A 42,692-nucleotide genomic window follows, 5' to 3' on the forward strand; every position below is an offset into this window, starting at 1 on the left:
CCGATAATACTTAGTCTACGACCACGCCGTTTCGTTTGTTCTAACCGTTTTTGCTCACCTATTGGGTAATAAGTATAACCGGGTTCACTCCACATACAAAACCCTGATTCATCTAGATACTTTAAGTCAATTCCTCCCGCGTCTGCCTCTAATTGCAACATATCTAAGTCAGATTGCTTCGTTTCTTGTACTATCGGGTCTTGTTTTTTTTTGTGACTTTTTCTCGCTCGTTTCCAAATAAACCTTTTTTTTTAAGTATCCGTCTTAATCGATCGGCACTTAGTTTAACAGAACGTTCTTTTTCTAATTTCTGGACTAATTGAAGACTGTTATATGTACGTGATTCGTTTTTGAGGCATTCTTTTAAAAACTCTATATCTTCCTCTTTCCACGTTTGCTTTGCCCCTCGACCAGGCAACTCCCAAAGCCCTTCCATGCCTAGATTCGACCATTTATGTAAAACCTCTCTCACTGTTTGTGGAGTCCAGTTAAAATGAGCAGCTATTTTTTCAACGTACCAGCCATGTGCATTTAATCTAATTACTTCTGCTCTATCTTTGACTTTTTGTGGTACAGCAGCAGTTCTCAGTTTTAATAGAGTTTTGTCTTGCTCGCTTAGTCAGGAATACCCTTAATCTAGCGCCCATATATTGAGTTACCTCCGTAGATATATTCTTTTTGTTTACTTATCTTAACATAGTTCGGTTTTTTTGCGCCGACCTACTTAGAGCTATGGGAGAAAATCCAAAAACTCACCGCAGCGTTAGCAACCACAGACCAACCAAAACTAGGCCCATCTCCCAAAAAAACTAGCAAAAATTCCAGCACTCCACCGTCCACAGGATTCAAGCCCAACATTGGGCCATCGAAAATTGAGGGGATAAAAAGACAAAGAAGCCTAGGAAGAGCAGGAGGGGGAAGAGAACTACATCCTCATCCCGACCAAACAATCATCGCCCAACTCAAAAAGTGTCCCCAGTGTGGAGAGAAAGTGACCGCCACTGCACAAAAATTACAATCCATCTACGAAAAAATCGAACTACCACTAATTCGTCCCATCATCACCCGCATCGAACGTTATGGCGGTCAGTGTGCCTGCTGTCAAACGAAGTATGTTGCCCCTGTACCATTGGGAATGGAACCAGGTTCACCGTTTGGCAGTTCTATTCAAAGCTCGCGTCACATATCTGCGTTACACTCATGCCATCAGCTACGAACGGCTGTCGTCCATATTGGGAGAAGTCTTTGGACTAAAGATATCAGAAGGTGCCATCGCCAACTTGCTCTTGAAGGTCAAAATCAGTTTAGACGACCTTTGTAAGTCAAATACTACAACGGTTGCGGCGGGCAAAATTAATTTGTTCAGATGAAACCAGTGCCAGAGTTAAGGGACAGAATCAGTGGGAGTGGGTGTTTCAGAACCAGGATGTTTGCTTACACGTTATTCGCCCCAGTCGAGCCAGTGGAGTAATTAACGAAGTTCTATGAGAACATCGTCCCGATATCTGGGTGTCTGATTTATTTAGCGCTCAAAAAAATCACCCCGCACCACAATGGCAAGTGTGTTTGGCTCATCAATTGCGGGATTGCCAATATGCGATTGATGCTGGGGACAGGATTTTTGCCCCAGGGATGAAGAGGTTATTAAGGGCTTTTATTATCCATCGACGACGAGAAAAAATAGACGATACCAGACTCAATCGATATCGAGAAAATTACAGGAAAGATTAACCGGGATTTTAAATTTAGCGCCACATCATCCGGATGGTATCCGGTTACGAAAACGCTATGGTGGGCTAATTGACAATTTATTTCTATTTTTGGAAGATGCGGGGATTCCAGCCACGAATAATAGTAGTGAACAGGCGATTCGGATGAGCGTGATATTTCGCCGTGTGACTAATGGCTTTCGTTCGGAATGGGGCAGAGATTTGTTTGCTGCCGTTCGTTCGGTTGTCACTACTGGGAAGCGACAGGGTTTAACTGCTTATCAATCCATTCAACAAGCTCTCTCTATTGATGGCTCCCTTTTTTCCCCGAGTTGAGCAATTACAAGTTATATTCTAAATGATAAAGAGATGCTCCCCGATCCACAGCTACTTCGTTCAGCAATGATGTTTATTGTTTCATTGATTAAATAAATCCGTGTTCTGCTAAGAATTCAGGTGTAATTGTTCCCAAACTGTTGATTGCCGGGGTTTCTTCCCACGGTTCGGGATGGGATTTTGAGCCGCTGCGGAGAAATTTGGCGACATATTTGCCCAGAATATCTGCTTCTAAGTTTACTAAACTTCCTGGTTGCAAATAGCGGAGGTTTGTCTCACCAAAACTGTGGGGAATGACAGCAACTTCAAACCAATTCCCGTCAGCATCGCAATCTGCCACGGTTAAGCTGATGCCGTTGACGGCGATGCTGCCCTTGGAAACGATGTAAGGTGCGATTTGACGTTGCCATCCCGAATTTGCTACAGGTGGGCCAGTAAACCGCATCTCCCAAGCGTTGGCGGTTTGGGTTGATGTCGCTAAAGTGCCGATCGCATCTACGTGCCCCGTCACGAAATGTCCCCCCAATTTGCTACCGGCGCGCAGGGAGGTTTCTAGGTTCACCAAAGCATCGGGGAATGATCCCAGAGTAGTGCGGCGGAGAGTTTCTGGGGAAGCGACGGCGACAAAACCTTGCGGCAAAACTTCCACTACCGTCAAACAGACTCCATCCACGGCTACGCTGTCCCCAATGGCTAAATCTTGTAAAATCTGGTAGGAGTTGTTTGATGTGCAGGAAATTTGGAAATAATCGTTGCCTAGCGACTTCAGTTTTCCGAGAGATTGAATTAGTCCTGTAAACATAAGTATTTTTCCTTAGTCGATCGCTTATTTACATGAAACCACAGGCACAAACCAGACGCAGGAGGTTTTTCCGTCCCCCTGTCCCCCGGAGTCAATCGAAAATCTAAAATCTCAAATCTAAAATCGATAGTCCCAGATCAGTTGCAGATTCAGGCGAAGATCGAGTCATACTGGATTTAGGTCATCTTTATGTCCGAGTTTTCTACCGCCTTGCAGTTTCTTAATTCTGTCAGTAACCCAGCCCTAAAACCAGGGACTGAGCTTGTAAGAGCAATCGAAGCAAGCTGTGCTGACGGGCCTCAGCCTTAACTGGCTACGTTATTTGAGTCACGACACTCCTTGAATGCGACGCTAGTTTTCCGCTCTGTCATTTGCAATTAAACAGTCTTAAGGTCACTGAGACAGTGTTGCAAGTCTAACAAGCTCTCATAACATTGACCGACAAGCGAACATTACCCCGAAAGGGAGCCGGAGACAACCATATCTCCAAAGAGGGGCAACCATACCCCTCTACCCCCGAAAGGGGAAAGGGGATTCAAGGTGGTGCTCACTGAGCGTAGTCGAATGTGTTGAAACCGCCCATGTTGTTTCCCTCTCAGGACTAAAGTCTCTGAGTTTCCCACTTACCGAGCATTTTTATGATTGAAATGAAAGTCGCTGGAATTGCCTTAGATGCAGCCACGCGCAGTCCTATTGTCCTATTGAGAGACGCTACTGAGCGACGGGCTTTGCCTATTTATATCGGTCAGGAGCAAGCAAAGGCTATTATTAGCGCGATCGAAGGCCACAAGCCTCCTCGGCCCTTAACTCACGATCTGATGGTCAATTTTTTAGAGGCATGGAGTCTTACCTTGGAGCGCATAGTTATTCACTCGCTGCAAGATAACACGTTCTATGCCGTGCTGATCGTCCGTCAGGGAGAAGTTAAAAAAGAGATCGATGCCCGACCTAGCGACGCGATCGCCCTAGCCTTGCGAACGAACTGCCCCATCTGGGTGATGGAAGAAGTCGTCGCCGATGCTTCGATACCGGTCGATCGAGATGCTGATGAGGCAGAACGCCGGGCCTTCCGGGAATTTATCTCAAACCTCCGTCCAGAGGATTTGATTAAGAGAAGTGGCTTCAGCCCGGGGGAAACTTCCTAAACTTTATGCGCTATCGACGGTTTGGCAAAACGGAGTTGCACCTGTCTGTATTTTCCTTGGGAACCATGCGCTATTTGGCTTCTGAGGAAACTGCCTGTCAGACAGTAAAACAGGCAGTGTCTCAGGGAATCAATCACCTGGAAACGGCTGCAGGTTACGGTTGCAGCGAGGAATATCTTGGCGCGGCCCTTTCGGCTGGTTTGTCTGTCGATCGATCGCGCCTCCACGTCACTACAAAAATTTCCCCAACCGAGGATGCAGCAGCAATGGAACGCTGCATCGACGCATCCCTCAAACGCCTGAATTTAGACTATATCGATTGTCTGGCAATTCACGGTTTGAATACTTGGGAACATTTGGCGATTGTACGATCGCCCACAGGCTGCATGGACTCTGTACGCAAAGCCCTGGCTGATGGTCGCATTCGGCACGTCGGCTTTTCGACTCACGGGCCTCTGGATCTGATTTTGGCTGCAATCAATACAGATTTGTTTGAATTTGTCAATCTGCATTATTACTATTTTTTTCAGCGCAACGCCCCGGCAATTGAACTCGCCAAAGACAAAGATATGGGCGTTTTCATCATTTCCCCGGCAGATAAAGGAGGGCAACTCTACACGCCCCCGGAAACTCTCGCACAATTGTGCTCGCCTTTCTCGCCCTTAGAGTTAAACTATCGATTTTTACTCAGCGATACTAGGATTGGGACTTTGAGTGTGGGCCCTGCAAATGCCACAGAATTAGAGCAACCCCTGAAATATTGCGATCGCGACTTTCCCCTCACCAACTCCGAAATCGCTGCGTTCGATCGGCTAGAATCGGTTATTGCAGCCACCTTGAAAACCGACAAATGCAGCCAGTGCTATGCCTGTTTGCCTTGCCCGGAAAACATCAACATTCCCGAAGTATTGCGACTCCGCAATCTCGCCGTCGGGTGCGACATGACTGACTTTGGCAAATACCGCTACGCCATGTTTGAAAATGCCGGACACTGGTTTCCCGGCAGCAAAGGCAACCGCTGCACCGATTGCGGCGAATGTTTGCCCCGGTGTCCCGAAGAGTTAGACATCCCAACTTTGCTCAAAGATACTCACCAGCGACTCGGCGGCAAAGCAGGCAGGCGGTTGTGGGATTGAAAAAAAGGTAAAGCAGGGAAAAGGCGATCGAGCGTATCTAAGTGTTGCAATAATTACGTTAAACTTTGGTTTAACCTGAAATCTTGCATCATTCTCCAGAACAGGCTTTCCGGCCTGTTCCACAAAGAATTAATTTTTTGTGGGGAGTAGGGGTTGGGCAGGAGAGCCCGCCCATAAAAACCTTATTGAGAATGGTGCAACATTTCAGTTTAACTGAATTTACGATACAGTCGATCGATAAACTACTTCGTTTTACGACTGTATGCGGGAGCATCCCGATTTTGCAAAAAGCGTTTTTGAGGAGTGCGAGTATCTTGCACAGCAAAGTCTACATCTAACCGCGAACACTCCTGTGAAAGCACTCATTTGGATGCTCCCGACACACTTTAAATAGGAGCCGACAGTATTATATGTAAAAACAACTAAATAACACAATCTAATTAACAGCTAGAAACCGATTTTTTTGAGAATACCCAGTCATTTTCTTGCTTGGTTGGCGGCGAGAGGCAACAATTTTATGATGATATCATGTCCGATCGCTTAACCATAATATCCCGGTCGGGGCGGGTTTTGGAGATTGTCAATTATTGGCAGGTATTGTTGGCTCACGGGCCCCTACAAAAATCTCGATCGCTCGACCGGATAGGATAGGAGTGATTAACCGAACTCGATATAAAATCTAAAATCGTTCAACTGAGCGCTCACGCCAAAGTCTAAAATCTAAAATCTAAAATCTAAAATCTAAAATTGATTGATTGCCTTCCCGATTAATTGATCGCCTGTTATCTACAACCGATCCCGCATCTACTACTATGGCTCATACTCAGTTAAACGACAGCCAGCCAAATTGTCGGCAGCAAACTAAAGTTGCGACTTCCGAAAGAAGATTGAAAGCAGCTTTCAAACCGTGTACCTACAACTTAGCTGTTACCAGAAAACAGCTAATCGGACTGCTGACTTTACAAACAATCTTGCCCGTCGGACTAACGGCAGCAGCACTTTGGCTAACATCGGCAGTTGGAAGCAATCAACTGCAAAATCAAGCTAAATCTGAACTGAGCCTTAGTGAAATTAACTACAATCTACCACTCGATCGCGCCGCAGACCGTTTGCAAAACTCCTCTGACAGCAAAACGATCGCCCAAACAGCCTTAGCTTACAACAGCGCAAAAAAAATATCATATTTGCAAAAATCTGTCAAGGAAATTCTAGAAAATCAAGTCAAAAAAGGGGAAATAGACAGCGCGGTATTAGTTGGAAAAAACAGGCAGATAGTGGTTAGCGTCAACTCTAACCAGAAGGGAAAAAGTTTTAACCTGCAAAAAATAGTCGATCGAGTATTCGCTGCAAAAGAGTCAATTACGGCCACCGAAATCATTGCCAAATCGGAAGTTCAGGAACAATTGGGATCTTTGCCGCCCGGAAAGGGCGATCGCCCTGTTCTCCTCCACTACGCAGCAATTCCCATAAAAGATCTCAAAAATCAGACCGTGATTGCGGCTTTAGTGTTAGGAAAAATTATCAGCCAAACGTCGGCAGTTGCTAGCACCAAAACCCTCAAATTACAGGGTGGCGGCTATCAGGCTATCTACGCACCGCTGGCTGACGGCAAATTTGTCTTGGCAAGTTCGCAAGCAGTTACAAAAAACCAACAGTTACCAGACTTGCTGGCAGAGAAATCGCTGCTGAAATCTGCACTCGCAGCAGGCGGCCAACCAGTCGCCGGAAACGTACAAACAGGCAGTCAAACTTATGCAGTAGCTGCCAAATCCCTTGGCAATTTAGCGGGAAAACCCGCAGCAATTTTAGTGCGATTCATCCCCAAAACATCAATAGAAACTTGGTGGGGCAACAACTGGCTGCTGGCAATGTCTGCGGCTGCCATTGTCCCCTTCGCCTTGGGCGTTGCCGTCACTCGCCGGATTGCCAAACCCGCTAACTCAGATTTATCAACAGCAGACGGGAATTGGGCATTTAACTCCAGCGCCGAACCACCGCAGCGATCGCGGACATTTGATATAATTTATGACAATTTAAATTTCGGCGAATTCCCCGATTTATTTCCCAAAAAATCGAGTTTAGAGGGTCAATTAGCCGTAGATTTTCGATATAATAAAAAATTGGCGGGCGATCCTCTTCGAGGGCTTCGCCAACGCCCGATCGCAAATCCCCACATCCCGCTCGCTTTCCAACCCCTAGAATTGCCCGAAAACTCCGTCTCAAACCAGTCGCGGCAGGTAAATACAGAACTAGAAAAAAGCGCGATCGCCTTAAATCAAGTCCAGGAAGCTTGGCAAGACTTAAATCGCCTCAACTGGGAATTGCAGCCAGAAATACTCGATCGCCAAAACACTCAAAAAGCCCTGCGAAAGAGCGAAGCACTGCTGCAAGCGATTTTAGACAACTCAACAGCAGTAATTTACATAAAAGACCTTGACGGAAAATACCTGCTCACAAACCGCCATTTTGACAATTTGTTTGACATCGCAAAAGAGCAAATCACAGGGAAAACCGACGGCGATATTTTTCCCCAAGACTCTTCAGCAGCCCTACGAGAAAACGACCTGAAAGTTCTCGAATCCTCCTCGCCCCTAACCCTCGAAGAAATCATCCCTCAAGACGATGGCCCGCACACTTATATTTCTCTGAAATTTCCCCTCTGCAACTCCGAAGGTAAAGCTTATGCAGTCGGTACAATTTCTACAGATGTGAGCGATCGCAAACTTGCCGAACTCACCCTAGAAAAAGCCAAAGCAGAACTAGAAATAGAAGTCGAACAGCGCACCCTATTTCTCAAACAAGCCAACGAACTCTTGCGGTTTGAACTGGCCGCCAGAGTCCGCGGCGCCATCACAGTCAGACAAATGACGGCTCAGGTAGCCCGACACGCCAGAACTGTTGACGGCATTCTCGGCGCTTCTCTTGACCTAATTTTTCTAGTAGATCGATCGGGAAAATACACCTATGTCAGCCGCACCGCCGCTCAAGCTGCCGGCATGAACCCCAGAGAAATGATTGGCAAAACCTGGCAGGAATTAGGCTGGTCGCCAACAATTATGCAGCGGGTTCACCAAGAATGCGACGGCATATTTGCGACAGCCGAACCCGTGAAAGGCGAAGTAATTGTCCCCACGGCAAGCTGGGGAACCCGCGACTACGAGTACATTCTCAGCCCGGTTTGTGCGACAGACGGCAGCGTCGAAGCGGTGGTGGCGACACTGCGGGATATCACCGAACGCAAAGACGCGGAGGAAGCGTGGCAGTTGGCAAAAGAAGCAGCAGAACTCGCCAACCGCGCCAAGAGTGCTTTTCTGGCAAACATGAGCCACGAGTTACGCACTCCCCTCAACGCGATTATCGGCTACAGCGATATGCTGGTGGAAGATGCCGAAGAGTTAGGCAACTTACAGGTAGTGTCGGATTTAGACAAAATTCGCACTGCTGGCAAACACTTGCTGCGCCTAATTGACGACATTCTCGACATTTCCAAAATTGAAGCTGACAAGATGGAGATTTACCTCGAAAGCTTCGATGTTGGAGGCTTAATCGAGGAGGTGGTAACAACTATCAAACCGCTAATGGATAAAAACGGCAATACTTTGCAAGTATTGAGTTCTGACAATATCGGCGCGATGCACGGTGATTTGATGAAAGTGCGGCAGGTAATGCTGAATTTGCTCAGCAATGCTGCTAAATTTTCTGCTAATGGGGCGATCGTGCTTACTGTCGAAAGAATTACCAGCGAAGAATTAAAAAATAAATATCAACCAAAAATTGCTCAAATGTTAATTTTGGATGCAGACTTTTTAATTTTTCGAGTGACGGACACGGGCATCGGCATGACACAAGAACAGCAAGAGCGACTGTTCCAACCTTTTACTCAAGCCGACGATTCAACTACTCGCAAGTACGGGGGTACGGGTTTGGGACTGACTATCAGTCAGCGTTTTTGTCAGATGATGGGCGGCGATATTGAAGTTACTAGCGAGTTAGATTGCGGTTCTACTTTTACTGCTTGTCTGCCTGCTTCATTGTTTAAGCGATCGGAATTTTAATAATTTTGCAGAAATAAGAGAAGAGTCGGCGGTTGAAACCGCTACTATACAAACAATGTCCGCCTCCGCGGACTGAAGAATAATAAAATTAACTTCCAGGCTCCAGCCTGGGAACATAAATCTAGAGGCTCTGCCTCGGTTGGAAACATGGAGGCAGAGCCTCCGGATCTGCATTACTAGGCTGGAGCCTAGTAACGAGTAATTTAAAATTATCTGCGTTTATCCGTGTTTATCTGCCTTACATCTGCGGTTTCTGTATCAATGAATGATTTATGCAATCTTGTCTAATAATATGATGAATATGATGAATTACCCCAAAATGCGCCACGAAAATCAAGTTTATCCCCGCAGGCATGGCATTTTTACAAAAAGTTTATTTTTGTTCCCGATCGCCTGTTCTGCGTGCCTCGGAGCCTTGCTGTGGGGACAATCTGCGGCTTTTTCCCAGCAGCCGGCTTGCCCGACTGGCAACGCTGCTAATTTGCCGTCGCCCCCGCTTTCGCAAACCGAAAAAAGCGTGCCGAGTCTGTGGTTAGCTCAAAAACTGTATGGCGGAAAATTGCTCGATCGCTGGTTTGTCGATCCCGGCAATACTTGGGTAATTCTCATAGTCAATCGCCAACTTTGGAGTTTGCTCGATTATATGGAACGCTATCAGTTTGTTAACCGCTTTGGCACTGTCGCCAACGATTATGGTTACAATGTGCGAGTTTGCAACCGTCAAGGCACTGCTTTGGCAGTTTATTCGTGCAAGGGCGATCGGCTTAACTGTCGGATTGATTTAGAATCTCTCTCAAATCCGGGTATTCGAGGAAGGGTGAAAGGATTTTAGTAGGGTGCCTCAGCAGCGAGTTATTTGATGTATAATAGATAAATCAAGAGCTGACGCACCGTGCATTTGAGCTGATAAATGCGGTTTGTAATAAGTAGAAAAAAATGAAAACAAACCTTGAGCTTCCTGCTGAATTAGAACCTTTTCGCCAAGAAATTGAAAGTTCAGAAAAGCCTGTTATTAAAATCACTTACGAACGAAAGGCGACTGATTTCTGGTCAAGCAAATTTGGCGGAGTGCCTTACTTGCCGAAAGGTTACGATTTTCCCAAAGATAGTGATGGAAAATATATGCACCTTTTGGCACAACTCAATTTTGAGGAAATCTTTGCCCAAGTGCCATATTTAGCGCCTTTCCCCAAAAAAGGAATTTTGCAGTTTTATATCGGTGACACAGATTTGTATGGCATGGATTTAGACAATTTGGAGAACCAAAAAAATTTTAAATTATTGTATTTTCCCGAAACTGACACAAATAATTATCAAACAGATTTTGCTTTTTTGTTGGATCGAGAAGTTAAGGAATTTTCACCTCTAAACTATAAATATGTGAATAATCCGCAAGAAGGTTTGGCTTTACAGTTTACTCCGGACTATGAGTGGGTTTGCCGAGAAGACTATCAAATTACTAACATTTTGGAAGTACAAAAAATTAAACAATTCTTTGATATAATGGAGGCAGATGATTACAAATTAAATGATTGGTATTATGATAATTTATACGAGATTCACCATAAAATAGGGGGATACGGCTACTTTACGCAAACTGACCCTCGTGAGTATAGCCCGCAATACCAAGACCATAAAATTGTAGTCTTACACATGATTAGTGATGATGAAATTTGTTGGGGTGATGATGGAGTAGGCAACTTTTTGATTCGTGCTGAGGACTTAGAAAAATTAGATTTTTCTCAGGTGATTTATAATTACGATTGTTATTGAAATTAAAATACTAACACTTTCCGCTCCTGCTGTTTTGTTTGTTATTTCACTGCCGTTTGTTGCTTTGCTACACACACAAGGCTGGTGACTGACGAACCCTACGGTTTAAGGTGCGTCAGTTTTGATGATTTTCTCGGCGCTTGTGGGCTGGTGACTGACGAACCCTACATTTTAACTTTTAACTACTTGCCTAGTTTCTTGCCAGAGCGATCGATATTGGGCAATACCAGCATCCCCAAACGGCAGCAGAAAGTCGCTAGCAGCAAGAATCTTCGCATCCGGCAACAACACGGAATTAGTGCGAACAGCTTCCGGCAAATCTTCGGGTTTCATGCCGACAATTATCGGCGAACTAGCCTTAGCCAGCAAAGATAATTGAGGAGCAACCCGAGGTTGTAAGCAAAAATCAATCCATTTCTCCACTAAAGAAACTGGATTCCCTGATGCTGGTTGTACCCACAAATCTGTCCAAAGTGCAGTTCCCGAAACCGGAACTACTAAAGCAATATCCTTTTGAGTTTGCAGCAGCGGCAGCAAGTCCCCAGAGGAACCTACTGCCAACCAAGTATCGCCTAAAATCAATGGTTGCAGGTAAGCGTCCGAACTATAAAATTTAACTTGTTGGTGCAGATTTGCGAGTTCTTTTTTAAGATTTGGGATTTTATCTAATTGCTGCGTATTGTAAGATTTCCCTAGTTTTTTTAATGTTAAACCGATAACTTCTCTGGCACTGTCCGGCAGAGAAATTCGATCGCGCAATTCGACTCGCCACAAGTCTTTCCAATCTGTCGGAGTCCACCCCAAAGCCTTAAATTTGTCGGTTCGATAGGCAATTACCGTACTTCCCCAGCGGTAAGGTGCAGCCCACACTTTACCTTGAGGATCTAATTTACCCTCGTCGTTGCGCCTGACGAGTTTTTGCCATCTTTCGGGCAATTTTGGCCAATTAGCAAACTTAGCAGGATCGATCGGCTTAATCAATTTTTGCCTAATTGCCAAAGTCAGCCAGTAATCTCCCAACATCACCAAGTTAGCTTGATTTTTTGATTCGGGAACCCGTTTCCACTCCTGCAACAGGGCGAATAATTCTTTTAATTGTCCTTCTTGCGTTACCTGCAAAAGCGGAGACGGTTGTACATCGCGGCTAAATTTGCTTACCAGTTGGGCCGGAATACCGTTTTTGAGCGATCGAATTTTGAGACTGGGCTTCGAGTCACACCCTGCCGCCAATTGACTTAAAGTTAGGGTGGCGGCCCCCAATAGCAAAGACCTTCGTTTCACCTGTCAATCCGCTTTTCTAAATATTGACCCATCTTTTTGTGTTCTACAGCCGGGGAAATAATTGTTTGTCGAGTCCGGTAGTTGGCGCCGATTTGTCTTATTTCTTTTTCAAACACAGAGCCATTGTACTCGGTTCTGCTGCGCTGTGAGTCTGTTTGACCGAAAGCATCCACGATACAAGCCCCCGAATTTATCTCGCGCAAGTCAATGCTTCAATTCTAAAATCTAAAATCTAAAATCTAAAATCGCGCAATCGATTGGCTCTTGCCCTGATTTTACCTTCTACATTGTCGATCGAGCTTTCCGATGCCGAAAACTCCGTCAACTTAACGCCTAATTTCTGTGCTGCAAGTTACTTTGAGCCAGTTTTGCTCGTCAGCCGGGTCGATCGGCTGCATCTGTGTTACATTTTTTAACTATTCGAGGGGGTCTGGGGGAGCAATAAGTCCCACACCATAATCTTTGATTTGGTGTTGCGATACATGGACGCCCCAGACCGATTTTATCCGGTCAATCAGGCGTGAAATCGGTAGCATATGTAGGTTTATAGACCCGTAGTTCTGTGTTAGAGTTGACTGTATGACTCTGATCATGAACTACTGCTACCGAATTTATCCCGACGCCAACCAAGCAGAAACGATGCTTCATTGGTTGGAAATTTCTCGCAAGGTTTATAACTACGCCTTGCGAGAAATCAAAGATTGGGTCAATTCGCGTAAATGTAGTTTGGATTATTGTTCGCTGGAGAGAGAATACATCATTCCAGCCGACAAGCCATTCCCTACCTATTACGCTCAACAGAACGAACTTCCCAAAGCGAAGAAAAAGTTCCCGTTGTTGGGCGAAGCCCCTTCTCAAGTTCTGCAAACTACCATTCGCAGATTGCATGACGCTTGGAATTATTTTCAGTCGCGGGGGTTTGGCTTTCCTCGCTTCAAGAAGTTTGGACAAATCAAGTCCATGCTGTTTCCTCAATTCCAAACCAATCCTATTACGGGATGGCAGATAAGCTTGCCCAAAGTTGGGAAGATGCCTATCAACTTGCATCGACCTATCCCAGAGGGGTTTGTGGTTAAACAAGCACGGGTGTTGAGGAAAGCTGATAGGTGGTTCGTTGTAGTGACAATTGAGTCTGATGTGTCGATACCCGAGGCTCAACCGCAGGTCGATGCGCTGGGTATCGATTTGGGACTGTCCAAGTATTTGACAACCTCGGATAAAGAGTTTATTGCTAGACCCCGATTCTTGACATCTTTGTACCGCAAGCTGGAATTGCTGCAACGTAAGTATGCCAGAACGAAAAAGGGTTCTAAGAACCGTGAGAAAGCTCGAATCAAGGTTGCCAGATTCCACCACCACATTGCTAGAGTTCGGAAGGATTGGCAATTCAAACTGGCTAACCATTTGTGTACCAAGGAAGGTATTGGGATGGTCTTTGTTGAGGACTTGAACTTGAAAGCGATGTCCAGGGGGATGTTGAGAAAACATACCTTGGATGCTGCTTTTGGTCAATTTCTCAATCTGTTGGAGTGGGTCGCCAAGAAGCATCAAATCTATTTTTGTCGCGTCAATCCAGATGGAACGTCTCAAACTTGCCCTAAGTGCAACACACATACGGGTAAAAAAGAGCTTTCCGAACGAGTTCATAAATGTGGTGAGTGCGGATATCAAACCGATAGAGATCACGCAGCATCTGAAGTTATTAGGTTGCGTGGTTTAGAACTCATTAGTACGCAAGGACTTTGCGGAATAGAAAATGCCTATGCAGTCGGTCTGCCGGGGATTGATGAAAGTCAGTCGGCGTCAGAGGCGAAATCCCGCAAGGGAAGAACTAGGAAATCTTCCAACAGTGATGTTGGGAAGCCCATACCATAATCTTTGATTTGGTGTGGGAGGATGTCACTATAACGAAACAACGAGAGCGCTGCCATCTGCCGTTGGATGACGCTTTTTACACAACCGAAGTAAAAAATCCTTTTTAAATCGGCGACAGCTTAATAAATAAAAATCCACTCATCTGAATCCTGAAAGCACTGGCGAGAGCGAAGTCAATCTAATAGGACGCTCTGCGATCCGACTCTCATAAAGCAGATTTTTTAACCCTGATTGAAGGTTTGAACGAAGTATGGGGGTTAACCAACCCGGTTCCTGTGTCCAAGACTATCTAAAACCTAAAATCTAAAATCTACAATCGACCCACGAATGCCCATCGATTATTTTCAACCTGGCTCCCTAAATCTACCGTCAGGATTGGGAACACAGCAATTACGTCAAAAATTAAATAATTTAGTGATAAATCCAAGTTATGTAAAGATTTACCTAAAATGTAAAGATATTAAGTTACGAGCCAAAGGATGATTGTATGGAAGCGCTCCGCCAGCAAGTTACAGTATTGAGCCAACAAGTCGAGGCCCTCTACAAACTCATAGAAAACCTCAATGAAAAGCTCTTGGAGTCGGCCAAGGAGACGAAGCTGACCCAGCAACAGAGAAACGATGGCTCTGGAACGCTAGGAAATGAAAAAACCTCCCCATATCAAAGCTACAGAAGTATCGATGGCCTCCTCGAACACAAGGACATACTGTTAGATGACAGCTACTTCGACAAAAATTCTCAAAGCCTGGAAAAAGAGCTGAGCGCCGAGATTCAAATCCAGCGCTTAACAGCTCAGCTAACAGCAGCTTACAATCGAATTGCCGCCTTGGAAGAACAGTTGCTCTCCAAAAGAATGCACTCGCAACATCTAGGCGGGCCTAATTAAATATTGCTAGCGGGGATCGGGCATTAATCTCAAAAAAAATACAATTTGCGTTGATTTATGCTCGTCTACTTATAGAGTTATTGCAGAGAGTTTTTTCGGTCGGGGAATTAACAGGAAGAATACTGCATGAAAGCGAGATATTGTGTAGAAATAGGAAGGCTATTTCTTTGGTGAACAAGATTTTTTTTACAAACCGCAGAAGGCGCAGAGGACGCAGAGAAAGAGAAGAAAGAGAAGAAAGAGAAGAAAGAGAGAAGTTCATAAATCCGGCATCGATTCTTATAACTATCTACTTAATGTTTAATCTCACACCGCGAGGCTAAAGCTTCAACAGCTTGAAGGAGTTGAGTTGGAGTCCAATTTGCAGTCAAGCCACTGGCGATCGCACACGCTCCCGCACCGACACCTTCTTTAACATAGCCGCGATCGTAAGCTTGCAGTTGCCCGTAGCGAGATCCAGCAAAACTTAGCTGCGCCGCCAACAGAGGCACACCGCCGATATCATTAGCAAGTCCTACAGTGTCTCCTGTAGGGTCTTCGGCCACCCAGCGCGTAGTCCCCACCGCAACTTGTTCGGGACTCCATAGCAGAGCATATTCACGGGCTAAGGCTTGCATCAAAGCGTACACTGCCAGCATTTGCGTGCCCCCGGCCAGAAGCACCCCGCAAGTCTGACTCGCGGCGATCGCCATTGCCGCCACCGCTATTTGCATCGGATCGCCCACTGCCGCTACCAATTCCAGGGGAGTGCTGTTTTGTCCGTTAATTTCCCACTCAGCATTATTGAGTCCCGCTGTCACCGCAGCCAATTTTTGAGCGTGATTGCAGCGAGGATGAGAACTATTAACTTTGCCCGCCGCTGCAATACCCAAACCCATTAACACGCCCAAAGCAGTAGTCGTTCCCCCAACTACGCACTCCCCTAAAATTAAATAGCTGCCATTAGTTTGAGCAGCCAATTTAGCTCCCCAAATTAATCCTTGTTCGAGCAAATGTTTGACTGTTTCGAGTTCTAAAGCATTCCCAGAAATCAGACACTTTGCCGGAGTGCCGCCCAAATCAATTGCAGCTACGGTAGGTGGGAGGGGCAAACCAGCATTAAATAGGTAAAGCGGAAGTTCCAAAGCTTCGACTACAGCGCGAGATATCAATACCGGCGAGGCACCCGCTTCTAGCGGGGGCAAAGGATATTGGGGCGACGGTTGGGGGCCGTTATACAAAAATTCTGCATCGGCTAAACAAGTAAATTGTCGATCGTGCGGGGTTGCTCCTGCTGCTGAAATCCCCGGAATTAAGCCTGTCGCGGTAAATCCTAACACGCAGGCAAATATCGGTTTTCGTCCCCGATAGCGATCGAGCCACCGCTGCCCCTGTTCTATTTCTGTATAAATATGAATCATAATTAGTCATTAGTCATGGGAATTGGGAATTAATTATTGGTTATTTGTTAGTTCTTAGTTGTTGGTTTTTAGTTATTCGTTTGCCCATTATCACTGACCACTTACCCCTTATATCAAGCGCGGTACTAGCGGACGTGATATGATGTGTCCTGTTTATGAGCCCCCACAACATTTGCAACCGCTCCTTAAAGCTTAGGTTCGACTGGTTTTTAGTTGTTGCTCCTGTGCACTTACGGCGATCGCCCTATGAAGTTGGCTGCCATCGGGATGCCCTCTCAACAGAATCTTTCTTGTATGCAACTTCATGTAAAAATGGTAGAAATCGGTTAATCCGTAGTTGGTTTGACTGGGAGCGTAAATATTGGCAATAATCAACATGGTTAAATGAGATATTTACATATTTTACGCGATAGTTAACTAATTATTTTAGTTCTCCTCGCCGTCGTACTTAAAATTTTTATGGGTGACGCAGGCGCGATCGTCTTTCACTCGCCGCTCGCGATCTCTGTAAACTTCCGCGATCGTACTTATACGGTTTTAATTAAATCCTCACCAACTTGTGAGGCCATATTGTGTCAATTAGTAGCCTTCGTATTTGTGCAGGCACAAATATAGTGTACCTGCACAAATCCTGTCTAGAGTTGCATTTTCTATATTTTTCAAAAGATTCGCCCACAAGTTGTAGGTCCTGGGCTCTATCTAATAACAGAACATTCAGACGCACCCTTTTAGTTAAGTTATCAATTCAGCACTCAAGCGTCAATCTTAAAAGCGATCGCTAACTGCCCCCTGGCGCACCCCCTGCTTGACCTCTGAGTACAAAAATTACTCCCGTCATAATTAGCGCCACGCCTACTAACCGCAGCGGTGGCAACGGCTCGTTAAATACAATTTTGCCCCCCAAAACAGTAAACAGGTAACTGATTGACAGTAAAGGCGAGACTATGCTAATGTTAGCGCGGGACAAAACTACGATAAAACCGATCGAAGAAATTGCGTACAGAGAAAGACCTGCTATTATCAAAGGCTCAGTAGCCATTGCTATAACTTTTTCAACTAAATTAGCCGCGCCGATGGGCCCTAAAACTTTTGCTCCAGCCTTCAGAGTAAATTGACCTAGAACGCTGCACAAAATGGCAGCAAGCAAAACCAAAAAAACGCCTCTATTCATGAGTTCACCAACATAATACTACAGTTCGAGAATTGCCCGCAAAAAACTCTCCTAAACAGCTTTGATTAAGTTTTATTGAGTTTTGTTCGCCACCCATATTTTAAACATACATACTGGAAATGCAAGTATTGTCGATCGCCAGCAACAGTAGAACAAACATATGGCAGAACAGACCAACGCCAGCGGGGAATACACTCTCGAATTATCGATACTCATGCCTTGCCTGAACGAGGCAGAAACTTTAGAAGTCTGTATCCAGAAAGCGCAGAAGTCCCTGCGCGAACTTGATATTGCCGGTGAGGTCATCATAGCAGACAACGGCAGCACTGACGGTTCTCAAGATATCGCTACCAGAATGGGGGCGCGAGTCGTACCCGTAGCAGCCAAAGGCTACGGCAGCGCCCTGATGGGAGGCATAATCGCAGCGCGCGGACTCTATATTATCATGGGCGATGCTGACGACAGCTACGACTTTTCTAACCTCGGCGCTTTTGTCGAAAAATTGCGGGGAGGGTGCGATTTAGTGATGGGAAACCGCTTTCAAGGCGGCATCAAACCGGGGGCAATGCCGCCACTGCACAAATACTTAGGAAATCCGGTACTTACTTGGGTGGGGCAGCTATTCTTCTCCAGTCCCGCAGGCGACTTTCACTGCGGATTGCGGGGTTTCAGGAGAGACTCAATTTTGAAACTCGACTTGCAAACAACGGGGATGGAATTTGCCAGCGAAATGGTCGTTAAAGCCTCTCTGTACAAGTTGCGAATCACAGAAGTCCCCACCGTACTCTCTCCCGATGGCCGCAGCCGTCCGCCGCACCTGCGAACTTGGCGAGATGGCTGGCGGCACTTGCGATTTCTGTTGCTTTACAGTCCCCGATGGCTGTTCTTGTATCCAGGTGCTTTCCTGATGATTGTGGGTCTAATAGTGGGCATTTGGCTGTTGCCCGGTACTCAAACGATCGGGAGTATCAGCTTTGACGTGCATACGCTGCTGTATGCTGCGATCGCAATTATCATCGGTTTTCAAGCAGTAACTTTCGCTTTTTTCACCAAAGTTTTCGCCATCAGTGAAAAACTGCTGCCCGAAGACCCCAAACTCAACAAAATATTTCGCTATGTCACCCTAGAGACAGGATTGATTGTCGGAGTCACACTGATATTAATCGGAATAGTTGGCTCGTTCTTGTCATTAACTATCTGGAGTGAAACTGCTTTTGGTTCTCTCGACCCTTCTAAAACTCTGCGTTTGGTTATTCCCTCGCTCACTTGCCTGACTGTCGGTTTGCAGATGGTTCTGTCCAGCTTTTTTCTCAGCGTGCTGGGGTTGAAGCGCAGGTAAAACACTTAAAAGTACAGTTTTGTTAGAAATTTCACGAAAGATGATTTAAATTGCCCAAATGCTGTGTTAAATCGAGCGCGAACAATCGGGCTTCAACCAGGTTGTCAGTTCATCTCAAAGCTAAAATTATATGACACTAACTGAAAACAACTCCAGCGAGTATGTTGGCCCCAAGCTAGGCGGTTTCGCAACTAAACTATCTTTGTACGCCCGCCAAAAAATGTTCGATTTGCTCATGGGATTAGCCAATCCCAGCGCCGACACAACGGTGTTGGATGTAGGAGTAACTTCCGACCGCCGCGAAGACTGCAATTTCTTTGAGAAACTTTATCCGCATAAGGACAAAATCACCGCAGTCGGTATGGAAGATGCTTCGTTTTTAGAGCAAGAATATCCCGGTTTAAAATACGTCCGTTCTGATGGATTAAGCTTGCCATTTCCCGACAAAAGTTTTGATTTAGTCGTGAGTTTTGCCGTAATCGAACACGTCGGGAGTCGGACTCAGCAACAAGCTTTTGTTCGGGAACTTTGCCGCGTCGGCAAAACTTGCTGCATCACAACTCCCAATCGGTGGTATCCCGTAGAATTCCACACTGCTGTTCCCCTCATACATTGGCTGCCCCCTCTTGGTTTCGAGCGTTGCTGAAATTGCTCGGTCAACACTTTTTCGCCCAAGAGGAAAATCTCAACCTTTTATCTGAGAAAGATGTGTTAAAGATACTGCCAGCAGATGCTCGAATTTCTACCAAACATTTCCGGCTTTTCGGTTTGATATCTAATCTGCTCTTTTATGTCATCTAAATAGTTGCTACTTACGCTGAACTCCCAAATCCAGCACAAAATTTTCTCCGTCTGTATAAAGCTTATTTCTCGTTTTTGCTAGTTGTTGCACGTTATCCCGAAAGTCGTGAGCAAGTTGTGATTGCAGTCTAAACCAAGATGACAATCCAGGCCCTGAAGTATCTAAATTTGGCGGATGATTGAGACTCCAAGACGAATAAGCTATGTATCGAATAGATTTTGAAATTAAATAGGTCGCTAAAGCTTCATGGCCTTTGAATACAGGCATTCCGGGAGGCAAACTTGCTCCTCCGGGCCAGTCAGCTAGGAAAATTTGATTGCGTTTAAAATCGAGGATAAAAGGTGTATCTAGCCTGGTTAACACTGTTTCTCCCTGGGGAATAGACTGTTGCAGCGCTGCATACTGCAACTTTTGCTTAGCTGAAACTAAAGATGGATTCGTTAGTCCGAATTTAATATTTTTCACATAAGCTGAATAAGTATTTTTAGTTATATCCCACTCGTAGCTGATTGCAAGACCTGCACAAAATACAGCGGCAATAAAAAAGTTAGGAATCCCGTTTGTATTTAACCCTCCTGTATCGGTCATGGCAATCATAATTAATATGATAATTGCCGGAAACAGGTGAGAGAATGAATAGCGAAAAGGGTCGGCATTTTCGGTAAGTACGCCTACAACAACAGTTGCCACTAGCGCTGCAACTGTCATAGAGAAAGGTGCTTGACGGTTCGAGAACGAGGATTCTGCTGGTAAATTAGCAAATTTCAGAGGTCGGATACTTAAGCTCAAGCAGCCGAGCAATATCAGTATAAAAACGTAAATACCTCTGAATGATGCGAGGGCTGTTTTAACAGTTCCCAAGAGTGTCGAACCTGATTTGAAAGTAATGCCGTAGGCGGAGGCGTGATAGCCTTTTCCCAAAAGAGGATACAATAAAGTACCTGAAGATTGATACAAAGAAATCATCCAAGGTAGGAGAAAGATTCCTACTAATACTGTCGCCAGCGCGAATTCCCAAACAACTTTTTGTTTTGTCTTTGAACTAATAAAATAGCTAAGGTAGCTAACTGCCAATACAATAGCCGAGGCTGGAATTAGAGAAGATTTTAACGTACAAATTGCGGCGGAGATTAAAGCGATAATACAAGCATTAGAAACCCAGTAGTTGTAGTCTATTTCTTTGTTGTCAATGGTTCTAAACAAACTTAAAAATAAAGCTACAGGCAGCATACTACTTGTAGTGTTTGCCTTGGGTACAGCAATCAATAGGACAAATAAAATTGTAAATATTACTCGTCTAGTCGAGGCTGGATGTTCTTTAAAATATCCGATAATTAGTCCGATCGTAATTATCAGCGCTAAACCCGGGTCTATGATGTTTAAATTAGTGTCAGAAAGTACGCTGACAATGAAAGTATGGAGAAATGACTGTCCCCCCAAAGATACTATTCTTCTTTCGCTAAAAGGCTCTAGGCCCATAGAACCGAGTTGCAGCATTTTGTGGGGAAATACTAAGTAAGCGTGGTAGTCATCGCTGGTATTAAACCCGTCAGCATAAACCATGTTGGCAAAGTTGAGTCTGCCTGTATACAACCATCCCGCGTATTGGATCAAAATCAGTAGGCTGACAGTCGCAATGCCTGCTAAGACTATTTTATCTTTGCGACTTTCTTGAAATAGCTGTGAGAGATTGCTGGCGATTGATTGTCTGTGATTTACCAAATCTACTAGACAATAAATCAGTCCCAAACCTAAAAAAAATAAAATTGTGGGTGGCGAGATATTCCAAGTTGCGTTTAATACACCGCCAATGATAAGGCTCAAGGCTAGACCCCAACCTGCTCTTTGTCCCCAGTCCGTTCGCTGGTTGGGAAAAAGAATGTGGTTGAGGAATTTCCCCCAACCGATGAGGGATAAAAGCAGGCAAATACCGTAGAAGAATGATATTAGGTATGGAACCATTGCTGTCAAAGCCTATTATATTAAATTGTTAACTTGTGGAGGGATGATTTGTTAAGTTTTGGCGGTGTATTAGGAATCGTCTTTGATCTTAGAAGACGGTGTGAATTTTGTCAATCTACTGTTTTTTGTGTTCGTGGAAGGATGATTGAAAGGTGATTACTATTGATCGGATTGGATACCGGAGAGAAATTTATGATTGAGAGAAGTGCGATCGCACTTTTGGTAATAATAAGGGCTTCGGGGAAAAAGGGGTTTTCGGGAAGAGAGGGGCGATCGCGGGATCTCTGCACAAAAGCTAAAATTGAAGCCGTACTAAAAAGTACGGTAAAAACGAAAAATCTAGGAGGAAGCAGCGCTGGAATGATGATACGTTAAATCCAGGACTTACGCAGACCCGCTATATTTAGTGTGCCTGCACAAATACAAGGGCTTGCTACTAATCAACTCGATATTGGCTCACAAGTTGGTCAGGATTCAATTAGAACCGTATAAGTAAAATCGCGCAAGTTGATAGGGTTCGCGCTTATAAAGTGGAAGACGATCACCCAGGACGTGTTCTTCAAAATTTTAAGTGCGAGGGCGACTCCTTTTAAAATAATTAGTTATACCCATTTAATTGGTATAAGGACTAATAACTACTCTTCATAATCTATCAAAACTTGCACCCAGCTTGGCGGCCGCGGAATTGGGTTTCCCAAACGATCTAATAGCAGCAAAGCTACTAAATGCACTACAAATAAATAGACAATATTGTTAACTAAAATCATCCCGGCCGCGATCGCCCCAATTGTGTCCAAACTCGGTACATTAAGCCAGCCCAGCTTCACAAACACCCATTCCACCATCTCTGTTACCTGGGCCGTTACGTAAACCCATAGATCTTGACCCACCAACGCTGACAGCAGCCAAAACCGAAAAAAGAAGCCGACAGTACCAATGAGAGCACCCACACTAATAGAGAGTGACCAACTCGCTTTGCGCCTCCAAAGTCCTCCCAGCGCAACTCCCATAATTCCAAAAGGCATCACGTATAAAATGCTCCGCGTCGGGCCCATCAGTACCGACAGCAGCAAACCCGATACCAAAGCTGCCATCCAAGCTGCTCGGTTGCCCCAGCGCAAGTAAACCAGGGCGATGGGTATCGGGAAAAAAACCCGCAGCAAAGGCCCCAGCGGAAAGTAATAATTTACCAGCCAAATTAAGCTAGCGGTACTTGCCAAAAAAGCCGTTTCTACCAGCCTTAAAGGCGCTTCCCCAGAGGGGCGCTTCCCAGGATCTGGATTTGTACGATCGCCAGCCATTGCTGAAATATCGGCGGTTTGCGGCTCGTTATTTGTACTGGGTGAACTACCCGAATTAGGCGCAGCATCTGCTGACAAAAAATCACTCATCCGATTTTAGATTTTAGATTTTAGATTTTAGATTTTACGGGGCTCGCACCCGATAAGGCTGATTCCCGATTTTCCGATTTTAGAGTTTAGATTTTAGATTTTAGGGGACTTGCGCCCCATACGGCTGATTCCCGGTTTCACTGTTTGGATGCCCCGCCGCCAAATTTAATATGGCTCGCAGAAACCGGGTTTAGGTACGAACGCAAGTCTTATTTTAGATGGATTTTCTCAGCAAAAATTTTCAGCAGCATTATTTTTCGATTTTGGCTTCCTGAATCACCAAAACCGAACAAGATGCGTGGTGAACGACATAATTGCTGACGCTGCCGAGGAAAGCTTCTGCCAGCCCCGTGCGGCCACGCCTTCCCAACACTATTAAATCTGCGCCCCAATTTTCGGCGGCTTCACAGATACAATGCCCCGCATCGCCCTCCTTTTTGCAGTCAAATTCTACCTGCAATCCTTTTTTTGCTGCGGCGTCGCAGTAATTTTTCAGCAAACCCGAAGCGTGTTTTACGTCGCTTTCCAGCCGCAAACGTTGAGCTTGATAAGCTTGATCCATTAACTCGACATTCATGCCCAAATCTACCGGAATTGGCACTGCCGTCTCGCCCAGCGAGTTGACAGTAACGCAGTTAAATAGCATCACCTGGGCGCGATCGTTCAGAGCTAATTCTAAAGCTTGAGTAAAGACGCGGTGGCCCAGTTCAGAATCATCTAAGGCAGCGAAAATTTTCTTAAAACTCACAGCTTTACCTCCTGCGGGAAATCATTAATATCAGTTAGTTAACAGAGAGTGCTTTTGAATTAGATTCAATAAAAGCAAACTCTGATACTTCTAGACTAACAGACGCTCTAAGGCGTGCAGGTCGGGAATGCACAAAACGTCACGTTCGCGGTGAATAGTTCCTTTTTTTTCCAGCTTGCTCAGCACTCGCGTTACTGTTTCGCGAGCCAGCCCGCTGAGGCTGCTCAATTCTCTGTGTGGCAGGTTCGGTATTTCTGTACCTCCTGTCTCCATGATTTTTTTGCCTTGCCCCTCTGCCAAAAATAATAGAATATCTGCTACTCGCGAGGTACTGTCGGACTCTCGCAAACGCAGGCGGCGGTTGACTTGTCGCAAGCGACGCGCCATCAGTTGAGCTAGGCGAATGCCTGCTAGCGGCTCGGTATGAATAAGCTGCACAAAATCCTGAGATGGCATATTGCCGATCAGTGTCGGGGCTAGGGTGATCACATCTGTCGATCGCGGTGCTTCTTCGATCGCGGCCATTTCCCCGAATAATTCTCCTTTCCCTAAAATATTCAGTGTTACTTCTTTTCCGTCTAGGTTGTAGGTGCGAATTTTCACCCAACCATCCAATATAAAATACACTGATGTTCCCCAGTCATTTTCGAGTAAAATCACTTGATTCGACGGATGACTGCGGGTAACGATGTGGAGAGTTGCTCTCTCGATTACAGGATCGGGTAATCCTGCAAAAAACGGAGTAGAAACTATCAATTGATTTATATTAGAATTCGGATCTCGGGTGTTAAAGCGGTCTTCCATGAGGCCATCATTTTAATTTACGCGCTTGAGCTGCGCTGGGCAGTTAGAAATAGCTTGCAGCCGAGTCATTCGATTTGAGATTCAAGATTTGAGAAACAAGGATCTAAAATCGGCAATTTTACCTCTAAAGTTTTGCGGTCAAAGGCCCAATATGGGAATTAATGGCCTCAAGCTCTGATTGGGAGCTAGAAACTAAAGAATATACCATAATTTTTTAGATATATACCACTGAGCAAATTTTATTAACAAAATTTTAGCAATGTGGCAAACGACTGAGCCGATCGAATTACCGAAGACAAGCACTTCGCGAAGACAAGCTTAACACTGCTGAGAGATTTGTTTTGACAACTCCCCTGCCTAAAGGCGAGGGGATTCTTGGTTCATAGGGACTACTCATGTAGCTTGCCCTCCCCAAAATTCACGCTCGATGTGCCCCACCGCTGTATATCCACGCTGCAAAACCACTTGGGCGGCTGCAACATCTCGATTCGTTTCATAACCACAGGTTTGACATTGATGCACCCTTTGAGACAGTTCCTTTTTACCTGTATGGGTTTGGCACTTTGGGCAGGTCTGGCTAGTACCATGAGCATCTACCTTGGCGAAGTACACACCTCGCTTAAAGCAGATATGACTCAAAATGTTGAGAAACTGCCCAAACCCCGCATCTAGGGTGTGCTTACACAGCATCCCGGCTGACATGGCTTTGAGATTCAAGTCCTCGGCAAAGACGGTCTCGGCTCCATCGCACAAATGATGAGCGGTTTTAAAGTGAAAGTCTTTCCGAGAATTCGAGATGTACTCGTGGTGTTTGGCAATTTGATGGTGAAGCTGACGAAATTTCCTAGAGCCTTACTTCTTCCGTTTCAGTTGACGTTGCAGCGATTTCAGCTTGCGTTGTCCACCCACAAAGAATCGAGGTCTATCAATCAATTCACCATCAGACGTTGCCAAAAAATGTTCTAGCCCTAAATCAATCCCCAATCCATGCCCTGATGCCGAGACTTGAGGCACTTCAACCTTACATTGTAAAGTAAGCATGGCCCAGTAGCCAGATGCCCGTTTCACAACGCGGATTTGCTTGACCTCAAAGCCTTCAGGGATTGGGCGCGATAGGTGCATTTTGACGCTTCCAATCTTGGGCAAGTTGACCCAATGGATGCCATTAAAGCGCTTAACAGATTCTAGATTCAATTGAGGAAACACTACGGAGCGCATCCGCTTTTTGAATCTAGGAAAGCCGTGCCCACGATCCCACATTGCCACAAACGTCGCCTCTAACTGGCGCAACACTTGCTGCAAGACATGGGTGTGAGGGAGCTTCAATTCGGGGATTGACTTCTTTGCTTGGGCCAGTGTTTTGCACTGACGGGCAAAGGTTGGACGCGGTGCATCGGCAGGGATGATGTATTCCTGTTTGATGCTGCACGAGTTGATATCACACTTGCGAGAATTGATCCAATCCTTCCGTTCCCGCAACGCAAAGTTATAGACCTTGCGACAGATGTTCAGCCACTGGTCGAATGTTTCGCGTTGCGCGTTGGTGGGAATGAGCTTGTACTCCTAGGTTAGATTCAACATATAACCATTCTACAGCCACTCTGAATAAATAGGAGCTTGTTTATTCAGACTGTATTCTTCACTGGTTTTGACCAACCTCGAACCGCAAGGATTACAGAGATGCTCTCAAGCGAAAGCTTGAGAGAAGTGAGAGAAAGTCCAAGTCATCATTACTGATGGTTTTATGCAGGCTACTTCAGTCTACACCAATTGTCATGAGTATTACCTAAAAGTCTAGGAAAATATCATCCTAGCAATTGCTCCTCACTGAAGACATCTTCATTGAAAGTCCCCCTAGAAGGGGGAGGCTTGTACCCATTTCTCTGGTCACTAGGCCCTGCTGTCGAGAAGGCAGAATCCACGATCGCAAGCCTGCAAGCACCGCAGACAGATCCCAAATCCGAGCAACTGCCTAGAACCTCGCCAATGTCAGCACATCGGCAAAATCCACAGCCCTTGCGAGCCTAAAGACTGGCGCTCTTGGCGAGCGAAACCCACCCACTTCCCAGCCAACTTTTCTGCTACCCCAAGATTATTGTACCATTAGTATCTAGCCATAAATACAGATAAAAGGCTATAATAAAAGGTTACTCAAACCGACTGTACGGGGACAATCCCAAATCCCGGCATCCCAAATCGCAAATTGTTTGAGGTTTTTTCCAAGTCGGTGAAAGATGAAGAGACAGTGGCGCGCCGCCATGCTAACGAAACACGCGGTGACAGTGTGCGGCCCGCCGTTCAAGCAGGTGAAGGCAAAAGTTTGTGGGGATCGCAGCTATTCCGAGCAGGAATCAGCCTCCGGGTCAGGAAACTCGCCCCTGAGCCGCAGAATTTGACAGCATTTGCACTTGATAGAAGCGGGCATTTGGTGCGGAAGTACCGGCTAACCTATCATAGGCAATAATAGAAGTTATCCGAAGACAAAACGTTAATTAACAGTTTTGACACTCCCCACGGCCCAATCCGGGGGATTCTTCAAGACGAACTTGAAAGGGACAGGCAAAAGTCCCCCTACACGCTCAAAACAACTACCAGCAGGAGAGGTGTTGCAATTGCGCTTACTTTTAAATTATTTTCGCTTTCTGAGTCCACCACAAAAGCCAGATAGGTACGCTCCTCACTCTGCCATTATTTGCCCTTTAAGTATTCCGCATCAAAGGCGGATATCTCCGTTGCCGGGATCTCTCCGTACTAGAATGATTCCTCACGTAGATGGTTGTTCTTACTTGCTACTCAAATTATATCAAACACTGAAGGCGGTTGAAACCGCTACCGACTTATCCCCACGGCCGGGGCCGGGGGCTTGCGTCTCGTTCTTCGGTCAGAAAATATTAGTGAATTACTGACTGACTCGCATTCAGATTATTCTATCTATTGGCATCGCTGCCGCCTGAGTTCAGTCTTTTTTCGGTAAAGTTTCTCCCAAGCCGCATTCCCAGAGGTTCCGCCCTTGAATTCTCAGAAGTACAAAATTCAAGCACTGATTGCTGAGATAGACGAGGTACTCAGCAAGCCCGCACCCCGCTTGCCTTGGACGGGTTCTCTTGATACTGTCCACCAGCGCCAACTTTTAGAGCGAGTTCGCGCTTATCTGGTTTCCTCAGACTCAAAGCTAACGGCCCCAAAAGCCCCCGCCCGCCCAAATGTCCGCCCCGAACCAGTTCCAGTACCCAAAGTGCCTCTGCCCGCCCCAGGCCCCTCAGCCGCACAGCAAATCATGCTTGCCGTAACCGGAGAAATCAGCCACCTGCGTTCCAGCCTGACAGGGCCGCTCCAAGAAGACATAGAAGCTCTGCGGCAAGAGCAACAAGCTCTAATTCAAGAAATCAAACAGCTAGAAGCAAAACGGCAGCAGCAACAATCCCTCGCTCAGCAACAAGCCAACCAACAGCAAATCATTGCTGAATTCTTGCAGGTACTGACTGCCCGCTTGGAAGAAACCTTGACTAGCGATTTCTCCCAAATTCTAAGTTCCCTAGAAAATCAGTTATTGCAAAGCATCTCAGCCCCATACTCTTTGGGCAGTGCGCCTGATGAACAATCGGCTATTGACGTAACACTTAACCGACAAACCTCAGAAGAACACCCGCTGCTGACGCCGGCTCAGAGGTTGGAGCAAATGCAACTGTTCCAATCTCATGCTGACAGTCTGCTGATGAGTCTCGATTCTAGGATGGCTATCGTGTTCGAGGCTTTGCAAGCAAATCTGCAAGGCTATCAAGCTTCCTTGAGACAAGAACTTGAAAATATGTACGGTTTGAGCCAGCAGAGCGAGGCTATGTTCGCGACTTTGGTCAACCACTTGGCCTCACAGTTGGGGCGAGAAGCTTATTCCTACGTTCAACAGCCGATCGATTTAGCAAATAATCTCGAAACCGTCACCCCAACTGCAGCCGATCGATCTTCTGTCGCTCCCGCCCCTTCAAATACTGCGATCGAGCACTCAGCCGCCGAGACTCAGACTGGAGACTCGGTGCAGGAAATTCGCACCGGCGAATTCAGAGAACAAGACAGATTTCCCTACGCCGGTACAGAAATTTCTCCGCAATTCAGACAGTTGAGGCGCGACCGCGATCGCATTCAAGCCCCAATTTTGCTCCCGGAGTTGGAAGATAATTTGTTCGGTTCTGCACCCGAAACATCGGGAAATGCAACTGAGTTTTCTGGCGGTGAATCGGAGAATAGCTTAACAGAAAAAGGCGAAGATATTGAGGATTTGTATGCAAGTTTGTTCGCGGGAGAAGCGGTTCCTGAAGTAGAATTACAAATCGAAAGTACCCCCGTAGAAAATACTGTAATTGAGTCCCAAAGTGAAGGTGTACAAGATCGAGCGTCGGCGGACGAGGAAACTGCCGAATCGCTAAAAATGACCGAATATTTGTTTGTAAATCTGCTGGATGAAGGCGAATCTCTGGAAGAGATTTTAGTAGATGAAGATGCAGACTTGGTAATGGGTAATTCTCTAGAGTCTCTAACTTTAGATAGTGCCGATTTATTTGAACCGCAAGTAACAACAGTACCTCAAGTTTCAGCAGCACCAGCCTCAACCGCCGAGGTGCAACTTGACGCGGAAGATCGAGAAAATCTAGAAACGGGTCACAACCAAGGCGAGCAGTTCGACGCTGCGATGCCTGAATCGCCACCTTTGCCGTTGAGAACGCCCGCAGAAATTAGCCCAAACAACCCCAGTGCCGAGTCCCGTGTGCCGAGTGCCGGTGACGTTCAAACTGGCGAGTTCGACTCATCCTCGCAGCAGCTCGATGATGCCTACATCCAAGCTTCGCCGGACGAGGATTTGCTGCCGGTCGAGGAATTAGAAGATGACCTCGATCGAGCTCTAAATTTGGACAACAATACTCTGGAACTGCTGGAGGCAGACCTCTACAATCTGGAGGGATTGGAAAATACTAGCTTCGGGCGATCGAATTTCTCAGTCGCTAACAGCTTGGATTTATCGGCGAGTTCCCCCGAAGGCAGTGCAACAAATCCCTTTGCGGAGGTGGCAGAGGAAGAACTCGGCACGCTGGAGGATTTGTTCTCCGATGTGTTGGAACTCTCCTCTGATGATGAACCCTTTGTTTTGGAAAACGAACTTGAGGATGATTTGTTTACTGAGGAAGACGAGTCGAATTTGACGCTAGACGAGATTTTGGCTAGTTTGACCGAGACCGATCGACCTTTGACTGATTCACCCCCTCCAGAAACTGCACAAACTAACGAACTGCGATCGAGTCCTCCAGAAAGTCAAAAAAAAAACCTAATTTCGACAGAGAGTAAAGCAGGAGTTGTTGAGGGGAAAACCGATTTTAGCGAGTTGGCCGGGACACAGCAGCAAGACTCGCCTGGGCATTCTGCCGCTGGTGCGATCGCCCCATCCCCAAAACGCCGGAATTCTAGCTGGTATTTAGGCATTGATTTTGGTTCCAGCGGCCTGTCTGCGGCTTTGGTCGATCGCACCAGCGGCGAATTGCACCCGATTTACTGGGAAGCATCGCAGGCTGAGGGTTGGGCAGCAGACGCCAGTTGTCGGATTCCCTCGGCTGCGGTGTTGGCCCAAACAGCCCCAGGGAGCCCGGGGTCAGAGGTGACAGTCAAGTCGGTGGGATTCCGACCCCAGGCTTTGCCTGTCGGAGAATTTTTACTGGAAAATTTTAAATTGCCTTTAAAGGTGGGCATTCCTTATCAGCGGGAGGCTGCTGGGATGTACGAACCGCTGTTGCAGTGGTCGCCCTTGCAGGCTTTTTCGATCGCCTTGCCGCTGCAAGGTGTGCGGGCACTGCTGGCTACTTTGAATCCGAGTTTGCGGGGACAAAAATTTGCCGAATCGGGGGAAATTTTGGATTCTACACCAAGGGCGAATTTTGTAGGATTGCCAGTTTCTAATTTAATTTGTAGGGCTTCGGGACTGACGCCAGAAACTCTCGATGCGGCGCTTTTAGACTTGCAGGGTGTAATTTTGGGGACTCCGGCCGGCTGGTCGGATGTTTATATGTTTAATCTGCGGGAGGCGGTTTTGGGCGCGTCTCTGGTGGCTTCTGGTTCGCAAATTTTTGTGGTGGAAGATGCGATCGCCACTTTGCTTGCTGCTGTAACTCCTGTGAAAAATAACATGGAAGCCGAGTCGTCAGCCGTGGATTCTGCTAAGGGCGGTGAAGAAGCTGCACCGCTGGCTGTGAATGCTTCGTCTTTTAGCGGCGGAACTTTGATTTTGAATGCGGGGGCGGCGACGGTGGAATTAGCTTTAGTTGAGTTGCCGTCCAATCTTCAAGATTTAAGTCGTGCTGATTTTACTTGCCAGAGTTTTGCTTTTGCTGGGGATGCTTTCGATCAGGATATTATCTGTCAGTTGTTGGCTAAAAATGAAACTTGGGGAATGTCGATCGATTTGCCACGTCCTGGCCATCCAGATTTGCCGAGTCGCTATCAATTGCAGCAGCGGTTACAAAATTCTGCTTTTGGGCTGCAATTGTTAGAGGCGGCAAGGCAAATAAAAGTTATTTTGCAACATCAAAAAAGTTTTGCTTTGGATATTGGCCAGCAGCATTGGGATGTGAAGCGCAAAGATTTGGAAAGTCTGGTTTTAGTGCCTTTTGTACAGCAGTTGAATCGTGAATTGAATGCTTTGCTCAGCCGCGCGGGAATGTCGCCGGCGGGGATTAATCAGGCGATTTGTGCGGGGGGTATGGGTGCTTGGGCTGCGATTGCCCGCTGGTTGCGGCAGAAGCTGCCGAATGCGATCGTGGTTCAAGACCAGGAATTGCAGGGCGATCGAGATATTTTTGAGATTCACAATTCTGCATTAAATTCTGTATCTCAAAGTACAAATTTCCCCCAAAAAATTGGTCGAGTTGCCTGCGGGTTAGCGAGTTTGGCTCTCTATCCTCACATTTTGGATGTGTCGCAGCAGCAGTACAGCGACTTTTTTCTGCTGTGGGAATTAATGCAGGTTTTGGGTGAGGAAACTCTGAGCTTTCAGGAAATTTTGCAGTTTTTGGAACGCCAAGGCGTGAATACCCGCACCTGCGAACCCCGAATTTTGCGGATTTTGGAAGGAAATTTGCCGGCGGGACTTGTGCCTGCGGAGGAAGATTTCATGCTGCTCGCCGAGGAGTCGAGGCAAAATCCTGATTGGGAAGCAATTTGGGCTGAGCCGCTTTTCTTTGAAGATGTCTCACGGGGTTATCGTTTGAATCTCGAACACGCCTCTGTTGTTCGCGAATATTTAGGCAAACTCGCCTCTAGCAGCCAGCAAAAATTGTTAGAGCCGCTAACACTTGCTTGGGATGTTCGCACCGATATTTATCGCTAAACGGCAAAAAACCCGGTTTCTCAGTAGCACCCTCCCTGTCTTCCGGGAAGATTCCTTGTAGAAACCTGGTTTTTTTGCGTCTAGGACTAACTTTTTTTTGTAAATTTACGTAAGTTTACATAAAATTTATACGTTTTTAGAAAAAACACATAGAAACTTTATAAAAGTGTTATGGGTTTTTAAAGATTGTGCAAAGCTGAGTATTTCAGGTTCTGCTGATTTGGGATGGCTAATAAGATGGACGTAAGAGATCGTTAAAGTTGAGACAAATCATATGAAATTTCCGATGGGTGCCTCGTCGAAATCCTCATTATCAGAAATGCTGTCCTTATTTTTTCAAGAATTTACTTACAGAGTCTGTGTATCAGAACAACAGCATCACCGATCCGTAACGAGCAAGGTAAAACGGTCGATCGATATTTTGGGCTCCTTGCTGGGACTGGCAATTGCTGCAGTGGTGGCGGTGCCGGTGGCAGTGGCGATGCTGTTGGACGATCGGGGCCCGCTGCTGTACAGTCAAGTCCGCTGCAGCTTCCAAGGGCGACATTTCAGAATGTGGAAATTTCGATCGATGGTTGTCGATGCAGAAAAGCTCAAACATTTAGTTAACAACCAAGCCAACGGTCACATTTTTAAGAATGAAAATGACCCGCGAATTACCCGCGTCGGCCGCTTCTTGCGGTGCACGAGTTTGGACGAGTTGCCTCAATTCTGGAACGTGTTAGTCGGCGACATGAGTTTAGTGGGAACTCGACCGCCCACTCCTGATGAAGTTGCTGCCTATGACGCTGTTCACTGGCAGCGTTTAAATGTCAAACCCGGTATGACTGGGGAGTGGCAAGTCCACGGACGGTCTGGAGTTAAAGACTTTGACGAAATTGTCCGCATGGATCTCGACTATCAGGGCAAGTGGTCTGTTGTCTACGACATCACTCTGATTTGCAAAACAATTGGGGTGGTCTTCAGCAAAAACGGTGCGTGTTAGATAGGTAAGTTGTTTTGGGTTGTTTTTTTTATTATTTTAGGAAAAAGGTTCTACCGAACCTAGTATGTAAGAAATCGCGGAAACGCTTATGTAGAGATAGTTTGCCTAAAAATTAATAAAAAGAAAACTATCATAAACTTAAACCCTTGCCCAATCACGCGATTGGCTGTTTCTAGCACACATCAAGCATAGCAAGTTCGGTAGAGCCGGAAAAAACTGGGGATGAAATAGCTGGGAACTGATTAAATATATGTTAATAGAATTAGCGATTGGTGACGCTTATGGTGCGGGTTTTGAATTTGTTGACCAGCAGACGATCGAATTGTACAACAATCTCAACGGCTACATCAAGCATCCCCGTCACGATATCCCGCCTGGATGTTACACCGACGATACACAGATGAGTTTAGCCATCGCAGAAGCTATCGTCAGCCGAGAACCTTGGACGCCGGAACTTTTAGCCAGCAAATTTGTTGCAGCTTTTCACCGCGATCGGCGATTTGGTTATGCTGGCAAACTTTACAATTTTTTGCTACAAGTTCAAGACGGAAAAGAATTCTTAGAAAAAATTCACTCCGCTAGCGATAAAAGCGGATCTGCGATGCGAGCAGGCCCCATTGGCATTTTTCCTACTATTGAAAAAGTCATCGAAAATGCTACCATTCAAGCTACAATTACTCACAACACTCCCGATGGCATTAAAGCAGCTATAGCGGCCGCTTTGATGTCCCATTACTTTATTTATCAGCTAGGTTTAAAGAAGAATTTGGGAAATTTTCTAGAAAGGCACGTAGCTGGTGAGTGGTCGATACCTTGGCAAGGACAAGTCAGCGTTAAAGGTTTGGTCTGTGTTAGAGCAGCTATTACTGCGATCGTGCGAAATGATAGTATGAGCAAACTGCTCCAAGATTGCATTGCCTTTTCTGGAGATGTCGATACAGTAGCCACTATTGCTTTAGCGGCTGGTTCCTGTAGCAGTGAAATTGCCCAAGACCTGCCAGAATATCTGGTACAAGGATTAGAAAATCAATCTTACGGCAGAGATTATATCATAGAACTGGATCGACAGTTAATGAATTGCACGATCGACTTCTGATTTCTTCCTGATATCTGTTACATCCGTTAAATCCCGATACACTGCGCGTTGCCGAACTTCTTGCTATTATGAATTTGCCTAATTTGATTACGTTTTCTCGCTTACTGGGAGTGCCTTTTCTGCTCTACGGTTTGTACGACCCAAGCGCGCAAAGCCACTGGATTTGCACCGCAATTTTTGTGGTAGCTGCGGCTACTGATTGGCTGGACGGCTATTTGGCTAGGAAGCTGAATCAAATTACCGATTTGGGAAAGTTTCTCGATCCTTTGGTGGATAAATTGTTGGTGCTCGCGCCGCTTTTGGTATTGATTGAGTTGGGGAAAATCCCGGCTTGGGGAGTGTTTTTGATTTTTGGTCGGGAGTTGACAATTGCGGGGTGGCGTGTTAATAAAACTACGATTTCGGGAGCTAATATTTGGGGGAAGTTGAAGACGGTAAGTCAGATTGTGGCGATCGCACTTTTAATTGCTCCTCTGTCTGAAGCGTGGAATTTTCCCGCATTAATTGCTTTTTGGGTTTCTGTGACTTTAACTTTGATTTCTGGCGCTATTTATCTGTGGCCAGAAAAGGTATAGTAACTTGGGTCTGCAAAGGTATAGCAACCGCCAAGGCTGTTATGGTGTAAACTGGAAGTATTCGCTTGTGATGCTGACGAGATCGCATGACGCTGGTCTTGGCTAAAAAGTCGAATTCGTAAACAGCTAAATGAGTTTGATTGTTTCCTACTGATCGGAAAACATACATCCAAATCGCCCGACTTGTGAAATATTGCCTCCATTGTCGCGGGCAAGTGCTCCCAAGCACTCTCGAATTTTTCGCCTTGCTTGACTGCTAGCCATCTGCCAAAATCGATCGCACCGCCCCGATGCAGCAGCCTGCACTTCATCCTCCTTGACGGTGAAAGCTACTGTCCTGCCAAACGCTTCAACCACTATCATTCCCTTGCTACTTTTGCCTGTTGCTGTGAGGGCGCGATTTTGGTCTATGTTTGCGGTGAGGGTTGCAGTTTCTAAGTAATCTCGTGGGTTTTCCTCGAAAGGGTCGCTCCTATCACCTACTTTATAAATAGCCAGATCGAAATTTGCCCCATCTTTCTTCAGTTGGTCTACGACATAATGGCGGTTGCCTCCAGATGCAGAACATCGCCAAATTACTTCTTCTGGTTTGGTAGCCGCTTCAGAAATTGTAGCTTGGGTTGCCAACAAGCCTCCTGTTATGAGCAAGCAGCTCGCCACTAAGAAAGCTACCACAAGTTTTGTGGATTTTTTTCGGTTAGTATTTTGCATATAATACCTCATTTGTAGAATTTGTATCTTTTCACACCTTTATTTTAATACTCGGAGAGTGACAGAAGAAGGATGATAACAGAGGAAAAGTAAGAGGGTTTTACCCCTCTTCTGTCACTCTCGGAAAACAAAAATAAAAGGCAATGTTTAAACCTTAAACTATGGTTGGGTTTGTGGCTTTACTCGTTACCAGGCTCTGCCTGGTAACACAGATGCTTGGGCTCTGCCTCGAATTTTCATGGCAGCTTGCGAGGCAGAGCCTCGCTTACATCGGTTCCCAGGCACAGCCTAGGAACCAGTTAAATATATTTGTAGGGACACGGCATTGCCGTGTCCTAGCCGTAGCTTAATAATGACTCCCAGATTTCCGATAGTGCACCGCTGTCACGCCGTCATTTTTCAGCAAATGACCGTTTTCAACCGCTGCATAAACTACCCAGTGATCGCCGCATTCCATCCGACTTATCACTTCGCATTCCAGATAAGCTAGAGCCTCAGTCAAAACCGGACAGCCGTTGCTAGCTTCCATTGTTTCGACTCCGGCAAATCTGTCTTCTCCGGGAGCAAAGTTTTTCATGAAATACTTCCGCAACTGTCGGCCTTCGGCTAAGATATTCAGCACAAATTTATCTCCGGCATACATCAAAGCTTCGATCGATCGATCTTTCGCCACCGCAATCGTCACACCGGGCGGATTAAACGTTGCTTGCGACACCCACGAAGCCAACATCGCACTCGCTACCTCCCCCCGCTTCGCCGAGAGTACGCACAGCGAACCAACCAATCTCCCTACTGCTTGTTCAGTGCGATCGCTACCGGCTGCTAACTGCGGTTTCGGTGCCCGCAATTTTTGCGATCGAATCAAAGCTTGAGCAAAATCCGTTCCCGCTTCTTTGCACTCGTGAATCGTCGCCGCCGTCGGCTTAAATTTTGCTCGAATCGGCTCAAATCCAATTCGATAGCCAGCATCTTTCAGCTTGTTTTCCACTAAGTCGATCGCCTCTCCACTCCAGCCAAAAGAACCGAAAACCCCCGCTAATTTGCTCTTAGTTGCGGTAGATAAAACTATTCCCAAAGCAGTTTGAATTTGCGTCGGAGCGTGTCCTGCTAGCGTCGGGGTTCCGATAATAAATCCCGCGCATTTTTCGATCGCCTCTTGAATTTCTCCCGGTTCGGCAAATTCGCAGTTGATACTTTCCACCGCAACGCCGGCTTTCGTAATTCCTTTGGCGATCGCCTGGGCTAAAGTCGCCGTATTTCCGTAAGCCGAAGCATAAATCAAAGCAACTGTCAAGTCTTTGGAATTTTGTTGCTGGCTCCATTCCCGATACAAATTGCTCAGTTCATTAAGGCCGTAACGGACGATCGGGCCGTGACCGGGAGCATAAAATGCTGCTGGTAAATCGGCGAATTTATCCATTGCAGTCAGCACTTGTTTGGCCTGAGATGCGTGCAGGGAATCGTAATAATAGCGCCGATCTTCGCTGTAAACGCTCCACCCTTCATCGAATACTTGGTCGCCGCAAACGTGAGCTCCAAATAGTTTGTCAGTGAACACAATTCGAGTTTGCGGATCGTAGGTGCAAAGTTGATCTGGCCAGCGAGGAGTCGGAGTCGCGATGAATTTTAAGGCGTGACCTTTTCCTAAGTTGAGAGTTTCTTCTCCCCGCACGATCATAATGTTTAACTCTCGATCGGGAAAAGCGGCGCGCAAACTAATTGCGGCGGGATTCGTGCAAACCAAAGCTAGTTGAGGAGCTAATTCTAACAGAGCTTTAATTGTTACTGACCTGTTAGCATTGAAATGCCCCAAAATTATGTAATCCAGCTTAGTCAAGTCCACCCGTTTCTGCAAAAATTCCAGATAATTTTGAGTAAAAGATTCCCCCGGCGGGTCGAACAAAGCAGTTTTGTCAGCTTGAATAATGTAGCTATTGGCTGTGGTACCCTTTTGCAGCGAATACTCGACTTCAAATTTGAGTCTGTCCCAAGTGCGCGATCGCAGAATAAAAGTATCGAGGGCGATCGGGATAAACTGCACGTCGCGGGGTTTGGCATCCGATGCGAGTCTGGGAGTCAAAGTGTTAGTCATTTATTGCACCTACGAGAAACTGAACTACAGAACTTCTTTTGATTTCGTGCCAAAACTTGGTATCTACAATGTCAAACCTTGCGCCTCTACCCTGTAAATTGGTATCCAGGTCAGTCAGAAATTCCCTGGTTTCCAAATCATCCCCAATTTGGATAAAGCTGACTCCAATTTCTTCATCTTTATCTATTGTATTGGCCGCATTTACAATTATTTCGGCGACAGCAGCGGTATTTTCTGGTTTTTGATCGAGGACTGCAACAATTATTGCTCCGTTCTTCCCTTTGGGATTTGGTTTGCTTGCGAAATAATCGTTAAAAGTTGCTTTCAGAGCTTCTTCCAAATTATTTGCAGTCGGGTTTTTTGAATCCGGTTCCGTATTTTGTCGCTGCAAAATTTCAGCTAATCGGGCAACATTTGAATTTTTATACTTCCACATAGGAGTAGAAGCTTCGTAAAGGGTGATGCCGTCGCTGTCAAATTCCTGACATTTTTTTGCTAAGTCGATCAGAGATGCCTGTGCTTCTACCCACTCCTCGTACCAAGGATGGTGAGGGTCTCTGCTGGCATCGCTTCTGGCAATAATAATTGTGTAATCTCGGTCTTCTAAAAGATTGGCAGGCATTGGCAATTCCCCTCGTTAAAATGGAGTCTAAATGACAACGGTTTGCCCGGTTTGTCGCTTCTTGGGGCGCACCCAACACCCAGAAACCCCGTAAGGTGCGCCACAAGCACCCAACGTTGAGAGTTTTTGCGTAGCCAGTTGCGTCCTAGACTTTAATTGTAGGGTGCGTCAGTAGATAGTCGATGATGAAGTCGAATAAAACATCGGCTGACGCACCTTACTAATATGTTGGGGGTGTGTTGACTCTTGCTTCTGACAACTGCCAACAGCCAACAGTCAACTGACAACAGTCAACTGTCAACCGTCAACTGACATCCTAATAGTGATTTCCCACTTTGCGGTGGTGAACTGCCGGCAGTGCATCGGGATTGGATACGCGGCCGTTATCGACGATCGCATATACGATATGATGATCCGAAAGTTCCATCCGGCTCACTACTTCACATTCCATGTAAGCCAAGGAATCTGTCAAAATCGGAGAACCGTTGGTTGCTGGTTGAGTTTTAACTCCGGCAAATCGATCGGCACCAGGGGCAAAACGCTTTAAAAAGTGCCTCATCAAGGTTTGATAATTGCCTTCTTCGAGCACGTTGAGAACAAATTTATCTCCCGCGTGCATCATCGATTCGATCGCCCGATCCTTCGCAACTGCTATTGTTAAACCCAGCGGTTTAAAGCTGGCTTGAGTTACCCAAGAAGCTAACATCGCACCGCTAACCTCGCCTTTTTGGGCGGTAATGATGTACAGTCCGCCGCTGATCCGTCCCAAGGCTTTATCGAGGTCGCTGTCGAGGGCCTTCATCTGTTTGACAGCCTTGTCGCGCGTCAGCCACTGTCCCAAGTCGGTGCCGGCTTCGTCGCAAAGTTGATAAATCGCTTCTGTCGGCGTTTCTTTAATCAAAATGTTGGGAAATGCCTCTTTTAAACCCAACTCTTTGAACTTGTTTCGCAGCGGGTAAATCGATGCGTCATCGCCACCGCCGGATTCGCACAAACCGAAAGATTGTTTGTTGTTAGCCGCAACTAAAATTGTGTTGATAGCAGCTTCGGCATTCGCAGCAGCAGTACCACTACTCGGCGGCGAACAAATCACGATACCGACGGCGATACCGACAAGTTCGCGGACTTCTTGCAAGTCGGCGATTCTCAAATCCATCATTTCCACAGCGACACCGGTTTTGGTGATACCGTGGGCGATCGCTTGGCTGAGTCGATCGCTCCATCCGTAGTCGGAGGTGTAAAATACCGCTACAGTGGTTTCTGCCTTAGCTTGCGCTTGGCTCCACTTTTTGTAGCGTCCGGTAAGTTCCACCACATTGTGTCGCAACAGCGGCCCGTGACCGGTCGCAACAGTACCAATTTCTCCCAACTCTGCCATCCGCTTCATCGCAGCGAGTACCGATCGAGCATTGGGACCCATCAAACACTCATAATAAAAGTGGTAATCTTCCTCAATTGCTGCTAAATCGTCATCGAAGGTGCTGTCGGAACAGTAGTGCATCCCGAAAGCATCGCAGGTAAACAGCACTTGAGTTTTGCTGTCGTAGCTGAAAATAGTATCAGGCCAGTGCAAGTTCGGCGCCGATACAAATTCGATAATGTGGTCGTTTCCTAAATCTAGTTTGTCCCCGTTTTTTACTACCAATCGCTCAAAGGGTTGGTGTACAAGGTTTTCTAAAAATTGAATTGCTACTTTCGCCCCCACGACAATTGCTTGGGGTGCCAGCGCCAGCACGTCTTTGACTAAACCGCTGTGGTCTGGCTCGGTGTGGCTGATAATTAGATAGTCAATCTCTTTGGGGTCAATTTCCCCCGTCAGAGTTTCCATGTATTGCTGGCGAAACTTCTCGTGCGAGGTATCGACGAGGGCTGTTTTTTCACCGCGAATAATGAATGAGTTGTAAGTTGTACCGTTTTTGAGTCCGAATTCGATGTCAAAGCGGTCTCTATCCCAGTCCAGGCATCGAATTGCCGTTGTATCAGGGGCAATTTCGACTTTTTCCACCGTCAATCTGCGTTGGACTCGTTCAGTCAGCGCTACCATCAGTGCCTCCTTGTCTTTTACCCATTACCTTATTGTTTCCATTCTGACACGTTTCTTTTGTAAATCTTTATCAAATTTCCTATCACTTAGTTAAGCATCCCAAAAGTGATATCTATCTATTGACAAAAAGCTAATATATGTGGTATAGAAACCAAGTTCGCTCGGTTGGGCGATCGACGTAGTGAGTTTTGCATGGAAATTGCGATCGAGCAGTCAATTAGTTAGTAGCAACTTAAAAGCTGTACAAAATGTGCAGTAAGACGATCGAATAAAAAAATCCCAAATCCACAGGGCAAAATCGATTCAGTGAAGTAAAGCTATGTCCGAAGGTTCCTTTGATATCACATCTTGCACCATTCTCAAGAACAGGCAAGATGCCTGTTCCACAAGAAACTTCACTCTTTGTGGAACAGGCATCTTGCCTGTTCATAAAAGGCTTATTGAGAATGGTGCAATATCTCAGTTTGATAAAACTAATTTGGGTTGGCAATTAGGACAGTCGCAACAATGATTGCAGGAGTGGTGGGAACTAAAAACTGCCCAAAATATACCGAATGTCGAAGTGCCATCTTGGTTTGATTCCCCCATCTTGGGGGCGATCGCTAAAGCCATCTTTTGGTTAATCTTAGCATTGCTCGCAGTCTGGGCAAGTTGGCAGATTTGGCAACTGTTACGTTTTTATATTCATACTTTCAAAAAAAGGAATCAAACCACTGATGGAAGTGCGAAACAAACAATTAACTATTTGTCGGTAGCAGAGTGGTTGTTGCGACGCAAAAATTGCAGCAACAAGGCAAATACCGCCAAGCTTGCCGCTGTCTTTACATGGCGCTGTTGCAGCGGTTAAATGATGCGGGAACCGTAGTTTATCAACCCAGACGCACTGATGGCGAATATTTGCAATTAATCCAGCAATTACCCCAGCCAGTGTCTTACGAAACTTTGATAAGGAATGAGAATTAAATAACTTAGAATTTTGATGGTTCTTGTGGGATGGGCGTCCCGCCCGTCCAGAAAGGGCGGGCGGGACGCCCATCCCACTTTCAAGAGTGTAAATTATTTAATTCGCGATCCTAAGAATACATGAGCAACTATATTTTGGGAATAGGGAAGCTGACGCCTCAACCTTTGAACAGTGTCAGCAAGCTTATCAACAAATTAAGGATTAAGTAGGTAAGCGCAAAAAAACACTAATATCCAAGCGATAATTTTAGAACCGGGTTTTACTAACAATAATTACCACAAACCAACAATCTCAAAAATCCCCGCCCAAGGGCAAATAGCCATCTAATTATTTCCATATACAAGAGTTCAAGGTCGTACTCGAATAATGCGCGTAGCATCTAAGAGTACGACCTTGAAAGGGTGCTATCAGACCGAAGTAGCAAATGGGTTGAAGGTGACGAAAGTAGCACCAGCAATGAGATTCGGGTCGATGTCGCCCACAATCAGCCCTGTAGGTGAATCCCATTAGCTGTCGGTGCCAGCGACTGTCACACAGCGAAGATTTTACCCGCGTACCTCACTTTCTTGAAAAAAGCTGTAGTGAGGAATCAGACTGATAAAAAGCATTTAACTACTTGGGGGATATATTAGTAGAGCAAGGATTCCTCGCCCTACTAACAGCCTTAGATGAGAGTGATACTTGTTGCCGCTGTACTGCCGAAACTGTAGCCCGCAGTGGGGTTAGCAAGACCTAAGCGCACAGTCCCATTATTGGTACTAAATGGGTTGTCTCGAAGAGTAAAGGTTTGGCTGAGTTGGCCGTTGGCGAAGGACAACGTGCCGCCAGTGGGGCCGCCCGGCATAAGCGAGTAGTCACCATATACAGGTGCAGGGCCGCTGCCTGGAGTACCCGCCAGAATAATATAATCAATCGATGCTGCACCTAAGCCGCTTGAGCGGGTAACTGTAACCGTTGTGCCGCCCCCCTGAGTGGCGATCGTGCCGTAATCAGACGCACTATACTGGAAGACATTGCCAGATGCACCGCCGCTACCGTCAATAATGTCTAGTCTTGCTGTTGACGGAGTGCCGACGGGGCCGTTGTTGAGAAATAGGTTAACAGTCTCAGTCATTTCAGGCACAGTATCAGGATTGACAAAGATGCTGAACGTCGTGGAAGTTACCCCAGGGCCAAAGTTGAGTACACCAGCACTAGAGGAATAATCAACCGCAGTTCCAGTTGATAGGGCGGTGCCGTCAAGAGTACTGTAGCTAATCGTTGCAGTCCCCGTATTAGGGCCGATGCGATTGACTGTCACCGTAGCAAAGCCAGATGATTCCTGAGTGCTGAAAGTAGGCGCACTAAAAACAAACTGGGTTGCTGTTGATGTTGCTGGAGTCGGAGTTGTCCCCGGAGTTGGCGGCACATCATTAATCGTCAAAATTGACGGACTACTGCCGACATTGCCACCGAAGAGCACCAAATTCACCGTTTCCGGCGATTCCAAAATCGAATCAGTCAAAGCCGTCACAGTGAAACTAGCGGTAGTTTGCCCCGCATCAAAATTCAACACCCCCGCCGCCGTTCCAGTGTAATCCGGTGCACTGCCTGTGGAACTTGCCGAACCGTCAAGAGTA

At 46.2% G+C, this 42,692-nt stretch carries 38 protein-coding genes and 1 pseudogene; 22 read left to right on the forward strand and 17 right to left on the reverse strand.

Annotated elements, in window-relative coordinates; all coding sequences use genetic code 11:
- Window positions 1-190 precede the first annotated feature (190 nt).
- Window positions 191-589 (reverse strand): helix-turn-helix domain-containing protein, encoded by a 399-nt coding sequence (locus QUA16_RS16350; RefSeq protein WP_333181255.1) that lies wholly within the window; start codon window positions 587-589, stop codon window positions 191-193.
- A gap of 490 nt (window positions 590-1,079) precedes the next feature.
- Between QUA16_RS16350 and QUA16_RS16355 the strand changes: the two genes are divergently transcribed.
- The 3 genes from QUA16_RS16355 (at window position 1,080) to QUA16_RS36945 (ending at window position 2,045) form a co-directional block, all read left to right on the forward strand.
- Window positions 1,080-1,370, forward strand: a complete 291-nt coding sequence (locus QUA16_RS16355) for a hypothetical protein (protein WP_333181243.1) — start codon at window positions 1,080-1,082, stop codon at window positions 1,368-1,370.
- A complete protein-coding gene (locus QUA16_RS36940) occupies window positions 1,339-1,488 on the forward strand; it encodes a hypothetical protein (protein ID WP_445252158.1) in 150 nt (49 codons plus the stop codon). The genes QUA16_RS16355 and QUA16_RS36940 overlap by 32 nt, the downstream gene beginning before the upstream one ends.
- 155 nt (window positions 1,489-1,643) lie before the next feature.
- The gene (locus QUA16_RS36945) at window positions 1,644-2,045 is read left to right on the forward strand and encodes an IS66 family transposase (protein ID WP_445252159.1); all 402 of its coding nucleotides are present in this window, start codon (window positions 1,644-1,646) and stop codon (window positions 2,043-2,045) included.
- Window positions 2,046-2,133: 88 nt separating this feature from the next.
- Here QUA16_RS36945 and ribE read toward each other — a convergent pair whose 3' ends face one another.
- The gene (gene ribE / locus QUA16_RS16360; protein WP_333103453.1) at window positions 2,134-2,847 is read right to left on the reverse strand and encodes a riboflavin synthase; all 714 of its coding nucleotides are present in this window, start codon (window positions 2,845-2,847) and stop codon (window positions 2,134-2,136) included.
- 638 nt (window positions 2,848-3,485) lie between these two features.
- Between ribE and QUA16_RS16365 the strand changes: the two genes are divergently transcribed.
- From QUA16_RS16365 to QUA16_RS16385, 5 genes are all read left to right on the forward strand, one after another.
- Complete coding sequence (locus QUA16_RS16365; RefSeq protein WP_006635481.1) at window positions 3,486-3,992, forward strand: bifunctional nuclease family protein; 507 nt, start codon at window positions 3,486-3,488, stop codon at window positions 3,990-3,992.
- 5 nt (window positions 3,993-3,997) lie between these two features.
- Complete coding sequence (locus QUA16_RS16370) at window positions 3,998-5,128, forward strand: aldo/keto reductase (protein ID WP_333103454.1); 1,131 nt, start codon at window positions 3,998-4,000, stop codon at window positions 5,126-5,128.
- Window positions 5,129-5,940: 812 nt separating this feature from the next.
- Window positions 5,941-9,183, forward strand: coding sequence for a PAS domain-containing protein (locus QUA16_RS16375; RefSeq protein ID WP_333181245.1), 3,243 nt, complete (start codon window positions 5,941-5,943; stop codon window positions 9,181-9,183).
- A gap of 301 nt (window positions 9,184-9,484) precedes the next feature.
- On the forward strand, window positions 9,485-10,015 hold the full coding sequence (locus QUA16_RS16380; RefSeq protein WP_333103456.1) for a hypothetical protein: 531 nt from the start codon (window positions 9,485-9,487) through the stop codon (window positions 10,013-10,015).
- 104 nt (window positions 10,016-10,119) lie between these two features.
- On the forward strand, window positions 10,120-10,956 hold the full coding sequence (locus QUA16_RS16385) for a DUF1963 domain-containing protein (protein ID WP_333103457.1): 837 nt from the start codon (window positions 10,120-10,122) through the stop codon (window positions 10,954-10,956).
- 171 nt (window positions 10,957-11,127) lie between these two features.
- On the opposite strand, the gene QUA16_RS16390 is transcribed toward QUA16_RS16385, so the two are convergent.
- Together QUA16_RS16390 and QUA16_RS16395 are read right to left on the reverse strand one after the other, a co-directional pair.
- A complete protein-coding gene (locus QUA16_RS16390) occupies window positions 11,128-12,237 on the reverse strand; it encodes an extracellular solute-binding protein (RefSeq protein WP_333103458.1) in 1,110 nt (369 codons plus the stop codon).
- A complete protein-coding gene (locus QUA16_RS16395; RefSeq protein ID WP_333181247.1) occupies window positions 12,234-12,440 on the reverse strand; it encodes a hypothetical protein in 207 nt (68 codons plus the stop codon). Before QUA16_RS16395 ends, QUA16_RS16390 begins: the two co-directional genes overlap by 4 nt.
- 54 nt (window positions 12,441-12,494) lie before the next feature.
- Between QUA16_RS16395 and QUA16_RS16400 the strand changes: the two genes are divergently transcribed.
- The 3 genes from QUA16_RS16400 (at window position 12,495) to QUA16_RS16410 (ending at window position 14,998) form a co-directional block, all read left to right on the forward strand.
- A complete protein-coding gene (locus QUA16_RS16400) occupies window positions 12,495-12,653 on the forward strand; it encodes a hypothetical protein (protein ID WP_333103459.1) in 159 nt (52 codons plus the stop codon).
- Between the two features lie 163 nt (window positions 12,654-12,816).
- Window positions 12,817-14,112: a transposase gene (locus QUA16_RS16405; RefSeq protein WP_333103460.1), complete on the forward strand. Its 1,296-nt coding sequence runs from the start codon at window positions 12,817-12,819 to the stop codon at window positions 14,110-14,112.
- A 487-nt stretch (window positions 14,113-14,599) separates the two neighbouring features.
- On the forward strand, window positions 14,600-14,998 hold the full coding sequence (locus QUA16_RS16410) for a hypothetical protein (RefSeq protein ID WP_333103461.1): 399 nt from the start codon (window positions 14,600-14,602) through the stop codon (window positions 14,996-14,998).
- Between the two features lie 293 nt (window positions 14,999-15,291).
- On the opposite strand, the gene cobT is transcribed toward QUA16_RS16410, so the two are convergent.
- The 3 genes from cobT to QUA16_RS16425 all read right to left on the reverse strand — a co-directional run bounded on the left by cobT (window position 15,292) and on the right by QUA16_RS16425 (window position 17,569).
- The gene (cobT, locus tag QUA16_RS16415) at window positions 15,292-16,398 is read right to left on the reverse strand and encodes a nicotinate mononucleotide-dependent phosphoribosyltransferase CobT (protein ID WP_333103462.1); all 1,107 of its coding nucleotides are present in this window, start codon (window positions 16,396-16,398) and stop codon (window positions 15,292-15,294) included.
- A 192-nt stretch (window positions 16,399-16,590) separates the two neighbouring features.
- Window positions 16,591-16,776: a hypothetical protein gene (locus QUA16_RS16420; RefSeq protein WP_333103464.1), complete on the reverse strand. Its 186-nt coding sequence runs from the start codon at window positions 16,774-16,776 to the stop codon at window positions 16,591-16,593.
- Between the two features lie 400 nt (window positions 16,777-17,176).
- Entirely contained in the window at window positions 17,177-17,569 is a 393-nt protein-coding gene (locus QUA16_RS16425) for a transporter (RefSeq protein WP_333103465.1), read from the reverse strand.
- A 160-nt stretch (window positions 17,570-17,729) separates the two neighbouring features.
- On the opposite strand from QUA16_RS16425, the gene QUA16_RS16430 reads away from it, so the two are divergent.
- Both QUA16_RS16430 and QUA16_RS16435 read left to right on the forward strand, forming a co-directional pair.
- The gene (locus QUA16_RS16430) at window positions 17,730-18,908 is read left to right on the forward strand and encodes a glycosyltransferase family 2 protein (RefSeq protein ID WP_333103467.1); all 1,179 of its coding nucleotides are present in this window, start codon (window positions 17,730-17,732) and stop codon (window positions 18,906-18,908) included.
- 130 nt (window positions 18,909-19,038) lie between these two features.
- Window positions 19,039-19,554: a class I SAM-dependent methyltransferase gene (locus QUA16_RS16435; RefSeq protein WP_333103469.1), complete on the forward strand. Its 516-nt coding sequence runs from the start codon at window positions 19,039-19,041 to the stop codon at window positions 19,552-19,554.
- 162 nt (window positions 19,555-19,716) lie between these two features.
- Here the strand turns inward: QUA16_RS16435 and QUA16_RS16440 are convergent, their stop codons facing one another.
- Window positions 19,717-21,672, reverse strand: a complete 1,956-nt coding sequence (locus tag QUA16_RS16440; protein WP_333103471.1) for a hypothetical protein — start codon at window positions 21,670-21,672, stop codon at window positions 19,717-19,719.
- 192 nt (window positions 21,673-21,864) lie between these two features.
- Between QUA16_RS16440 and QUA16_RS16445 the strand changes: the two genes are divergently transcribed.
- Window positions 21,865-22,047: a hypothetical protein gene (locus tag QUA16_RS16445; RefSeq protein WP_333103473.1), complete on the forward strand. Its 183-nt coding sequence runs from the start codon at window positions 21,865-21,867 to the stop codon at window positions 22,045-22,047.
- Between the two features lie 260 nt (window positions 22,048-22,307).
- Here the strand turns inward: QUA16_RS16445 and QUA16_RS16450 are convergent, their stop codons facing one another.
- The 4 genes and pseudogenes from QUA16_RS16450 to QUA16_RS16465 all read right to left on the reverse strand — a co-directional run bounded on the left by QUA16_RS16450 (window position 22,308) and on the right by QUA16_RS16465 (window position 26,166).
- Entirely contained in the window at window positions 22,308-23,063 is a 756-nt protein-coding gene (locus QUA16_RS16450; protein ID WP_333103475.1) for a DUF2232 domain-containing protein, read from the reverse strand.
- Between the two features lie 250 nt (window positions 23,064-23,313).
- The gene (locus QUA16_RS16455; protein WP_333103477.1) at window positions 23,314-23,811 is read right to left on the reverse strand and encodes a universal stress protein; all 498 of its coding nucleotides are present in this window, start codon (window positions 23,809-23,811) and stop codon (window positions 23,314-23,316) included.
- A gap of 90 nt (window positions 23,812-23,901) precedes the next feature.
- On the reverse strand, window positions 23,902-24,615 hold the full coding sequence (locus QUA16_RS16460; RefSeq protein WP_333103478.1) for a Crp/Fnr family transcriptional regulator: 714 nt from the start codon (window positions 24,613-24,615) through the stop codon (window positions 23,902-23,904).
- A gap of 393 nt (window positions 24,616-25,008) precedes the next feature.
- Window positions 25,009-26,166, reverse strand: a pseudogene (locus QUA16_RS16465) (RNA-guided endonuclease InsQ/TnpB family protein).
- Window positions 26,167-26,818: 652 nt separating this feature from the next.
- Between QUA16_RS16465 and QUA16_RS16470 the strand changes: the two are divergent.
- The 5 genes from QUA16_RS16470 to pgsA all read left to right on the forward strand — a co-directional run bounded on the left by QUA16_RS16470 (window position 26,819) and on the right by pgsA (window position 34,640).
- Window positions 26,819-27,079, forward strand: coding sequence for a hypothetical protein (locus QUA16_RS16470; RefSeq protein ID WP_333103480.1), 261 nt, complete (start codon window positions 26,819-26,821; stop codon window positions 27,077-27,079).
- Window positions 27,080-27,625: 546 nt separating this feature from the next.
- Entirely contained in the window at window positions 27,626-31,984 is a 4,359-nt protein-coding gene (locus QUA16_RS16475) for a hypothetical protein (RefSeq protein WP_333103482.1), read from the forward strand.
- 274 nt (window positions 31,985-32,258) lie between these two features.
- Window positions 32,259-32,969, forward strand: coding sequence for a sugar transferase (locus QUA16_RS16480; RefSeq protein ID WP_333181249.1), 711 nt, complete (start codon window positions 32,259-32,261; stop codon window positions 32,967-32,969).
- 250 nt (window positions 32,970-33,219) lie between these two features.
- Window positions 33,220-34,065, forward strand: a complete 846-nt coding sequence (locus QUA16_RS16485; RefSeq protein ID WP_333103486.1) for an ADP-ribosylglycohydrolase family protein — start codon at window positions 33,220-33,222, stop codon at window positions 34,063-34,065.
- Window positions 34,066-34,133: 68 nt separating this feature from the next.
- Window positions 34,134-34,640, forward strand: coding sequence for a CDP-diacylglycerol--glycerol-3-phosphate 3-phosphatidyltransferase (pgsA, locus tag QUA16_RS16490; protein WP_333103488.1), 507 nt, complete (start codon window positions 34,134-34,136; stop codon window positions 34,638-34,640).
- A 147-nt stretch (window positions 34,641-34,787) separates the two neighbouring features.
- Here pgsA and QUA16_RS16495 read toward each other — a convergent pair whose 3' ends face one another.
- The 4 genes from QUA16_RS16495 to QUA16_RS16510 form a co-directional block, all read right to left on the reverse strand.
- On the reverse strand, window positions 34,788-35,351 hold the full coding sequence (locus QUA16_RS16495; RefSeq protein WP_333103489.1) for a hypothetical protein: 564 nt from the start codon (window positions 35,349-35,351) through the stop codon (window positions 34,788-34,790).
- A gap of 346 nt (window positions 35,352-35,697) precedes the next feature.
- Window positions 35,698-37,443 (reverse strand): diflavin flavoprotein, encoded by a 1,746-nt coding sequence (locus tag QUA16_RS16500; protein ID WP_333103490.1) that lies wholly within the window; start codon window positions 37,441-37,443, stop codon window positions 35,698-35,700.
- Entirely contained in the window at window positions 37,436-38,065 is a 630-nt protein-coding gene (locus QUA16_RS16505; protein WP_333103491.1) for a hypothetical protein, read from the reverse strand. The genes QUA16_RS16500 and QUA16_RS16505 overlap by 8 nt, the downstream gene beginning before the upstream one ends.
- A gap of 316 nt (window positions 38,066-38,381) precedes the next feature.
- The gene (locus tag QUA16_RS16510; protein ID WP_333103493.1) at window positions 38,382-40,109 is read right to left on the reverse strand and encodes a diflavin flavoprotein; all 1,728 of its coding nucleotides are present in this window, start codon (window positions 40,107-40,109) and stop codon (window positions 38,382-38,384) included.
- Window positions 40,110-40,428: 319 nt separating this feature from the next.
- Between QUA16_RS16510 and QUA16_RS16515 the strand changes: the two genes are divergently transcribed.
- From QUA16_RS16515 to QUA16_RS36950, 3 genes are all read left to right on the forward strand, one after another.
- A complete protein-coding gene (locus tag QUA16_RS16515) occupies window positions 40,429-40,620 on the forward strand; it encodes a hypothetical protein (protein ID WP_333103494.1) in 192 nt (63 codons plus the stop codon).
- A gap of 248 nt (window positions 40,621-40,868) precedes the next feature.
- Window positions 40,869-41,072 (forward strand): hypothetical protein, encoded by a 204-nt coding sequence (locus QUA16_RS16520; RefSeq protein WP_333103496.1) that lies wholly within the window; start codon window positions 40,869-40,871, stop codon window positions 41,070-41,072.
- Between the two features lie 116 nt (window positions 41,073-41,188).
- On the forward strand, window positions 41,189-41,278 hold the full coding sequence (locus QUA16_RS36950; protein ID WP_445252160.1) for a hypothetical protein: 90 nt from the start codon (window positions 41,189-41,191) through the stop codon (window positions 41,276-41,278).
- A gap of 459 nt (window positions 41,279-41,737) precedes the next feature.
- Here QUA16_RS36950 and QUA16_RS16525 read toward each other — a convergent pair.
- Window positions 41,738-42,692, reverse strand: a 955-nt coding sequence (locus tag QUA16_RS16525; RefSeq protein ID WP_333181251.1) for a Calx-beta domain-containing protein, incomplete at its 5' end; no start/stop codon positions are given.

The organism is Microcoleus sp. S13_C3 (genome assembly GCF_036700905.1).
In the GTDB taxonomy this organism is placed as follows: Bacteria; Cyanobacteriota; Cyanobacteriia; order Cyanobacteriales; family Microcoleaceae; genus Microcoleus.

Bases quoted from the DNA above. Each gene is read 5' to 3' on its own strand.
- QUA16_RS16500 (WP_333103490.1), bottom strand. From the start codon at position 37,443: ATGACTAACACTTTGACTCCCAGACTCGCATCGGATGCCAAACCCCGC.
- QUA16_RS16460 (WP_333103478.1), bottom strand. From the start codon at position 24,615: ATGGAAGACCGCTTTAACACCCGAGATCCGAATTCTAATATAAATCAA.
- QUA16_RS16405 (WP_333103460.1), top strand. From the start codon at position 12,817: ATGACTCTGATCATGAACTACTGCTACCGAATTTATCCCGACGCCAAC.
- QUA16_RS16420 (WP_333103464.1), bottom strand. From the start codon at position 16,776: ATGTTGATTATTGCCAATATTTACGCTCCCAGTCAAACCAACTACGGA.
- QUA16_RS16515 (WP_333103494.1), top strand. From the start codon at position 40,429: ATGTCCGAAGGTTCCTTTGATATCACATCTTGCACCATTCTCAAGAAC.
- QUA16_RS16425 (WP_333103465.1), bottom strand. From the start codon at position 17,569: ATGAATAGAGGCGTTTTTTTGGTTTTGCTTGCTGCCATTTTGTGCAGC.
- QUA16_RS16505 (WP_333103491.1), bottom strand. From the start codon at position 38,065: ATGCCTGCCAATCTTTTAGAAGACCGAGATTACACAATTATTATTGCC.
- QUA16_RS16440 (WP_333103471.1), bottom strand. From the start codon at position 21,672: ATGGTTCCATACCTAATATCATTCTTCTACGGTATTTGCCTGCTTTTA.
- QUA16_RS16510 (WP_333103493.1), bottom strand. From the start codon at position 40,109: ATGGTAGCGCTGACTGAACGAGTCCAACGCAGATTGACGGTGGAAAAA.
- QUA16_RS16365 (WP_006635481.1), top strand. From the start codon at position 3,486: ATGATTGAAATGAAAGTCGCTGGAATTGCCTTAGATGCAGCCACGCGC.
- QUA16_RS16480 (WP_333181249.1), top strand. From the start codon at position 32,259: ATGAAATTTCCGATGGGTGCCTCGTCGAAATCCTCATTATCAGAAATG.
- QUA16_RS16355 (WP_333181243.1), top strand. From the start codon at position 1,080: ATGGCGGTCAGTGTGCCTGCTGTCAAACGAAGTATGTTGCCCCTGTAC.
- QUA16_RS16430 (WP_333103467.1), top strand. From the start codon at position 17,730: ATGGCAGAACAGACCAACGCCAGCGGGGAATACACTCTCGAATTATCG.
- pgsA (WP_333103488.1), top strand. From the start codon at position 34,134: ATGAATTTGCCTAATTTGATTACGTTTTCTCGCTTACTGGGAGTGCCT.
- QUA16_RS16410 (WP_333103461.1), top strand. From the start codon at position 14,600: ATGGAAGCGCTCCGCCAGCAAGTTACAGTATTGAGCCAACAAGTCGAG.
- QUA16_RS16385 (WP_333103457.1), top strand. From the start codon at position 10,120: ATGAAAACAAACCTTGAGCTTCCTGCTGAATTAGAACCTTTTCGCCAA.
- ribE (WP_333103453.1), bottom strand. From the start codon at position 2,847: ATGTTTACAGGACTAATTCAATCTCTCGGAAAACTGAAGTCGCTAGGC.
- QUA16_RS16380 (WP_333103456.1), top strand. From the start codon at position 9,485: ATGATGAATTACCCCAAAATGCGCCACGAAAATCAAGTTTATCCCCGC.
- QUA16_RS16375 (WP_333181245.1), top strand. From the start codon at position 5,941: ATGGCTCATACTCAGTTAAACGACAGCCAGCCAAATTGTCGGCAGCAA.
- QUA16_RS16445 (WP_333103473.1), top strand. From the start codon at position 21,865: ATGATTGAGAGAAGTGCGATCGCACTTTTGGTAATAATAAGGGCTTCG.
- QUA16_RS16485 (WP_333103486.1), top strand. From the start codon at position 33,220: ATGTTAATAGAATTAGCGATTGGTGACGCTTATGGTGCGGGTTTTGAA.
- QUA16_RS16370 (WP_333103454.1), top strand. From the start codon at position 3,998: ATGCGCTATCGACGGTTTGGCAAAACGGAGTTGCACCTGTCTGTATTT.
- QUA16_RS16450 (WP_333103475.1), bottom strand. From the start codon at position 23,063: ATGAGTGATTTTTTGTCAGCAGATGCTGCGCCTAATTCGGGTAGTTCA.
- QUA16_RS16435 (WP_333103469.1), top strand. From the start codon at position 19,039: ATGACACTAACTGAAAACAACTCCAGCGAGTATGTTGGCCCCAAGCTA.
- QUA16_RS16495 (WP_333103489.1), bottom strand. From the start codon at position 35,351: ATGCAAAATACTAACCGAAAAAAATCCACAAAACTTGTGGTAGCTTTC.
- cobT (WP_333103462.1), bottom strand. From the start codon at position 16,398: ATGATTCATATTTATACAGAAATAGAACAGGGGCAGCGGTGGCTCGAT.